Source organism: Pseudomonas sp. F(2018) (genome assembly GCF_005508865.1).
Lineage (GTDB): Bacteria > Pseudomonadota > Gammaproteobacteria > Pseudomonadales > Pseudomonadaceae > Aquipseudomonas.
On sequence record NZ_SCOM01000002.1, the window covers coordinates 549,824 to 606,305 of the forward strand.

A 56,482-nucleotide genomic window follows, 5' to 3' on the forward strand; every position below is an offset into this window, starting at 1 on the left:
CCAGTGGCGGATGGCGTCCTCGCCAGAGTGGCCGAACGGCGGGTTGCCGATGTCGTGGGCCAGGCAGGCGGACTGCACGATCACGCCGAGGTCGCTCGGTTCGCACCAGTTCGGCAGCGCATCGCGCAGCATCTCGCCGACGCGCATGCCCAGCGAGCGGCCGACGCAGCCGACTTCCAACGAGTGGGTCAGGCGGGTGTGGATGTGATCGTTGCTGGAGACCGGGTGGACCTGGGTCTTGCGCCCCAGGCGGCGGAAGGCGCCGGAGAAGATGATGCGGTCGTGATCCTTGTGGAACGGGCTGCGACCCAGCTCGTCGGAGCTGTAGACGGGTTTGCCGAGGCGTTCGCGAGTGAGCAGGGTTTGCCAATCCAAGGGCTGTACTCGTCAGATGATCCTGCCGCTAGCTTCGACGTTCGCCGCACTGCCTGCAAGTGTCGTGCACTGCAGCGCCAGGTCCGCCGGGCAGGCGACGGGTGGCGCGTGCCGGCTTTGTGATCACAATGATATTGTCTTGCCATCGCGTACCGACCATAACAACAAGAGAATCAGCGCGTGATTTCAGAAGCTGCCTTACCCAAGGATTCGCAGCAGCAGCTGCGCCTCCGTCGTTTCCTTATGAGTGTGGCGATGTATGTCTTGGCCAGCGTGCCCCAGGGCGTTTCCCTGTACAACGGGATTTCTCCCGGCTGGGTCATGGCAGTCTGGGCCGCCGTCGCGGTGGCCACCAACCTCGGCTTCTTCCTGCTGTTCCACTTCGGCCTCAACCTGCGTTTTCGCGACCCGAGCCTGACCATGGCGCAGATGGCTGCAGCGGTCGCCATGGTGCTATTCACCCAGAGCTATGCAGGCGAGGCGCGCGGCGCCTATCTGGTGGTGCTGGTGATCATCATGATGTTCGGCTGCTTCAAGCTGCATACCCGGCAGCTCCTGGTGCTGAGCCTGCTGACCATAGTCGCCTACGGCCTGACCCTGCCGCTGATCCAGCGCATCGACGGCGAGCGCTTCGATCTGGCGGTGGAGATGGTGCTGTGGTGCAGCTTCTCCGCCTTCCTGCCGTTCATTTCCATCCTTGGCGGCAATATCAGCGACCTGCGCAAGAAGCTGATGGCCAGCAACGCCCAGCTGCAGGAAGTGCTGCAGCAGGTCACCGAGCTGGCTACCCATGACGAGCTGACCGGGGTATACAACCGGCGCTACCTGCTGGAGATGCTGCACCACGAGAAGAACCGCACCGACCGGGGAGGCGCCGGCTTCTGCGTGTGCATACTCGACCTCGACTACTTCAAGCGGATCAACGACACCTATGGTCACCCGGTCGGCGACGAGGTGCTCAAGACCTTCGCCAATACCGTGCAGCCCTTGCTGCGCAGCACTGACTTCTTCGCCCGCTACGGCGGTGAGGAGTTCCTCCTGTTCCTGCCGCAGACCTCGCTGGAAATGGCCCAGCACTGCATCAAGCGCATCCAGGATGCACTGGCCGAGGCCAGCTTCGAAGGCGTGCCGGCCAACGTGCGTGTGACCGCCTCGATCGGCGTGGCCCAGTACTACCTGCAGGAAACGGTGCCGGCGCTGATCGAGCGCGCCGACAAGGCGCTGTACCGGGCCAAGCAGAACGGGCGCAATCGTACGGAGCTGGCGCCGTTCCACCGGCCGATCCTGATCTGAGACTTGATCAGCCGGTAGGAGCGCCAACAGCCTAGTAATGCGGCTCGATGCTCGGCCGCTTGGCGGCCTGCACGCCACGCACCACCGGATAGAGCATCAGACCGACGCGGGCCAGCTTGCCGAAGGTGCCGAGGCGCCCGCCGAACAGGGTCAGCAGCACGCCGGCAGCGACCATCAACGGGGTCTTCACATTGGCCTGCTCGCCATGACGCATCTGGCTTAGCTGCTGCAGGGGATGGGTCAGTGGCTGCACGTGGTAGCGCAGCTGCTGGCGGTGCATCTCCATGCGCAGGCGGACCAGCTCCTTGCGCATGTCGCGGCGGGCCGCGCTGGACAGTGTTTCGCTCATGGCAATAAGCGCTCCTTGTTGCGGGCCAGTTCGGTGACCGTGGCGCGGAACGGCGACTCGCCGTCGCGTGCCAGGTGCTTGGCCTTGAACAGGCACAGCAGCATGCCCGCGGCAAACACCAGGCACAGGCCGATGGCGGCGGGCAGGCGATAGGTGTCCCAGAAGGCGATCAGCACCACGGTCGACAGTCCGAGCAGGACCAGCATGCCGAAGATCAGGCTCAGGCCGGAGAAGATGAACAGCCGGAACGAGCGCGACTTCTCCTCCTGAAACTCGATGCCGAGCAACTCCAGATGGCCCTGCAGCAGGCCGACCAGGGCGCCTCCCAGCTTCTTCAGGGAAGGCTTGGGCGGCTCGCTGGCCGCCTGCGACTGCATGTCATCCATGCTCGGCCTCCGGTTTAGCGGCGCCCGGCCAGCAGGCCGAGCAGGAAGCCCACGCCAGCGGCGACGCCGAGGGTTTGCCAGGGGTGCTGCTGGACGTATTCCTCGGTCTTCGCCACCGCCAGACGGCCTTGTTGCTCGAGGGTGTGCTCGGTGTCCTTGAGGATGTCCTTGGCCCGGCCGAGGTTACCGCTGATACGTGCACGTAATTCCTGGACCTGCACGCCAGCCACGTCCGAGGTCTGCCGCAGCAGGTTCTCGGTGTCGCTGATCAGAGCCTGGAACTCGGAGGACAGCGCGTTCTGCGCATCACGCAGATTGCGACGGTGGGCGTCCTTGTCGATGTTCGGAGTGGTGCTGGTGGTGGTGCCGGTGGTTTCGAAGCCGGACAGGTCGGAGTTCGGGGTGGTAGGCATGGCGCTCTCCTGTGGTCGTGGTTGGGACTCTTCAGGTTCGAGCAGGGCCGGGCCGGCCAGGTTCAGGCTTTATTCGTGCCCTCGTCTGGCACATCTTTTGCCTCGCCATGGTGCGCCGTGTTTCGGGCGTGCCCCTTGGTGGCGCGCATGGTCCACGGTGGATCTGTTGTCTCTTTCGGTATGTCGCTGAAAATAAAGGTGAAAAATCGCAATGGTGATTTTTCACCAAGGCTTCTGCTCCGATTCGGAGCGCGGCGACAGCGGTGCATGACGAGCAGTTGCTCGTGTTTGGTGCGCTGCATCGGGATCGAGATCGTTTTTGGTGCTTATTCGACCGGGGAAACCATTCGATGGAAAACCTAAACAGCGCCGTGGAAACCCTGATTCACGGCTCCAACACCCTGTTCATCCTGCTCGGCGCGATCATGGTCCTGGCCATGCACGCCGGCTTCGCCTTCCTCGAAGTGGGTACGGTACGCCACAAGAACCAGGTCAACGCCCTGTCGAAGATCCTCTCCGACTTCGCCGTTTCGGCCCTGGCCTACTTCTTCGTCGGCTACTGGGTGGCTTATGGCGTGACCTTCTTCGCGCCGGCCAGCGAGCTGACCGCAGGTAGCGGTTATGCGCTGGTGAAGTTCTTCTTCCTGCTGACCTTCGCCGCCGCCATCCCGGCGATCATTTCCGGCGGTATCGCCGAGCGCGCCAAGTTCGGCCCACAGCTGTGCGCCACGCTGCTGATCGTCGCTTTCGTCTATCCGTTCTTCGAGGGCCTGATCTGGAACGGCAACTTCGGCCTGCAGGCCTGGCTGACCGAGCGCTTCGGCGCCGCCTTCCATGACTTCGCCGGTTCGGTGGTGGTGCACGCGGTAGGCGGCTGGCTGGCCTTCGGCGCGGTGATCCTGCTCGGTCGCCGCGACGGTCGCTATCGCGAGGGTCGCCTGGTGGCCTTCGCGCCATCGAACATCCCGTTCCTCGCCCTGGGTTCGTGGATCCTGATCATCGGCTGGTTCGGCTTCAACGTGATGAGCGCCCAGACCCTCGGCAGCATCAGCGGCCTGGTGGCGGTCAACTCGCTGATGGCCATGGTCGGCGGCACTGTCGCCGCACTGCTGGTCGGCCGCAACGACCCGGGCTTCCTGCACAACGGCCCGCTGGCCGGCCTGGTGGCGGTGTGCGCCGGCTCCGACCTGATGCACCCGGTCGGTGCCCTGGTCACCGGCGGCATCGCCGGCGCGCTGTTCGTCTGGGCGTTCACCGCGACCCAGGTGAAATGGAAGATCGACGACGTGCTCGGCGTGTGGCCGCTGCATGGCCTGTGCGGCGTGTGGGGTGGCATCGCCTGCGGCATCTTCGGCCAGAGCTACCTGGGCGGCATCGGCGGCGTCAGCCTGGTCAGCCAGCTGATTGGCACCGCGCTGGGCGTGCTGGTGGCGCTGGTCGGCGGCTTCCTGGTCTACGGCCTGCTCAAGGCTCTGACCGGCATCCGCCTGAGCCAGGAGCAGGAGTACTACGGTGCCGACCTGTCGATCCACAAGATCGGCGCCAACAGCCAGGACTGAGTCCGCGCTGGATAGAAAAAAGCCCGCCGATCGGCGGGCTTTTTCGTTGCCGCAGGATTTACCAGAGCGACAGGCTGTAGCTGAGGATCAGGCGGTTCTCGTCCAGGTCGTTGCCGAAGTTGGAGCGGGTCGTGGCGTTGCGCCACTTGATGCCGAAGTTCTTCAGCGGGCCCTCCTGGAACACGTAGGCGATGTCGGTGTTGCGCTCCCACTCCTTGCCCTCGGACAGGCCAGCGCCGCGGTCGACGTTGTCGCCGCTCAGGTAGCGGGTCATGAAGGTCAGGCCAGGAATGCCAAGGGCGGCGAAGTTGTAATCGTAGCGGGCCTGCCAGGACTGCTCGTCCTTGAAGGCGAAGTCGCCGATCTGCACGTAGTTGACCAGGAACGGGTCGGTGCCGCCGATATAGGCGTAGCCGGTGTCGCCGCTCATCTTCTGGTAGCCCAGGCCGAAGGCATGGCCGCCCAGGGCGTAGGTGAACATGGCGCCGAAGGCCTTGTTGTCGACGTTGGTGTCGCCATCGTCGGTGGAGCGGGCGAAGCGCAGGTCGCTCTTCAGGCTCTGCTGGTCACCCAGCGGCAGAACATGCACTGCGCTGAGGATGTACTGCTTGTAGAAGTTGTCCAGCGCGCCGTAGTGGTAGGCCGTGGTCAGCTGGTCGTTCCACTTGTAGCTGGCGCCGGCGAAGTTGAACTCGTCGCTGTCGACCCCGCCGAGGCCGGTGAAGCCGCGGGCCGCCGGGCTGCTGTTGGTCAGGGTCATGGTCTCGTGGTCGGACGAGTCGCGCTGGTTGACCCGGCTCAGCTGGCCGGCATCGAGGGTCAGGCCGGCGATCTCCTGGGAGTTGATCCAGCCGCCCTGGAAACTCTGCGGCAGCAGGCGCGAGTCGTTGGCCTGAACCACCGGCAGCTTGGGCATCAGGGTGCCGGCCTTGAGCACGCTGTTGGAGACTTTGACCTTGGCGGTGACACCCAGGTCGCCGTAGTCATCCTGGGCGCGGCCGGTCTCGCGGTCGCGCTGCAGCAGGCCGGTGCCGCTCTCGTCGGCGCTGGAGTCGAGCTTCAGGCCCAGGGTGCCGATGGCGTCGACGCCGAAGCCGACGGTGCCCTCGGTGTAGCCGGACTCGTAGCGCAGCAGGAAGCCTTGGGCCCATTCCTCGGCCTTGGACTGGGCGGCGCCTTCCTGGCGGAAGTCGCGGTTCATGTAGAAGTTGCGCAGCTCCACGCTGGCCTTGCCGTCTTCGAGGAAGGCGGCCTGGCTGATGGTCGGCAAGGTGAGGCTGGTGCCCAGCGCGGCCAGGGCCACGCCGCGGGCAAGGAGGGACTTGCTCATTGTTATTGTCCTCGGCTGGTGGTGGCGGCCCGGTTGTCCGGTCCGGTTGCAGCGAGGGAAATAAACCACTTTGCCGTGGCGGCGGCTTCTAGACCTTGGTCGAGGCCTCACTCGATCCAGTGCGGGTAGTAGCCGAGCTTGCGCTGCACCGTTTCGTCGTGGGCCGGAATTACCGTCAATTGCGGTTGCTCCAGCAGCAACTGGTGGACTTTTTCCAGCTGCTGGCGGGTGCTTTCCGGATCGTTGTCGACCATGCGCTTGCTGATCCAGAACTTCTCCTTCGGCCCGGTGAAGCCTTCCAGGCGCCAACTGGTGTCACCGGTGAAGAAGAAGCGGCGGCCATCGTCGAGAGTGAGGAACAGACCGACCGAACCGGGCGTGTGGCCTTCCAGCGGCACCAGTACCAGGCTGCCGTCGCCGAACATGTCGTGGCTGCGTGGAAAACCCATGAACGGCTGCTCGGCGTACTGGAACGGCACCCAGCGAATGGCATGGGCGAACTGGCTGGGCAGCACGGCCGGCGGCGTGGCGATGCGGCTGAACTCGATCTCTTCGTAGGGCGCCCACACCGGCACTTCCGGGAAGTCGGCCAGGCCCGAGGCGTGGTCCCAGTGGCTGTGGGTGAGCAGGATACGGTCGACGCGGATGCCGGCACGGTCCAGCTGGTCACGCACCGGAGTGACCTGGCCGTAGCGCAGCAGCGGCTTGTCGTACCAGGGCATTTCCGATTCGAACTGCCGGTCCACCTGGCGCCCCAGGGAGGTGTCGAGCAGCAGGGTGGCGGCGTGATGTTCGATCAGCACGGCGACGTGGTTGGCTATGGCTTTCTCGGTCCAGGCGCCACCCTCGACGGTGAAGGCGTCGCGGGTCTCGGTCTCGGCGGTCTTGACCAGAGCGAAGCGCAGGCCGGCGGCCTGGCTGGTGCCGGCGATGACCAGCAGCAGAGCGAAGAGCAGGGAGCGCATGTCAGTTTCCTTCAACGGGCGGATGGGATACGGCGGCGCCGCAAGCCAACGGCAGACGCTCGCGGCCGGGGGCGGCGGCATAGGGTCGCGGAAGCCCTCAGAGGCCGGGCATGCCGATATAGCCGGGCAGGGCGCGGATGCGCGCGAACCAGGCGGCGAGGTGGGCGTAGGGGGTGAGGTCGATGCCGCCATCACCGGCCAGGGCGATGTAAGGGTAGACGGCGAGGTCGGCGATGCTCGGCGCCTCGCCCTGTGCCAGCCAGCTGTGCAGGGCCAGATGCGCATCCACCAGCTCCAGCACCTGCACGGCGCGCTGCTGGGCCTGCTGCAGGTCGCCGGGCATGCGGAACAGCCCATGCAGGCGGGCCTGCCCCGGGCCCTTGGCCACTTCGTTGGCGGCGAAGCTCAGCCAACTGGCGATGCGCGCCTGGCTCAGGGCGTCCTGCGGATACCAGCTGGCATCGGCATAGCGCTTGGCCAGGTACACCAGGATGGCCTGGGAGTCATAGATCGCCTGGCCTTCGTCGACCAGTACCGGCACCTGGCCGCGCGGGTTGACGGCGAGGAACTCCGGGCGCTTATGGGCGCCGCCGAGCAGGTCGGTCTGCTGCAGCTCGACCTCGCGGCCGAGTAGGGCGAGGAACAGGCGGACCTTGTAGCAGTTGCCGGAGAGGCGGAAGTCATGGAGCTGCATGGGGTGAGTCTCGCGAGTGAATATGACTCGATATTAGACAGACAGGTCTGTATATTTCAAGCGAGATTTTCCGAACTGGAGCGACGGTCATTGCCGCCCGCATAATGTCCGCCACTTGGAGGGCCAGATGGCATCGAGCAAACGCGAACAACTGATCAGCACCGCCCAGGGCCTGTTCGCCCGCGAGGGCTACCACGCCACGGGGGTCGACCGCATCCTGGCCGAGTCCGGGGTGGCCAAGATGACCCTGTACAAGCACTTCCGCTCCAAGGACGAGCTGATCCTCGCCGTGCTCGAGGAGCGCGAACGCGAAACGCTCGGCAACCTGGCCCAGCTGCGCGCCGCCAAGCCGCCGCGCGAGGCTCTGCTGCTGACCTTCGACGGCCTGCATGCGTGGATCAACCAACACGATTTCTGCGGCTGCAGCTTCATTCATGCGGCGGCGGAATTTCATGACCGCGAGCACCCCATCCATCGTCAGGCGGCGGGGTTCAAGGCGGCTTTCGGTGGACATTTCCGCGAGTTGCTTGAGGCACTGCAGGTGCGTCAGGCGGAGCAGCTAGCCGGGCAGTTGCAGTTCCTGCTGGAAGGCGCGCTGAGCATGGCCCACGTGCAGGGCCCGGGCGACCAGGCGCGGCAGGCCAAGGCGGCGGCGGAGATCCTGCTGGGCGCTGCCGGCGTCTGACTCAGTCGCCGCCGAGCAGACGCGCCTCGCCGGCTTCGATGGCCTGAAGCGGGCCGGACAGCAACACGGTGTCGCCCTCACGCAACTGCGGCCGCTGCTCCATCGGCAGGTCCACGCCATCGCGGCGCACCGCCTGCACTTCCAGCCCCAGCGCTTCCAGCTGCATATCGGTCGGGCAGCGCCCACAGGCATGGGCGTTCTGCGGCAGGTTCACCGCATGCAGCAGCACCCGCGGTTGGCCCTGGGCGTCCACCAGGTTGGCCTGAGCGCCGTGATAGAAACCGTGCAGCAGGCGATAGCGATTGCCGCGTACCTCGTCCAGGTGCTGTTGCACCCGCTGCTGGGGAATGCCGAGCATCACCAGGGCGTGGGAGGCCAGCATCAGGCTGGATTCCAGCACCTCCGGCACCACCTCGCTGGCGCCGGCCGCCTGCAGCTCGGCGAGGCGGCTGTCGTCGCGGGTGCGTACCAGGATCGGTAGATCGGCGCAGTGCAGGCGCACCTGCTCGACGATGGCCAGGGCCACGTCGGTCTTGTCCACCGCCACCACCAGCAGGCGCGCGCGGGAAATGCCGACGGCCTCCAGCAGGTCGCGCCGGCGCGAGTCGCCGTAGTGCACGTTGCTCTCGCCGGCGCTGGCTTCCTCGACCCGCACCGGGTCGTCGTCGAGGGCAACGAAGACCTGGCCTTCACGCTGCAGGAAGCGCCCGATGGACTGGCCGACCCGGCCGTAGCCGCAGATCACCGCATGGCCCTGCAGCTCCGCACTGTGGCTGGCGATTTCCTCCAGATGGCTCTCGCGTCCCGGTGTGCGGCGCAGGCGCGCGGCCAGCTGCGGCGCGGCGCGCAGCAATAGCGGCGTGAGGGCCATGGAGCAGAATGCGGCGGCCAGCAGCAGCCCGGCCAGCGGTGCTTCCAGCATCTGCTGCTGGCGCATCAGCGCCACCAGGGCGAAGAAGAATTCGCCGGCCTGGGCCAGAGCCAGGCCGCTGCGCCAGGCCGTCTCGCCGCTCTCGCCGCGGACCTTGACCAGCACGGCCACCAGACCGCCCTTGAGCGCGAGCAGCAGCAGGGTGGCGCCGAGGATGGCCCAGCCCTGCTCGGCGAACAGCTTGAGGTCGATCAGCATGCCCACGCAGACGAAGAACAGGCCGAGGAGGATGTCGCGGAATGGCCGGATATCTGCCTCGACCTGGTGGCGGTAGTGGCTCTCGCCCAGCAGCATGCCGGCGAGGAAGGCGCCCAGGGCCATGGACAGGCCGAGCATGTGGGTAAGCCAGGCGGTGAGCAGGACGATGACCAGGGCGAGCATGACGAACAGCTCGGCGGAATGGGCCTGCGCCACCTCGTGGAATAGCTTGGGCAGCAGCCAGCGGCTGGCCAGCAGCAGGCCGAGGAACAGCAGTACGGTCTTGCCCAGCGTTAGCGGGATGGCCAGGTACCACGGCTCGCCGCCGTGGCCGGCAATGGCCGGCACCAGGGTCAGCAGCAGCACTGCCACCAGGTCCTGGAACAGCAGCACGCCCATGGCGTTCTGGCCATGGCCGCTGAATACCTCGCCAAGGCTGACCAGCTCCTTGCCGACTATGGCGGTGGAGGAGAGCGCCAGCCCCAGGCCGAGTACCGCGGCGCTGGTTGGCGCCACGCCGCCCAGATAGAGCAGGACGCCCAGGACCGAGCCGCACAGGGCGACCTGCAGGCTGCCCAGGCCGAATACGGTACGCCGCAGCGCCAGCATGCGCGGCAGGGAGAACTCCAGGCCCAGGCTGAACAACAGGAACACCACGCCCAGCTCGGCCAGCCGCGGCAGGTCACGGGCCGAGCCTATCCAGTCCAGCGCGGCCGGCCCCACCAGCAGGCCGACGCAGAGGTAGCCGAGCACCGGCGGCAGGCGCAGACGACGGAACAGGGCGATGACCAGCAGCGAGCAGGCCAGGATGATCAGCAGGTCGGCGAACAAGGCGATTCTCCTTCGGATGCCTGCGAGCATGCCGAAGCGGCAGCGGGGCGTCCATGCTCTCGGTCAAGCAGGCCATTGGTCGGTTTTGCCTCAATTTTCCGGCGGGCCTGCCGTCAAAGAGGCAGTTCACCCTGCTTGGTACTTCATCATGAATACTCTGGCTTCCCTTTCCCCGTCGCAGTCCCGCCCCACCGGCATCAACACTCTGGCCAACCCGCGCGGCCATGTGGATGCACAGGGTACTCTGGCCAACCGCCTGGCCAATCGCCTGGGTCTGGAGCCTGGCGCACTGGACGGCAAGCGCGAGGACTTCACGCCCGACAAGGTCGCCGACCGCGTGCTCGGCTTCATCGAGCAGCGCCTGAAGAGCGAGGCCGCAGCGGGTGCCGACACCTCCAAGCTGGAAGGCCTGCTGGCCCAGGCCCGCGAGGGCGTGGAGAAGGGCTTCGAGGAGGCACGCAAAATCCTCGACGGCATGGGCGTGCTCAAGGGCAAGGTGGCGGAAGACATCAATGCCACCTACGACAAGATTCAGAACGGCCTGAAAGGTCTCGAATCCGACTACGGCGCCAAGACTCCCGCCAGCGGTGGCGGCAACACCGTCGCCGTAGCCGCGCGCAGCGAGCGTTTCGCCGCCCAGGCCGAGACCTTCGATATGCAGGTCACCACCCGCGATGGCGACCGCCTGAATATCTCCATCGCCAGCGCCTCCGCCGCCTGGTCGCAGAGCAGTGCGGCCGCCGCCAGCAACGGCAACGGTTCTGTGGCCAGCGCCAGCAGCTCCGGCAGCATGCAGATCGGCGGCTGGCAGGTACAGGTGGAAGGCGAGCTGGACGAGGAAGAGCGCGCCGCCCTGGAAGGCCTGTTCAAGCAGGTGCAGGACATCTCCAGCGACTTCTATTCGGGCAATCTGGCTGGCGCCTTCGACCGCGCCATGCAGCTGAACATGGATGGCTCGCAACTGGCCTCGATGTCGCTGCAACTGACCCAGACCAGCGTGCGCCAGGCCACCGATGCCTATGGCGCTGTGGCCCAGCAGGGTGGTCAGGCCGCCAGCGCGGTGAACGACGACCTGATCGACTACGCCCGCGGCCTGCTCGATGCGCTGCGCACCGCCGACAAGGTGTCGGAAGACGCGAAGGGCACCCTGGAGCAGCTGCTGGACGGCGGCTTCAGCCTCGACGAGCGTTTCGACGGATCGTTGCTGGAGAAGGCCAAGGAGCTCAACGGCCGCCTGCTCGACGGTCTGCAGGGCATGCTGCAGAACCCGCCGGCCGAGGAGGCCTGAGCGGGTGCTAGACTGCGTCTCTGATTGAGTCGGAGACGCCCGCGATGCCCCCTGAATGCCAACTCTTCGGCACCCTCGGCTGCCACCTCTGCGAGGTGGCCGAGGCGTTGCTGATGCCCTTCGTCGAACATGGTCTGCTGGTCGAACTGGTGGACATCGCCGAGCGCGAGGACTGGGTCGAGCAATACGGCCTGCGCATTCCGGTGCTGCGCCGCAATGACAGCGGCGCCGAGCTCGACTGGCCCTTCGACGCCGATCAGGTTGTAGCCTTCCTGCGCTGAACTCTCCTTTTGACTGCTTGATATCTTGAACGGCTGATGCGTATTTTGTACGGATCAACCACAGGGATTGCAGTCATGAGCACCGACGGCCGTAGTGCGCTCGCAGAGCGCTTGTCCGGGATAACCGAGATCGAATGTGTCACCGCCGACCTCAACGGGGTGCCGCGGGGCAAGGTGATGACTGCGGAAGGCTTTCTCGAAGGCCGCCGCTTGCAGCTGGCGCGGGGTGTGCTGCTGCAGTGCATCATGGGCGGTTATCCGCCGGCGCGTTTCTACGGCAGTGACGATGGCGATCTGGTGCTCAGTACCACCCCTGAGCGGGTATTCCGCCTGCCCTGGAGCGAGTCGCCGCGTGCCATGGCCGTCTGCGATGCCGATGAATTAGACGGGCGCAGCTCCGGGCTGTCCACCCGCGGCCTGCTGAAGAAGGTGGTGGCTGGCTATGCCGAGCGTGGTTGGCAGCCGGTGGTGGCCACCGAGCTGGAATTCTTCGTTTTCGAGCGACATCTCGATGCCAATCGACCCTTCCAGCCGCCGCTGGGCCTGGACGGCAGTCGCGAGAGCGGTTGCTCGGCGTTCAGCGTGTCGTCTGGCAACGGCCTGCGGCCATTCTTCGAGGAGGTCTATCGCTGCATGGAGGCGCTCGGCCTGCCGCGTGACACCTTCATGCACGAGATGGGCGTCAGCCAGTTCGAGATCAATCTGCTGCATGGCGACCCGCTGCAGGTGGCCGACCAGACCTTCCTGTTCAAGCATCTGCTGCGCGAGATCGGGCTCAAACACGGTCTGGCGGTGGTGTGCATGGCCAAGCCGCTGCCGCACACACCGGGCAGCTCCATGCACATTCACCAGAGCGTGGTGGAGCAGGGTAGCGGGCGCAATATCTTCAGTGCCGAGGATGGCACGGCGACACCGGCCTTCTTCCACTTCATCGGCGGGCAGCAGGCCGCGTTGGCCGACTTCACCCTGCTGTTCGCGCCGCATGTGAACTCCTACCAGCGTCTGTGCCACCCCTACGCCTCACCGAACAACGCCTGCTGGTCGCACGACAACCGCGCCGCCGGGTTGCGCATCCCGGCCAGTGGGGCTGCAGCGCGGCGGGTGGAGAACCGTCTGCCCGGGGCCGATGCCAATCCTTACCTTGCCATCGCCGCCAGCCTGGCCGCCGGCCTGCATGGTGTGCAACAACAGCTGGAGCCAAGCGCGCCGATCCAGGGCGAGTTCGAGGTACCGCCCGCGCTCAGCCTGCCGTGCACCATGCATGCGGCGCTTCAGCGGCTGCAGGACAGTGCGCTGGCTCGGCAGTGGTTCGGTGACGAGTTCGTCGGCGGCTATTGCGCTAGCAAGGGTATGGAGCTGATGAGCTACCTGGACGAGATCACGCCCTGGGAGCGGCGGGTACTCGGAGCCCAGGCCTGAAACGCCAGAGGCCGCCCGTGGGCGGCCTCTGGTTGCACCGGCAGTGCTTATTCCTGCTCGACACGGCGCGCCTCGCGCTGTAGCTGATAGACGAAGCGCTCCACCTGGCGCTGCTCCAGGCCGCTCATGCGGTGGAAACGCAGGCCGACGAAGGTCATGTTGACCTTCTCCGCATAGTGCACATGGCGCAGTTCGCCAGCGGTGGTCATGGAGCCGATCGGCAGCATGGCGGTGAAGCGCTCGTAGACCTGACCGGGTTGCAGACGGCTGGTGATGTCGCCGGCGAAGCGCAGACGGCAACCGGTGGCGGAGATATCCAGCATCTGGCCCTTGACGCCAGGATTGAGCTTGCTGCCGGACAGCTCGATGTTGACCAACTGGCCCTGGCCGAGCGCCGCGCGGAAGGCATTGCGGCGCTGGTGATAGGTCACCCGCTCCGGGATGTAGCTCCAGTAGCAGCGCGAGCCGTCCAGTTCGCCGATCTGCACCGGGTCTTCGCACTCCCAGGCGATGCGCACGCCATCGTGAAAGCCTTCCACACGGAACGGTTCGCCGTTCTGCATGAAACGCTCGCCATCGCTGGGAATCATTTCGTCGAGAGCAATGACGCCGCGATCACGGTCGATCTCGATCAGGTAGCTCTGGAACCGCAGGTTGCGGTCCTTGAACATGACAATGAGGGGATCATGGCTCTGCTGCAGCAAACGCAGGTTGGCAAAGATCTCCAAGGGTGCGGTCAGCACCTTGGGTGGCTGTGGGCCATCGTCCTCAAGGAATGGGTTGGGCACGATCCGGGTATCTCCAGGTACTACCGCACTAGCATACTGGCATATTGCCGGTATGTCCCTGTGCTTGTTGTTATGACTCAGGCCTGGCTGAGTGGGCGTTGCTGCGCGATTCTAGCGGCGCCGCCGCGGCTGTCATAGAGCCCTGGGGTCTCGCCGCCACGGAGAATGCCGAGCACGCTCTTGAGCGATGCCTGATTGGCGCGGATCAGCCGACCGTTACGCTGGTTGGCGTCGCGGCAGCTTTCCAGCAGCTGGTTCAGCTCATCGCTGCGGGTCAGTAGCTCGGCACCATTGCTTTGACGGGCGGCAAAGGCTTCAAGGCCGGCGCGATCGGCGCTCAGTTGCTGCTCGCCGAGCAGTTTGCTGCGTGCGCTGCCGTGCTGGTCGAGCAGGCTGAGGAGGGGGAGTTTCTCGCCGAGGATCTGTTCCAGGCGCGGCAGGTCGCGTTCGCCCATGGCCTGGAATTCGGCATCGATCAGCTCAAGCAGGCGCTGGGCCGTGCCGATATCTTCGATGAACAGTTGCAGCAGATCGTTACTTTGCATCGCGGGCTCTGGGGATCGGGCGTCCAACACCCCCAGCGCAGCCCTGGGACTAGCGCTGGGATTCGAAATCGAGCAGCTTGCCGGCGACGCGCTTGGCATCGACCTGGTAGCTGCCATCGGCAATCGCCTGCTTCAACTTGGCGACGCGCTCTTTATCGACGGTCGGCAGGTCGCGCAGCTTGTCGCCGGCTTTCTGCAATTGCTGGGCTTCACGGCTGAGCTGCACGGATTCGCCAGTCTTGCCGGCAGTGGCCTGCTCGTCGGCAACCTGCGCCGCGTTCTGCGGAGTGCTGCTGACGGCCTCGTTACGGCCGCTGGCCTGGGCATTGCCTGTGCGCCCGCTGTTGGCGGGGCTGGCGGCATTGTTCAGCCGGTTGAAGTCGATAACCATGGTGTAAACCTCGGACGGTATCTGGACGCTTGACTGGGTTGTCGGCCGGTCCCGTCGAAACTTTAGGGCGCTTTTATGTGCGTCGTTTAACAGTGTAGGAAATCGTCGGGGATATGCGCTACAAGAATCGTGCCTACATCCCCACCTCGACCTGCCCCGGACCTATCACCCTGGCTCTGACCACTCGTTGCGAACTTAGGTTGCGCACACTGATCTGCTGGCCGAGAGTCCCGCCGGACAAGGCCTCGCCCTGCACACGCACGTTGATGCCGCCGGCACGCGCCGCAATCACCACCTGATCGCCGCGGCGCACGCTTTCCGCCAGCTGCAGGGTTGCAGGAGTCAATACCTGATCTGCCTGAAGCGGACGCGTCAGTTTTTTGCCGATGGCCTGCTCGGGATCGCTGATATAGCCTCGGTTGAGCAGTCCGATGTCCTGCTCGATCATGGCGATATCTCCCGGACCAATGATGCTGTCGCGTTTGAGCGGGTTCTTCAGTACTGCCACCGGTCGGAAGATGCGCACTTGGGCGGGGATGAACACTGTCCAAGGCGTTGTGCCTTCGCAGCTGACCCGGACGGTGACTCGGCCAACAGGCTGGGCGGGACTCTCCAGGCTCTGCGTCAAATCGCTGTCACAGGCGGCGAGGCGCAATCGCGGATCGATCGAATTCACCTGAATCTCATGGCGTGCCGGGATTTCGCTACGCTCTAGATAGTCCTCGACGGTGAACTCAAGAAAGCCCTCGGTAGCGCCGATAAGCTCTTCGGGCAGGGTCAGCGGCGCGGCATGCAGCGAGCTGTAGCCGAACAGGCCCAAAGCGGGTACAACACCGGCGAGGAACAGGCGTTTTGCCATCATGCGTCGGTAAAGTGTCGTGAGTGTGTTCATGCAGCTCACAAAGCAAGGCTCGTGCCGCCTGCTAGGCTTAGCGGGAGCGCAACGATATGAACAATAAGGAGTCTGGGCATGGCCGGAGTATTGGACTCGGTTAACCAGCGTACCCAACTGGTCGGGCAGAACCGCCTCGAGCTCTTGCTGTTCCGTCTGGACGGCTCGCAGCTGTATGGCATCAACGTGTTCAAGGTGAAGGAGGTGCTGCAGTGCCCCAAACTCACCGTGATGCCCAAGTCCAGCCAGGTGGTGCGCGGTGTGGCGAACATCCGCGGGGGCACCATTCCCATCCTCGATCTGGCGCTGGCCACCGGTAGGCAGGCGCTGGACGATATCAACAACAGCTTCGTGATCATCACTGAGTACAACACCAAGGTGCAGGGCTTCCTGGTGCGCTCGGTCGAACGCATCGTCAACATGAACTGGGAAGAGATCCATCCGCCACCCAAGGGTACCGGCCGCGACCACTACCTGACGGCGGTGACGCGTGTGGACAACAAGCTGGTGGAAATCATCGACGTGGAGAAGATCCTCGCCGAAGTGGCACCCATGTCGGAGGCCATTTCCGAAGGCGTGGTGGACGTCGAGACCCAGGCGCGCGCGGTATCCAAGCGCGTGCTGATCTGCGACGACTCGTCCGTGGCGCGCAAGCAGGTCTCGCGTTGCCTGGAGAGTATCGGGGTCGAGGTGGTGGCGCTCAACGACGGCCGGCAAGCCTACGACTACCTGCGCAAGCTGGTGGAAGAGGGCAAGACCCCGGCGGAGGAGTTCCTCATGCTGATCTCCGACATCGAGATGCCGGAGATGGATGGCTATACCCTGACTGCGGAGATTCGCTCCGATCCGAGGATGCAGAACCTCCACGTGATTCTGCATACTTCGCTCTCCGGGGTGTTCAACCAGGCGATGGTGAAGAAGGTCGGTGCGGACGATTTCCTCGCGAAATTCCGTCCGGACGAACTGGCTTCCCGCGTGGTCGAGCGCATTCGGGTAGCTGATGGGGGCTGAGGGCTCGGCCCTCGGTTGCAACTATGTTTGGTGAGGCGGCATTAGTGTCTTCAGGCAATTTGGATTTCGAGCAGTTCCGGACCTTTCTGGAAAAGGCCTGCGGCATTCTGCTGGGGAGCAACAAGCAATACCTGGTGTCAAGCCGCCTCAACAAGCTGATGGAGCAGCAGGGAATCAAGACCCTCGGTGAGCTGGTGCAGAAGATGCAGGCCCAGCCTCGCGGAGGATTGCGCGAGCAGGTGGTGGACGCCATGACCACCAATGAGACCCTGTGGTTTCGCGATACCTATCCCTTCGAGGTCATGAAGAACCGGGTGCTGCCCGAGCTGATCAAGGCGGCGCCCAACCAGCGCCTGCGCATCTGGTCGGCGGCCTGCTCCTCGGGGCAGGAGCCCTATTCCCTGTCGATGACCATCGACGAGTTCGAGAAGGCCAACCTTGGCCAGCTCAAGGCCGGGGCACAGATCGTAGCCACCGATCTGTCGCCATCGATGCTGGCCAACTGCAAATCCGGCGAGTACGACAGCCTGGCCATGGGCCGCGGTTTGTCGCAGGAGCGTCTGCAGCGCTACTTCGACCCGAAAGGGCCGGGGCGCTGGGTGGTCAAGGCGCCGATCAAGAGCCGTGTCGAGTTCCGCGCCATCAACCTGCTGGAAAGCTACGCGGCCCTCGGCAAGTTCGATGTGGTGTTCTGTCGCAACGTGTTGATCTACTTCTCCGCCGAGGTGAAGAAGGACATCCTCACCCGCATCCACGCCACCCTCAAGCCGGGCGGCTATCTGTTCCTCGGTGCTTCCGAGGCGCTCAACGGCCTGCCGGATCTGTACCAGATGGTTCAGTGCAGCCCCGGGATCATCTACAAGGTGAAGTGACGCGGAGTCGCGAAGCACAACGGGAGGCCAATGGCCTCCCGTTTTCGTTTCTGCGCGGCAAAAGAGCCTTGCCGTGCCGTCAGCGGCCTTGCCACGTAGCGGAAAAGCTTTGCCGCTTGCCGCTCTCGGATAGCGTTAAATTTATTTAAGCTATTGATTTATAGGTAAAAATAAAACTGGCACAGCCATTGCTTTATGTCTGGCACGACGCCCAAACGGCAAAGGTTCCAGATCATGAGCATCAGCTTCGCAAACGCACTCGGCATTCACGAAACGGCCCTCAGCTTCCGCGCAGAGCGCGCCGAAGTACTGGCCAATAACATCGCCAACGCCGATACCCCGCATTACAAGGCTCGTGACCTGGACTTCTCCGCCGTGCTCGCCGAACAGAACGAGAAGCAGAACGGCAAGCACTTCGGCCTGAATCGTACCGACAGCCAGCACATCGCCGCCGACGGCATTCAGCTGGCTGACCCGGCGCTGCGTTTCCGCACCCCGTTCCATGCGTCCATTGACCAGAACAGCGTCGACATGCAGCAGGAGCAGGCCAACTACGCCGAGAACGCGGTGCAGTTCCAGGCCAGCTTCACCATGCTCAACAGCAAGTTCAAAGGGCTGATCGGCGCCCTGCGCGGCGAATAAGGGAGATCACACCATGTCACTCGCCAGTGTCTTCAACATCGCCGGTACCGGCATGAGCGCCCAGAGCACTCGCCTGAATACCATCTCCAGCAACATCGCCAACGCCGAGACCGTCTCCTCGAGCATCGATCAGACCTACCGCGCGCGCCATCCGGTGTTCGCCACCATGTTCGAGTCGAGCATGAGCGGTGACCGTGGTTCGCTGTTCGCCGACCAGGATCAGGCCGGTCGCGGCGTCCAGGTGCTGGGTGTGGTCGAGGACCAGAGCAGCCTGACCCCGCGCTACGAGCCGAACCATCCGGCCGCGGACGAGAAGGGCTACGTGTATTACCCGAACGTCAACGTGGTCGAGGAGATGGCCGACATGATTTCCGCCAGTCGTGCCTTCCAGACCAACGTCGAAATGATGAACACCGCCAAGCAGATGATGCAGCGCGTGCTGACCCTGGGCCAGTAAGCGGCGAACGAGGAGCAAGACAATGAGTGTCAGTGGCGTCAGTTCCGTACTGGACCAGTACCAGATCAAGCAGGAAACCGGCCAGAGCAAGGAGCTCGGTAAGAATGAATTCCTCGAACTGCTGGTGGCTCAGTTGAACAACCAGAACCCGCTGGAGCCGCAGGAGAACGGCGAGTTCATCGCCCAGCTCGCGCAGTTCAGCCAGGTGGAGGGCATCGAGCAGCTCAACACCCGCATGGAGTCGCTGCTGTCCGGCTACCAGTCGTCCCAGGCCCTGCAGGCCTCGTCGCTGGTCGGGCGCAAGGTGATCGTGCCGACCGACAAGGCCGTGGTCGATACCAGCGAGACCTTCAAGGGCAGCCTGGCGCTGCCGGTCACCAGCAGCAACGTCTACGTCAACGTCTACGACAGCGCCGGCAAGGTGGTGAACCGGGTCAACCTCGGCCAGCAGGCCGCCGGCAATGTCAGCTTCATGTGGGACGGCAAGGACTCCAGCGGCAATCTCATGCCGCCCGGCACCTACAAGTTCGAAGCGCAGGCCACCTACGCCGATGGCACCAAGGGCCTCTACACCCTGCTGCCGGCGAACGTCGACAGCGTCGCCCTCGGCCAGAACGGCGGCGAAATGAAACTCAACCTGGCAGGCATCGGCGCAGTGCCGCTGTCCCAGGTCCAGATCATCGGTCAGTAACCCCAGGCTGTAAGCGCCGGCAGTAACGGCAAAGGAGCATATCCATGGCTTTCAATATCGGTCTCAGCGGTCTGCGGGCAGCCACCAGCGACCTCAACGTCACCGGCAACAACATCGCCAACGCCGGCACCGCAGGCTTCAAGCAGTCGCGCGCCGAGTTCGCCGACGTCTATGCCGCCTCGGTGCTCGGTACCGGCTCGAATCCACAGGGCAGCGGTGTGCTGCTGGGCGACGTGTCGCAGTTGTTCAACCAGGGCAACATCAACTACACCCAGAACGCCCTGGACCTGGCCATCAACGGCAACGGCTTCTTCGTCACCAGCAACAACGGCGAAATCGGCTATACCCGTGCCGGCTATTTCGGTACCGACCGCGACGGCTATGTGGTCAACAACTTCGGCTATCGCCTGCAGGGCTATGCGGTGGATGCGGCTGGCAATCTGCAGAATGGTGTGGTGAGCGATATCCAGATCCAGACCGCGGCCCAGTCGCCTCGTGCTACCGAGAATGTCGATCAGGTGTTCAACCTGAATTCGAACAATACGGTGCCGACTGTACTGCCGTTCGACCCGGCCAATCCGCAGACCTATAACTCGTCGACCTCGACCAACATCTACGACACCCAGGGCAACGCCCACGTCATGACCCAGTATTTCGTCAAGACGGCGGCCAACACCTGGACGATGAATGTCCTGATCGATGGACGTAACCCTGCATCGCCCGCGACCAACCTGCCGGGGCCGGTACCCAACCCCAATGCCACGACGCCCTTTACCGCCACGTTGAACTTCAGTGCTTCTGGGCAGTTGCTAAGCACTACTTCGACCGACTTTACGGTGAATGCAGACGGCACCATCGATTTGACCAACTGGGTGCCTGCCGAATCGAATGGCGCTACGCCTCCGATCTGGACCGCCAATGGCACCAACTTGCCCGTAGTGCCGATCAACCTGGATCTGCGTGATGCCACCCAGTTCGCCAGTGCATTTGCGGTGACTGCCGTGAGTCAGGATGGCTACACCACGGGCCAGCTGTCTGGCCTGGAAATCGACGACACCGGTGTGATCTTCGCGCGCTACACCAACGGCCAGTCGCTGATCCAGGGTCAGGTGGTGCTGGCCAACTTCGCCAACGTGCAGGGCCTGACCCCTGTCGGCAAGACCGCCTGGGTGCAGTCCTTCCAGTCCGGCGAGCCGGTGGTGGGCACGCCGCGCTCCGGCACCCTGGGCGCCTTGCAGGCCGGTGCGCTGGAGGACTCCAACGTCGAGCTGTCGGACCAGCTGGTGAACCTGATCGTCGCCCAGCGCAACTACCAGGCCAACGCCAAGACCATCGAGACCGAGAGCGCCATCACCCAGACCATCATCAACCTGCGTTGATAGGGGAGGAGGGGCCTTGCCGCCAGCGGCAAGGCCCCGCCGGATGACTCATAAGCAAGGCTCCCTGAGGAGTCTTTGCTTTTAATAAATCCTTGTTAATCATGTAGATAGATGTATTTATAAGTCCTGGCACGCGGTTTGCTGTACAGCAGGTAACTGAGTTACGAGCGGCAATTGCCGACCTGCGGAGCAAACCATGGACAAGATGCTGTACATCTCCATGACGGGCGCCAGCCAGAACACCCTGGCCCAGCGTGCCCACGCCAACAACCTGGCGAACATTTCCACCAGCGGCTTCCAGCGCGACTACGAGCAGGCGCGCTCGATGCCGGTGTTCGGCGACAGCTACCCGGCGCGCGTCTACGCGATGACCGAGCGCCCGGCCACCGACTTCACTCCCGGCTCGTTGCAGGAGACCGGCCGCGACATGGACGTGGCCATCGACGGCCAGGGCTGGCTCGCCGTGCAGGCGGCCGATGGCAGCGAGGCCTACGTGCGTACCGCCAGCCTGCAGATCGATGCCTTCGGCCAGCTGCGCACCGGCAACGGTTTGCCGGTACTCGGCAATGGCGGGCCGATCGCCGTGCCGCCGGAGCAGAAGGTCGAGATCGGCCAGGACGGCACCATCAGCATTCGTGCCCTCGGCGAGGCGCCGAACGTGATGGCCGAGGTGGACCGCATCAAGCTGGTCAATCCGGATCCCAAAACCATGGAGAAGGGCGCCGACGGCCTGGTCCGCGTCAAGGGCGCCACCGAGCCGATCGCCGCCGACGCCAATGTTCGCGTGACCTCCGGCTTCCTCGAGTCGAGCAACGTCAACGCCGTCGAGGAGATGACCGCGATCCTCTCGCTGTCCCGCCAGTTCGAACTGCACGTGAAGATGATGCGTACCGCCGAAGACGATGCGGCGGCCATGGCACGGGTCATGCAAATCAGCTAATCACCAACGCGAAGCGCCATGAATCTGGCGCTCGAGGAGAAAGAATATGCTTCCTGCACTCTGGGTTGCGAAAACCGGTCTGTCCGCCCAGGACATGAACCTGACCACCATTTCCAACAACCTGGCCAACGTCTCGACCACCGGCTTCAAGCGCGATCGCGCCGAGTTCGAGGACCTGCTGTACCAGATCCGTCGCCAGCCGGGCGGTCAGTCCAGCCAGGACAGCGAGCTGCCCACCGGCCTGCAGCTGGGTACCGGTGTGCGCATCGCCGGCACCCAGAAGATCTTCACCGCCGGCAGCCTGCAGACCACCGAGCAGCCGCTGGACATGGCGGTCAACGGTCGTGGCTTCTTCCAGATCCTGATGCCGGACGGCACGGTCGGCTACACCCGTGATGGCAGCTTCCACCTGGACTCCGACGGCCAGATCGTCACCTCCCAGGGCTTCCCCCTGGAGCCGGCCATCGTCCTGCCGGCCGAGGTACAGACCTTCACCGTCGGCGAAGACGGCACCGTGTCGGTGACTACCCCCGGCAACCCGGCAGCCCAGGTGATCGGCAACATCCAGACCGCCGACTTCGTCAACCCTGCGGGCCTGCAGGCCATCGGCAACAACCTGTTCCTGGAGACCGCCTCCAGCGGTGCGCCGCAGGTCGGCACCCCGGGCCTGACCGGCCTGGGCACCGTGCTGCAGAACACCCTAGAGAACTCCAACGTCAGCGTGGTGGAAGAGCTGGTCAACATGATCACCACCCAGCGCGCCTACGAGATGAATTCCAAGGTGATTTCCACCTCGGACCAGATGCTTTCCTTCATCACGCAGAACCTTTAATACCGCGGGCGCCCTAGGCGCCGGCAGCTAGCAACACGAACGCCGTGAGGTAAGTGGTTATGAACCGGCCGATGATTCTTCTCCCCCTGCTGGGCTGCGTGGTCCTGAGTGGCTGCGTCACGCCTCCGCCGAAGCCGGACGATCCCTATTACGCGCCGGTGCTGCCGCGCACCCCGCTGCCGGCGGCGCAGACCAACGGTTCGATCTACCAGGCCGGCTTCGAAACCAACCTGTATGACGATCGCAAGGCCTACCGGGTCGGCGACATCATCACCATCAACCTCAGCGAGCGCACCCAGGCGAGCAAGAAGGCCGGTTCCAGCATGTCCAAGGACAGCAGCGCCAACCTCGGCCTGACCTCGCTGTTCGGCGGCGGCGTGTCCATCGACAACCCGAGCAGCAGCCTCAATCCACTCAAGGCCGAGAACCTCAGCCTGGATGTGGGCTACGAAGGTACTCGTGACACCGATGGCGAGAGCGAGGCCGACCAGAGCAACAGCCTGTCCGGCTCGATCACCGTGACCGTGGCCGAAGTGCTGCCCAACGGCATCCTCGCCGTGCGCGGCGAGAAGTGGCTGACCCTGAACACCGGCGACGAGCTGGTACGCATCGCCGGCATGATCCGCGCCGACGACATCGCCACCGACAACACCGTGTCCTCGACCCGTGTGGCCAATGCCCGCATCACCTATTCCGGCACCGGCGCCTTCGCCGACGCCAGCCAGCCGGGCTGGTTCGACCGGTTCTTCATGAACCCGTTGTTCCCGTTCTGACCAGGTACCGATCATGAAACGACTGCTTTCCGCCCTCTGCCTGCTGCTCGCCGCCACTGCCGTGCAGGCCGAGCGCCTGAAGGACCTGGCCAGCATCCAGGGCGTGCGGACCAACCAGCTGATCGGCTATGGCCTGGTGGTGGGCCTCAACGGTACCGGTGACCAGACCACCCAGACCCCGTTCACCCTGCAGACCTTCAACAACATGCTGGCCCAGTTCGGCATCAAGGTGCCGACCGGTGGTGGCAACGTGCAGCTGAAGAACGTCGCCGCCGTGTCCGTGCACGCCGAGCTGCCGCCCTTCGCCAAGCCTGGCCAGACCCTGGACGTGACCATCTCCTCGATCGGCAACTCGAAGAGCCTGCGCGGTGGCAGCCTGCTGATGACGCCGATGAAGGGTATCGACGGCAACGTCTACGCCATCGCCCAGGGCAACCTGGTGGTCGGCGGCTTCGACGCCACCGGCAGCGACGGCTCGAGCATCACCGTCAACGTACCGTCGGCCGGCCGCATTCCTGCCGGTGCCACCGTCGAACGCCCGGTGCCGAGCGGCTTCGACCAGGGCAATAGCCTGACCCTGAACCTCAATCGCTCGGACTTCACCACGGCGAAGAACATCGTCGACCAGATCAACGGCCTGCTCGGTCCGGGCGTGGCCCAGGCCATCGACGGTGGCTCGGTGCGCGTCAGCGCGCCGCTGGACCCGAACCAGCGCGTGGATTACCTGGCGGTGCTGGAGAACATCGAGATCGAGTCGGGCCAGGCGGCGGCCAAAGTCATCATCAACTCGCGCACCGGCACCATCGTCATCGGCCAGAACGTCAAGGTGCAGCCGGCTGCCGTGACCCATGGCAGCCTGACGGTGACGATCACCGAAGACCCCATCGTCAGCCAGCCCAACGCCCTGGCCGGTGGCCAGACTGCCGTGGTGCCGCGCTCCCAGGTGGACGCCGAGCAGGAAGCCAAGCCGATGTTCAAGTTCGGCCCGGGCACCACCCTGGACGAGATCGTGCGTGCGGTTAACCAGGTGGGCGCCGCACCTTCCGACCTGATGGCCATCCTCGAGGCGCTGAAACAAGCCGGCGCCTTGCAGGCCGACCTGATCGTGATCTGACGGAGGCGACCATGGACTCCAGAATCGCAGCCGGCCTCGACAGCGGCGCCTACACCGACCTGAACCGGCTCAACCAGTTCAAGGTCGGCGGCGATAGCGACAGCAACATCAAGAAGGTCGCCCAGGAATTCGAATCGCTGTTCCTCAACGAAATGATGAAGTCCATGCGCAAGGCGAACGAAGTGTTCGGCGAAGGCAACTTCATGAACAGCAACGAGAGCAAGACCTACCAGGACATGCACGACCAGCAGCTGGCCGTGACCCTGTCGACGAGCAATGGCGGCATCGGCCTGGCCTCGGTGCTGGAACGTCAGCTCAGCCAGATGAAGAGCGGGCCGAAGCGGGTCAACCCGTTCGCCCAGGTCGAGGCGCCGAATGCCACGGCGCGCGCTGGCGCGTTCAAGCCGGCGGGCGAGGGCGGTGTTGCCTCCCGCGACGACTCGCAGCTGCTCAATCAGCGTCGCCTGAGCCTGCCGAGCAAGCTCACCGATCGCCTGCTGGCCGGCATAGTGCCGGCCGCCGGTGAAGCGCAGCCGCTTGCCGGCAGCGACTGGGTACCGGCGCAAGCCACGGCGGTGGCGGGCGACAAGCCGCTGAGCCTGGACGACAGCGACGCCATCAGTGGTCGCCGCGTGGCCCAACCGCCGCTGGCCAAGGGCAAGTCGGCCTTCGCCTCTGCCGCCGAATTCATCGAGACCATGCTGCCGATGGCCGAGGAGGCCGCGCAGAAGATCGGCGTCGATGCCCGCTACCTAGTGGCCCAGGCCGCCCTGGAAACCGGCTGGGGCAAGTCGATCATCCGCCAGGCCGACGGCTCCAGCAGCCACAACCTGTTCGGCATCAAGGCCCACGGCGGCTGGGAAGGCGATTCGGCGCGGGTGCTGACCACCGAATACAAGGGCGGCGAGGCGGTGAAGGAGTCGGCGTCGTTCCGCGCCTACGACTCTTACCAGCAGAGCTTCAACGACTACGTGAGCTTCCTGCAGGGCAATGGCCGCTACCAGGAGGCCCTGGCCGTGACCGACAAACCGGAACGCTTCGTGCGTGAGCTGCAGGAGGCCGGTTACGCCACCGACCCGCAGTACGCCCGCAAGATCGCGCAGATCGCCCGGCAGATGCAGACCTATCAGGCTGTAGCCGCCGTCGACAGCCCGACCACAAGGACCTGAGAGCTAGATCATGGCTGACCTACTGAGCATTGGCCTGTCGGGCCTGTCGGCGAACAAGACGTCGCTGGCAGTCACCGGTCACAACATCACCAACGTCAACACGCCCGGCTTCTCGCGGCAGGACACGGTGCAGGCCACGCGCATCCCGCAATTCAGCGGGGCCGGCTACATAGGTTCGGGCACCACCCTGGTGGATGTGCGGCGCATCTACAACGAATTCCTGACTACCCAAGTGCGGACCAGCACGGCGCTGAACAGCGACGTGTCCGCCTATCTGGACCAGATCAACCAGCTCGATTCGCTGCTGGCCGGGAGTACCACCGGTGTCACCCCCGGTCTGCAGAAGCTGTTCGCCTCGCTGCAGACTGCGGCGGAAGACCCCGCCAATATCCCGGCACGACAGCTGGTGCTGTCCGAGGCCGAGGGCCTGGCCAAGCGCTTCAACACCATCTACGACCGTCTCTACGAGCAGAACGCCTTCATCAACAAGCAGCTCGAGGCGGTGACCGACCAGGTCAACCAGCTGGCCACCTCCATCGCCGGCTACAACAACGCCATCGCCGTGGCTGCAGCCAACGGCCAGGCGCCCAACGATCTGCTGGATGCCCGCGAAGAGGCGGTGCGCAAGCTCTCCGAGTTCATCGGCGTGACCGTGGTGCCGCAGGACGACAACAGCTACAACCTGTTCATCGGTTCCGGGCAGCCGCTGGTGGTCGGCGCCACCGCCGCGCGCCTGGAAGTGGTACCTGGGCAGTCCGACCCGCTACGCGCGGAGATCCAGTTCGTCAGCGGCAACTCGCGCCAGGGCATCACCTCGCTGATCACCGGCGGCGAGATGGGCGGGCTGATTCGCTACCGCGAGGACGTGCTGGACGAGTCGCTGAACGCCGTGGGGCGCCTGGCTCTTTCGATTGCCGATCAGGTCAACAGCCAGCTCGGCCAGGGCCTGGATCTCAAGGGCAATTTCGGCGAGCCGCTGTTCCGCGCGATCAACGATCCGCTGCTGATCGGCCAGCGCAGCATCGCCCGAGTCGGTAACAGCGACCCCACGGCCAACCTCAACGTGCTGATCGAGGACACCACGGCGCTGACCACCAGTGACTACGAGGTCGAGTTCACCAGCGCCACCGAGTACACGGTGCGCCGGATCTCCGATGGGCAGATGGTGTCGGCGTTGTATGACAACGATGGCGATCCGGATACCCCGCTGGTAGCTGCGCCTTCGCCCTACGACATCACTAGTGCTACACCGCTGGTGTTCGAGGGGTTCTCGATGAATGTCGCGGCAGGCACCTTTGCCGCCGGCGACCGCTTCCGCGTGATGCCGACCCGTACGGCCGGTGACGATATTCGTGCCGATCTGAAGAATGCGGCGGAGCTGGCTTTCGCCTCGCCGCTCAAGGCAGAAACCAGCCCGGGCAATATCGGTACCGGCGTGATCACCCAACCGAGCCTGATCACCAAGATCGACATCTATGACCCGGTGGCTCAGGCCGCACTGGAAAACAGCCTGCGCACAACGCCGCCGCTGCGCATCGTGTTTACCTCGACCACCGGTTACGACGTGGTGGATACCACGGGCGCCGTGCTGAGCAGCAACACCATTGTGCCGGGGCAGAACAACACCCAGCAGATCACCGCTGGCACGCCACCCAACGACTTCACCTTCGAATTCACCATCAGCGGCCGGCCCAGTACCGGCGACAACTTCACCGTCGCCTTCAATACCAACGGTGTGTCGGATAACCGCAACGCCTTGAAACTGGCCGATCTGCAGAACAAGGCGACGATCGGTATCGACCCGAACTTCCCTGGTACCACCGGCACGAGTTTTACTGACTCCTACGGTGATCTGGTGGAGCGGGTCGGTACCCTGACCAGCCAGGCGCGGGTGGATGGCGAAGCGACCGGGGCCATCCTCAAGCAGGCCACCGACAACCGCGATTCGGTGTCAGCAGTGAACCTCGACGAAGAGGCGGCCAAGCTCATCCAGTTCGAACAGTACTACCAGGCGTCGGCGCAGATCATTCAAGTCGCGCGTAGTCTGTTCGATACCCTGATCAACACCTTCTAAGGCGGATAGCCATCATGGTCATGCGCATCTCCTCCATCCAGGCCTTCAACAACGGTGTGAACGGCATTGGGCGCAACTATTCCGACGTGATCCGCACCCAGGAGCAGATCAGCAGCGGCAAGCGCATCCTGACCCCGGCGGACGATCCGGTGGCGTCGGTGCGCCTGCTGCAATTGGAGCAGCAGCAGGCGCTGCTGACCCAGTACAAGGACAATCTGACGGCGGCGAAGAACAGCCTGACCCAGGAAGAGACCACGCTGAACTCGACGGTTACGGTGCTGCAGCGTATCCGCGAGCTGGCGGTGCAGGCAGGTGGCGGTGCGCTGTCGGCGGAGGACCGCAAGTCCATTGCCAAGGAGCTCGGAGAGCGCGAAAGCGAGCTACTCAACCTGATGAATAGCCGCAATGCCCGCGGCGAGTATCTGTTCGCTGGCTTCCTGGGCAAGACCGAGCCGTTTCTGCGTAACCCCGATGGCACCTACTCCTACTTCGGTGATGAAGGGCAGCGCAGCCTGCAGGTGGCCAGTTCCACCACCGTGGCGATCAACGACAATGGCAAGCGTCTGTTCGAGGATGTGATCAACGCTGATCGAGTGCTGGAAACGGGCGGGATCAACAATCCCGCCTTGGCCGGTCAGGTACCGCCGCTGCCGGCGACCACCATTCCGCCAGTGCCGGCCGCGGATCAGCGGGTCTTCATGTCGCAGGGGCTGGTAGAAAATCAGGATACGTTCAACGCCAATTTTCGTGCGGGTGAGCCGTACTCGCTGGCATTCGTCAGCGGCAACGAATTTCGCATCTATGACAGTGCCGGCACCGACGTGACCTCTGAGGTTCCTGGAGGCGGGCAGATTGATCCGCTGGCCAATGGTGGCAACGTCATCAACTTCCGCGGCATGCGCTTCCAGCTGGATGTGGTCTTGCAGCCGGGCGACAACGAGCAGGATCTAGACAACCTGTTGGCTGATACCGCTACCCCAGGCACCCCTGGCATCGGTACCCACAGTTTCACTCTGCAGTCAGCGCCGACCGAATTTGCTGTGACTCGCTCTTCGACTAACGCCTCTACGGCGGTGGTCGCCGGCGGCACGATCAGCAATCAGGCGACCTTCAACGCACAGTTCCCTACTTCCGGTGTCGTGCTGCGCTTTACCAACGCGACCGATTTCGACGTCTACGCCCAGCCGGTGGGCCCTAGCAGCACGCCTATTGCCACGGGCACGGCGCCGGGGCCATATCCGTCCACGTTCAGTGTATTCGGCGCCGATTTCACGCTCAGTGGGGCAGCAGCGGCTGGCGATGAGTTCGGCGTCAAACCGCAGTTTCAGGAGCAGCGCAGCATTCTCAACACGATCTCCCAGTTGAGGCAGTCGTTGGAATCCTCTCCTACCTCTGCGGCAGGAAATCTTGCGATACGCGACGAAGTATCTATTGCCCTGAAGAATCTCGATAACGGCATCGGTCAGGTGCTGGAGGTGCAGACCGAAATCGGCGCGCGACTCAATCTGATCGATACCACCGAGGTCGATAACGAGGATGTGACCTTGGTCAACAAGGCTGTTCAGGCCGATCTAAGTGAGCTGGACTATGCCGAGGCACTGTCGCGCCTCTCGTTCCAGACGGTCATTCTCGAAGCCGCACAGCAAAGCTACGTCAAAATCGCCGGACTCAATTTGTTCAACCAGCTGCGTTAAGGTATCCGAACAAAATCCCTAGCAGCTGATCAGGAAACTGGGAATGAACATTTGTGTATTCGGCGCGGGCTACGTGGGACTGGTCCAAGCGGCCGTGCTCGCGAACGTGGGGCACAATGTGCTGTGCATCGAGAGCGATGCCGCCAAGCGCGAAATGCTGGAGAACGGCAAGGTGCCGATCTACGAGCCAGGATTGGAGGGGCTCGTTCGAAGCAATGTGGCGGAAGGGCGGCTGCGCTTCTCGGGCGACCTCGCGGATGCGGTCAAGCATGCCCGCATCCAGTTCATCGCGGTGGGTACGCCTTCCGATGCCAGTGGGCATGCCGATCTCACCTATGTGAACGCAGTGGCCAGAGGAATTGCCCAGGCGACCGAAACCGATCAACTGATCATCAACAAATCCACCGCTCCTGTGGGAACGGCGGATGCTATCCATGCACTGATGCTAGAGACTCTGGCGGCGCGCGGGCGCTCCGAGCTGGCGGTCGATGTGGTAGCCAATCCCGAATTCCTCAAGCAAGGCGCGGCTGTCAGCGATTGCCAGCGGCCGGACAGGATCATCGTCGGTTCGAGCGAGGTGAGCAGCATCGAGGTACTGCAGGAGCTCTACGCGCCGTTCAACCGCAACCGGGAAAGGATGATAGTCATGGATCGGCGCAGCGCCGAGCTGACCAAGTACGCGGCTAATGCCTTCCTCGCCACCAAGATCTCCTTTATGAACGAGATGGCCAACCTGGCGGAGCTGTTCGCTGCTGACATCGAGATGGTGCGCAAGGGCATCGGTGCCGATCCGCGCATCGGCTACGACTTCATCTACCCCGGCTGCGGTTATGGCGGCGCGTGTTTCCCCAAGGACGTACGCGCCCTGAAATCTTCGGCCTCCGAGGTCGGTTATGAGCCTGCCATCCTGCACGCGGTGGAGTCGGTCAACGAATCTCAGAAGCTTAAGCTCGGCAGTAATATTCTCGACTGCTATGGCGGCGATCTGCGCGGCCGTGTCTTCGCCCTTTGGGGCTTGGCGTTCAAAGCCAACACCGGCGATATGCGTGAGGCCCCCAGTCGCACTCTCCTGGAGGGTTTGTGGCAGGCGGGTGCGCGGGTACGCGCCTTCGATCCCGAGGCCATGCCAGAGTGCCTTCGACTGTACGGAGAGCGACCGGACCTGGAACTGGTGGGTAGCAAGGAAGAGGCGTTGGCCGGAGCCGACGCGCTCGTGGTCGTCACCGACTGGCAGAGCTTCAAGGCTCCGGATTTCGATTTTATTCGGCGCACACTGAGGGGCGCCTGCGTCTTCGACGGACGTAACCTCTACGACCCTCAGGTAATGCGCCGCTACGGCCTGCGTTACTACTCCATCGGCCGCCTCCCGGTTTAATCTCCTCCGTCATAAGCAGGCCTCGCATGCGTGGCCTGCTTATTGCTATACCTGTTGTACAGAGAACAACACGTCGACTAATTGACGGTTCAGGTATCCGCGTCGAGGGAGCAGCGATGAAGGCGGTCATTCTTGCCGGCGGGCTTGGCACACGCATCAGCGAGGAGTCTCATCTGAGACCCAAGCCGATGATCGAGATCGGTGGCAAGCCGATTCTCTGGCACATCATGAAGATCTACTCCCACCACGGAATTCAGGACTTCGTCATCTGCCTCGGCTACAAGGGCTACGTGATCAAGGAGTACTTCGCCAACTACTTCCTGCACATGTCCGACGTCACCTTCGATATGTCGAAGAATTCCATGGAAGTCCACCAGCGCTACGTCGAACCCTGGCGAGTTACCCTGGTCAACACTGGAGAGGACACCCTGACAGGCGGTCGTTTGCGCCGGGTCCGCGAGCATCTGGGCGACGAACCGTTCTGCTTTACCTACGGCGATGGTGTGGCGGACATCGACATCCGTGCGCTTATCGACTTCCACAAGGCGCACGGCAAACCGGCCACGGTCACCGCCATCCAGCCGCCCGGGCGCTACGGAGCGCTCGGCATGCATGGCGATCTGGTTGACGCCTTTCAGGAAAAGCCAGCGGGTGATGGCTCATGGATCAACGGTGGCTTTTTCGTTCTCAACCCTTCTGTCATCGACTACATCGAGGGCGATCAATGTAGCTGGGAAGGAGAGCCGCTGATGCGCCTGGCTGAGGAGGACAATCTGATGGCGTTTCGTCACCGGGGCTTCTGGCAGGCGATGGATACGCTGCGCGACAAGAATCAGCTGAATGATCTCTGGGTTGGCGGCAAGGCGCCCTGGAAACTCTGGCAATGAACCAGTTCGCGGCATGCTATCGCGGGCGCAGGGTATTGCTGACCGGGCATACCGGCTTCAAAGGTAGCTGGCTGGCAGCCTGGCTGACCGAGCTTGGTGCCGACGTTGTCGGTTTCTCCCTGCCGCGTGAGCTGGATGGTGACGCTCCGCACTGGGATGCGCTGGCGTTGCCGATGACTGACCTGCGCGGCGACATCCGTGATGCCGCCCTACTGCAGCGGGTAGTAGCCGAGTACCGTCCTGAGATTGTTTTCCATCTGGCAGCCCAGTCGTTGGTGCGGCCTTCCTATCGAGCGCCGCTGGATGCATGGTCAAGCAATGTCCTCGGCACGGCCAACGTCCTCGAGGCTTGCCGTCTCGCCGACGGCGTCGTGGCGATGGTGGTGGTGACGACCGACAAGGTCTATGCCAACCGCGAGTGGCCCTGGGGTTACCGGGAAAGCGACGAACTCGCCGGCCACGATCCCTACAGTGCTTCCAAAGCGGCCACCGAGCTGTTGTGCGATAGCTATCGCAAATCCTTCTGGCACCATGCTGGGCCGTTGCTCGCCACCGCGCGTGCGGGCAATGTGATTGGCGGCGGTGACTGGGCCGAGGACCGCCTGATTCCCGACCTGGTCCGAGCGGTGCAGACAGGGCAGACGCTGCAGATCCGCTCGCCATCGTCCACGCGCCCTTGGCAGCATGTGCTGGAGTGCCTGTCCGGCTACCTTTTGCTGGGCCAGCGCTTGCTCGAGGGGGATCGTGCCTGCGCCGAGGCGTGGAACTTCGGCCCTGCGCCGGAAGCCAATCGCCGCGTTGCCGATATTCTCGATGCGCTGCAGGCCCACTGGCCGGCCCTGAGTTGGCAGGCCACTGCCGGAGATGGTCTGCACGAAGCCCGGCTGCTTTACCTAGACAGCGCCAAGGCCCGCCTCGGGTTGCACTGGACCCCGGTCTGGCCATTGTCGACTGCCTTGGAAATGACCGCCGACTGGTATCGGCGCTGCCACGAAGACGGAGAAATACCTACCCGCGATCAACTCGCCCGGTTTGCCGAGGCGGCGCAGACTGCGGGGTGCGTATGGGCCTGACCCTGGTCGCCACTGCGATCGACGGCCTGCTGCGCGTCGAAGGCGACGCCCACCATGACGAGCGGGGCGCCTTCGCGCGTCTTTTTTGCGCCCAGGAGCTCGAGTCGTTGCTCGGCCCGCGACGCATCGTGCAGATCAACCAGTCCCACACTTGCCAGGTCGGCGCGGTGCGCGGCCTGCATTTCCAACGCTACCCCCATGCCGAGATGAAGCTCGTTCGCTGCATCCGTGGCGAGGTTTGGGACGTGGTGGTGGATCTGCGCCGCGGCTCGCCCACCTTCCTGCGCTGGCATGCTGAGCGCCTGAGTGCAGCCAACCGATTCATGCTGGTGATTCCCGAGGGCTGTGCCCATGGTTTCCAGGTGCTGGAGGCGAACAGCGAGATGCTTTACCTGCATACCGAGTTCTACCGTCCCGACGCGGAGGGTGGGGTGCGTCATGACGACCCCGCGCTTGCCATCGATTGGCCGCTTCCTGTGCGGGACCTGTCGGCGCGCGACCGCCAGCATTCACTTATCACCCCGGACTTCGTTGGGCTGGCACCATGAACTGTCGTCACTGTGACGTTGCGCTACGGCATTCCTTCCTCGACCTCGGTCACGCGCCGCCGTCGAACGCCTACCTAACCGAGGCCGACCTGGCGAGGCCGGAGCGCTATTACCCGCTGCGCCTTTGGGTCTGCGAGCATTGCTGGCTGGTACAGACCGATGACTATACCGAGGCCGGTGAACTGTTCGCGGCCGACTATGCCTATTTCTCGTCCACCTCCAGCGGCTGGCTGGCACACGCGCGCGACTATGCCGTGCGTATGCGTTCGATGTTGGCATTACAGGCGGACAGTCTGGTGATCGAGGTGGCGGCTAACGACGGCTACCTGTTGCGCAACTTTGTCGCAGCTGGAGTTCCGTGCCTGGGCATCGAGCCCACCGCCAGCACGGCCGACGCCGCCGAGCGACTGGGTATTCCGGTTCTGCGTGAGTTTTTCGGTGAGGCGCTTGGCGTTCAGTTGGCGAAGGAGGGCCAGCAGGCCGATCTGCTGATCGGTAACAACGTGTTCGCCCACGTGCCGGATATCAACGACTTTTCCCGCGGGCTCAAGGCCCTGCTCAAGCCCGGCGGTACGCTCACCCTCGAGTTTCCGCACCTGCTGCGCCTGATTGAGCTGGTGCAGTTCGATACCGTCTACCACGAGCATTTTTCCTATCTGTCCTTGTACAGCGTCCAGCGCATCCTCTCCGCTGCTGGTCTGCGCATCCATGATGTTGAGGAGTTGGCCACCCACGGCGGCAGCCTGCGTATTTTTGCCTGCCATGAAGATGATCCGCGTAGCCAGGCGGCGTCGGTGGAGGCCGTTCTGCAGGCGGAGGCCCGGGCCGGCCTGCGCGACTTGACGACTTATCGTGGCTTCCAGGCCCGAGCGGATCGGGTCAAGGATGACCTGCTCAGCTTCCTGCTGGAGCAGAAGCGAGCTGGTCGGCGGGTAGCCGCTTATGGTGCCGCCGCCAAGGGCAATACCATCCTCAACTACGCCGGGGTCCGGCCTGATCTGTTGCCCTGGGTGTTCGATGCCGCGCCATCGAAGCAGGGGAAATATTTGCCGGGCAGCCATATCCCGATCCGTTCGCCAGAAAATCTGGACGAGATACGTCCCGACCTGCTGTTGATCCTGCCCTGGAACATCGCTGAGGAAGTGATGGCGCAGAACGACAGGATTCGCCAATGGGGCGGCCGTTTCGTCATCGCTGTGCCGGAGTTGGAAGTCGTATGAGCTCGCGCATCCACTACACCAAACCCTCCATCACCGAGCTCGAGGTCGAGTATGTGACCGATGCTGCGCGCAATGGTTGGGGCGAGAACTGCTATGCCTATATCCAGCGCTTCGAGGCATCGTTCAAGGCTCACCTGGGAGCACGCCACGCGATTGCGACATCCAGCGCCACCGGTGCGCTGCACATGGGCCTGGCAGGTCTCGGGGTTGGGCCGGGTGACGAGGTAATCCTTGGTGACATCAACTGGATTGCCTCGGCGGCACCAGTGACATACCTGGGCGCCAAGCCGGTTTTCGTCGATGTACTGGCAGATAGCTGGTGCCTCGACCCTGAACGCGTTGAGGCGGCGATCACTCCGGCGACCAAGGCGATCATTGCTGTGCACCTGTACGGCAATCTCTGCGACATGGACGCGTTGCTGGCCATCGGTCGTCGCCATGGTATTCCCGTCGTAGAGGATGCCGCAGAGGCCGTCGGCTCCGTTTACCGTGGCCGACGTGCCGGTACCCTGGGCGCGTTCGGTGCTTTTTCCTTCCATGGCACCAAGACGCTTACGACTGGCGAGGGCGGCATGTTCGTGACCCAGGACGACGCCCTGTTCAACAAGGTGTTGGCCATGAGCAACCATGGTCGCGTCGCGGGCAACCCCAAGCAGTTCTGGCCCGAGCTGCTGGGCTTCAAATACAAGATGTCGAACCTGCAGGCGGCATTGGGTTGCGCCCAGACCGAGCGTATCGACGAGTTGATCGCAGCCAAGCGGGCTGTCTTCCAGGCCTATCGGGAGCGTCTCCAAGACCTTCCGCTGCGTATGAATCCGCAACCGGCAGACACCGTCAACGGCTATTGGATGCCGACGCTGGTGGCCGATGAGGGCGTTGCCTTCGATCGCGAGGCTCTACTGCAGGCATTCCAGGCGGACCAGGTGGACGCGCGAGTATTCTTCTGGCCGCTCAGCCAATTGCCCATGTTCGAGTCCCGCCCAGAGAACAGCGTGGCCTATGGACTGTATCAGCGAGCCATCAATCTTCCCAGCTATCACGACCTGGACGAGGCGAGCATAGAGCGCGTCGTAGGCCACGTGCGCAACGCGTTCGCCATCTCCTGAGGATCGCCCATGGACCAATCCAACCCACATAACTACCTAGACGGCGAGAAGCGGTACTTCAGTGAAATCGGCGACTATTTCGCGCAAAGCACCGGCAGCTTCAGCGAGAAGGCGCACGCCGTTGCGCGCTTCATGCCTCGCCAGTCGTTCAGCTACATGCTGGCGCGTATCGAAGTCTACAAACGCATCCTGCCGCTGCATGGTTCTGTGCTGGATTTTGGTATCCATCGCGGTGCGTCGTTCTTCACCTGGCTTCAGCTCAACGCCATCTACGAGCCCTACAATCACAATCGCAAGTTCATCGGCTTCGACTCGTTCAGTGGTTTCTCGGCCCTTGGCGACGAGGACGCCGGAGGCGAGGCCATCGCCCTGAAGAAGCAGGGCGGCATGGAGTTTCCGGATGGCTTGGCGGAGATCCAGCGGGGTATCGAATTGCACGACCTCAACCGTCCGCTGGGGCATGTGCGCAATGCTCTGGTGGTCCAGGACGAGGCGGGAGCGGGGCTCGCCCGGTACCTTCAGGAGCATCCTGAAACCATCGTGGCCATGGCCAATTTCGGCCTGGGCCTCTACCAGCCGACACTGGAGTTGCTGACCCTGCTCAAGCCTCGTCTGCAGAAAGGCAGCGTGCTGGTGTTCGAGGAGCTCAACCAGGCCAACTGGCCGGGCGAAACCAAGGCGCTGTATGAAGCCTTCGCGCCCAACGAAATCTGTTTGCAGCGTGACCCGATCTGCCCGCACCTCAGCTACATGGTCTACGGAGGCTAATCATGCCCAGTGCCGTTATAGTTGGAGCTTCCATAGGCGGCCTGGTGGCTGCTGCCCAGCTCAGGGAAGCGGGCTGGGACGTTACCTTGCTGGAAAAGGGCCAGTCGGTAGGTGGCCTGTACGCGACCGTTGATACCCCCTTCGGTACCTGCGAGTTGGGTATGCACGTGCTCTATGTGAGTGCTGAGCAACAGGCATTGCTGACCGCGATGTTTGGTTCTGAGGTGTTCATCGAGAAACGAGGCGTGCAAGTGGATATCGGCGCTTCGTTCAACGCAGGCGCGCTAAACCCGAACAGCATCTACCCCGATGTGCGCCATCTGCCAGAGCTTCCGTTGATTCGTGAACAGGTCCTGCAGCGAAGCGAGCACGACGTTCAGGTCAGCGCTGCCGAGGAATCCCGAGCACGCTTTGGCGCCGTGGCGGCGGAGCAGGTGATAGCCCCGATACTTGAGAAGCTTTGGAAACAACCTGCGCAGACCCTGACCTCCTGCGCGTTGCACTGCTTCTTCGACCTAAGGCGGATCATTCTGGCGGACAAACCGCAAGCCGATGCCCTGAAACAGGAGCCTCGACTGGATGCGGTGATCGGCAATCCCGAGCAGACCCATCCGGCTGGTGAGGTATACGGCGGGCGTAGAGCCTTGTTCTTTACTGCCGCGGCGCATGGCCTTTCCGACCGGGCTGTCAGTTATTTGCGCGGGCTGGGCATCTGCGTCGAGCTGGGTTGCGACGTGCGCCTGGACGACGACATGCTGGTACGTGACGGTAAGCCTCTAAGCGCTGAGTTTGACGCCTGTATCATCGCCAGCCCGCTGGCCGCCCTGGCGCCCGAAGTGGCGCAGCAGCTGGACAGTGTCGAGCTGTCGATCTTCTACTTCCAGATCGAGCCGCTGGAGCTGCCGGCCTACTATGTGCTGTGCCATGACAGTGGGCTCGCAGCGAGTCGTATCGTCAATTATCGAGCCTATAACTTCGACCAGGCGCCTCACCTGGACCGTGTGCTCGCGGTCGAGGTGTTACACGAGATCGGCCAGCCGCCGCCTGTAGAACGCCTTGTCGCGGAACTGCAGCAGGTCCTGCCCGGTGTCCGCGTGCTCGACAGTCATGGCTTGTCGCGCCGACTGCGGGTGGCCGTGCCGAGCCTGGCCAATGCGGCCAGGCTGGATGATTTGGCCCAGCGGGTAAGCGAGCGCTCGGGTTTCGCTCTGCTCCACTTCACCGGAATGCGCACTGACAAGGGCTTGTTCTTCTCTCATCAAACCGTTGGAGCCGCCTATGCAGCCGCACTGGACTGTTCGCGAAGGCTGCCTTGAAATCGCCTCGATGCCGTTCTACTGGCGGCTGAGTGACGGAAAACATGCCGTACCAGGCATCGAACCGCGCATGCCGATGCGGCTACAGGTCAATGCCGAGTTCGACTATCTGGAGCTGGCGCTGACTTTCAGTGAACAAGCCTGCCTGGATTTGGCCTACCAGCAGGATGCCAATATCGGTTTCATCAACCCCGAGTCGGGGCAGATCGATACCTATGGGGCAAGCGTGAATACCTTTTTCCTGGACGCGGTGAACGCCGTGCAGCCGGCGCGAATTTTCGAGATCGGTTGCGGCGCAGGCTTCAGTATCGAGTTCATGCGTCGGCATGGCTGGCAAGTCACCGGCATAGATCCGTCCGAATACTCGTTGCGCTGGAGCGAGCGCCTGGGTTTTCCGCTGATCAACCAGTTCTTCGACGCGGATGCGCTCGGCCTGGACGCCGACTTCGTGTTCTGCAACGACGTTTTCGAACATGTCGGCGCAGTAGTCGAGTTCTCCCGCCAGGTCTGCAAGGCACTGGTCCCAGGAGGGACTTTTGCGTTCGCCACGACCAACTCGACGCAGGCAATTCAGTTCGGCGACATTTCGATGCTCGAGCACCAGCATGTGAACATGTTCACCGAAGGCTCGATCATTCGAATCCTGCGGGCTGCCGGCTTCGGCGAAGTACGGGTTGGCCGGGGTTCCTATGGCAATACCTTCCATGTTGTTGCACGCAAGGGTGGCAGTTCGTTACCCGCCGAGAGTGGGCAGGGCGACTGTGACGGCTATTTCGAGCGCGCGCAGCGCAGGATCGAGGCCTTCACGCGGCTGCATGCCCAGCTGCATGGGGCCTGTGGCTACTACGTGCCGCTGCGTTGCATCCCCTATCTGGCCGCGGTAGGTGACTACGGCGATCACGATCTCTTCGACTCCAACACCAGCTGGCATGGCAAGTACATTGATGGCTACCAGCGGCCGATTCGCTCGCCACAGGACATCGCTCCGGGAGATGGTCGTGCGATCTTCATCGGCTCGAACACCTTCTATGAGGAAATCCGCAAGAGCCTGATGGCCCGCGGCGTTCCGGCCGGGCTCATTCATGGCATCAGTACCCTGGGGGAGGTGTAGCGATGCCGGCAGCCCCCCGTGTCGTCATTTCCCAGTCGATGTTGTTCCCCTGGGTCGGCCTGCTGGAGCAGGTGCGCCTGGCTGATATCTTCGTGCACTACGACGATGTGCAGTTTTCCAAGGGCGGTTTCGTCAACCGCGTGCAGCTCAAGACTCCTGAAGGCATGCGCTGGATGACGGTACCGCTGGAGTCGCTGCACCTGGGCCAACGCATCGACGAAGTTCGTATCGCTCCGCCGGAGCGTTGGCGCGATGCTCACATGATGCTGCTGCGGCGCAGCTTCTCCGGTGCGCCCTTCGCTGCGGATGCTCTGGAACTGGCCGAGGAGGTCTATCTCAGTGAGCATGCTCATATCGGTGCGCTGGCGCGTGCCTCCCTGCTCGCGCTGGTGCGCTACTTTGGCCTCGATGCCGGCACGCGCTTCGTCGATGTGACCGAATTGGCTATCCCGGGCAGCAGCAGCGAGCGCGTCCTCGCCGTGGTGCGTAGCCTGGGGGGCGATGTCTACATTACCGGTCACGGTGCATCGCGCTACCTCGACCATCCTGGCTTCGAGCGCCAGGGTGTCAACGTCGAGTATGTGAATTACCGGCGCCTGCCTTACCCGCAGGCACATGGCGCCTTCACCCCCTATGTATCGGGCCTGGACCTGGTCGCCAATTGCGGCCGGGACGGCGTGCGTTACATTGCATCCGACACCCTTAGCTGGAGAGATTTCCTAAATGAGCGCGACTGACTCGTTCGATGCTGACATGCGCACGCAGATCGAAGGCCTCAAGGCCGACCGCGACGTCCAGGCGCTGTCGCGCATCTGGCTGCGAGAGACCTCTCCACACCGGTACGTTTACAACTTCAAGTGGATGGGGCGGCCGATCATCCAGTTTCCTCAGGACATGATGGCCATGCAGGAAATCGTCTGGGCAACCCGCCCGGATCTGATCATCGAGACCGGCGTCGCCCATGGCGGCTCCGTTCTTTACTACGCCTCGCTGCTGGAGCTGATGGGGCATGGAGAGGTGATCGGCATCGATATCGATATTCGTGCCCATAACCGCAAGGCCATTGAGGAGCATCCGATGAGCCGGCGCCTGCGCCTGATCGAAGGCTCCTCGATTGCCCCCGACATAATCGCGCAGGTGCAGGCGCTGGCTAAAGGCAAGCGGGCGATCGTCGTGCTCGACTCCAACCACACCCACGATCATGTTCTGGCCGAACTGCGTGCCTATGCGCCGCTGGTGTGCGAAGGCGGGTACTGCGTGGTGATGGACACGGTGCTGGAGGACATGCCGGCTTCGCTGGTGGCCGAGGACCGGCCCTGGAGCGTTGGCAACAGCCCCAAGACCGCAGTACACCAGTATCTGAAAGAAACAACGGACTTCGTGATCGACAAGGATCTCGAGGCGAAACTGCTTATCACCGTGGCACCGGACGGCTATCTGCGTCGTGTGCAGGGTGCGCAGGCCTGATCGGATATCGCCAGTTCCTGGCCCTGGTTCTACGGGCGGCCCGCCGCCCAACGCAATGACACGGTGCATGCATGCAGAAGATAGAAAGTCAGATCGTGATCGGCGTGCCGATCTACAACGAAGGCGCCTACATCCTGGAGACGCTGCGCTCGCTTGCCGCGCAGACCCATGGAGAGTTCAAGGTGCTGGTGGCGGACAACGCATCGACCGACGCTACCGAGCAGGTCTGCCGGACGTTCTGCGCCACGGACAAACGTTTCACCTACGTGCGCCACGCTTCCAACCTGGGAGCCCTGGAGAATTTCCGTTACTGCCTGGAGAACAGCGATTCCGAGTTCTTCATGTGGCTGGGTGGCCATGACCAGGTGGTGCCGGAATTCCTGGCGGAAACGCTGGCCCGGATGCAGGCAGACGACAGCGTCAGCCTGGTGTATGGCCATACCAGCTACATCGACGAGCTCGGCCGGCCCCTCGCACAGACCAACGGCGGCAATTACATCTTCGACGAGCCACTGCAGGCCCACGAGCGCTATCTCAAGCTATTGCGAGCGCTGTATCGCTGCGAGCCGGTCAATCAGCTGATCCGCCGCTCCTGTATCGATTTCTCGTTCCGCCCGGTCATCAGTGCCGATCTGGCGTTCCTTTGCCATCTGGCCGGTCATGGTCCATTCGCTCGGGTAGAAAAGCCCCTCTACGTGCGCCGCGAAATCAGCAAGCGCGACAGCACGCCCATGGAGCGGCTGACTGGGCAGAAGAGTGAGGCGAAACACCACGAACTGGCCGCGCTTTTCGTCGACAGCATTGTTACCCATCCCGCCATCGACCCAGCGCGCAAGCCGCAGTTGATCAGCCAGGTTCTGGAATGGATGGATCAGCGCTTCAAGGTCTTCAGTGCACCCTCTGCGATGCCGGCGGTGTCTGCCAGCGCACCTTCAGCGGCAAGTGGAACGGCGCCGTTCTTCAGCGTCGTCATGCCCATGTACAACCGCGAGCGCTATGTAAAGGAGGCAATCGACTCCGTACTGACGCAGAGCGATGCCGATTTCGAGCTGATCGTGGTCGACGACGGCTCCACCGACCGCTCGTTGGAAATCGTGGAAAGAATCGATGATCCCCGGCTGCGGCTGTTGCGTAACCAGCACGGTGGCGGTGCGGCGGCGCGTAATACCGGTATCAAGGCGGCGCGTGGCGAATTCATCGTCTGGATCGACAGCGATGACAAGCAGGCGCGGGGCGCCCTGGCTGCGCTGCGCAAGAGCATCGCCAGTGTCGATGCCGATATCTTCTATGGCGACCTGGAAATCTTCGACGAGGAGCAGAGCAGCAAGCAGGTGCTGCATACCCACTATCCAGACTACCTGGGGCGGGACGTGCTACCCCTGCTGATCCAGGGCAACTGCCTGCCCAATCCCGGCACGGCGGTGCGCCGCGACCTGTACGTACGCCATGGCGGCTACGACACGACCTTCACCCGCTGTCACGACTACCAAATCTGGACCCGGCTAGCCGACACCGCACGCTTCAAGAAGGTGGACGCGATTCTCTGCCACTGGCGGCAGCATGGTGAGAGTCTCTCCAGCGCCAAGACGCGCGCCTTCGAGGCCAAGGTGATCTTGGATGCCTTTGCCCGTTATCCGGTCAGCCGCCTGTTCCCTGACCTGGCCGACGACATCCGCGGTCAGGCTGAGGCCTGCCAGCGCGTATCCGGCGTCCTGCAACAGCTGCAGGAGTATTCGCCTGCCTTGCGTCTGGCCTACAAGGCTCGCGCTCTCGGTCATACGGGGGGGGGGCTGGCCGAGCTGGAAAAGCTGGCCGGGGCAGGCTACGAGCCCGCTTTTTCCATCATCCTCACCACCTACAACCGGCCCGATCTGCTGCGCGACGCACTCAGCAGCGTCGGTCGACAGACCCTGCAAGATTTCGAAGTCATTCTGATCAACGACAATGGCGAGCCGGTCGAACATCTGTTGGCTGATTATGACTTCCCCATCAGCTACATCCGCCAGGGCCGCAATCGAGGCCTGTCCGCTGCGCGCAACGCCGGCCTGAAGCAGGCCAGGGGGCGCTATGTGGTCTATCTAGACGATGACGACATCTACCTGCCCAACCACCTGGCGGTACTCGCCGAAGCGTTCGAGCAGCATCCGCAGAGCGTGGTGTACACCGGCGTGGAATACGTCAGCGAGCGCCTGGAGGGAGGGCGACGTGTCGAGCTTGGCCGCAACCAGCCTTTCCAGCACGAGGTGTTTGATCGGGACCGTCTGTTCGCGCAGAACTACATACCGGTGAACACCTGGGCACACCCGCGTGAAATGCTCGTGGAGGTTGGTGAATTCGACACCGAACTGGCGGCGTTCGAAGACTGGGACATGCTGCTGCGCCTGGCTACTCGCTACCCCTTCGTGCATGTGCCGACGGTCACCACGGAGGTGCACACGCGCGAGGTGGGGGCGGGCGCCGACCACATGCTGGGGCGCGAGCGGAAGAATTTTCCTGCCCTGTATAAAGAGCTGTACAGGCGTTATTCCGGCTCCTCCAGCGAGGGCCTGCAACACGAGCGCCGGCAGATGTTGGCGCGTCTGGGGGAAAGACCCAGCAAATCCAGCCTCGAACGTTGGTTGGCGGAGCGCCTGCCCACCGAAACGGAAAATCGCTTAATCAGTGAATATCTGCAGGCACATGGCGGCGGCCCTCTGATAGGTGTGGTGGTGCTTGATCTCGACGGACAGTCAGACAAGCTGATGGCGACTCTGAAGAGCCTGAGTGGTGATCGCTGCATCTACTCCACACTCAAGATAATCGTGCTGACACCGAGCACGACCCCCACTACTTCAGCAGCAGACAAATTGCACTTCATCCGCCTAGCTGGCGACGATTTGGCAGTGCAGATCAACCGAGCGGTCGAGGAGGCCGATTTCGAGTGGTTTATGCTGGCCCAAGCTGGCGATGAGTTCACGCCGAGCGGTCTGATGATTGCCGGCCTGGAATTGCTGGCCAGCCCAGAGTGCCGGGCTGTATATGGAGATCAGCTGCAGCGTCTGCCGGACGGCAGCTTGGGGGGTGCCTTCCTGCCTGGCTTCAATCTCGATCTCCTCCTCAGTTTCCCTCTGGTAGCGGCCCGCTACTGGCTGTTCCGCAGGGATCTGTTTATCAGCATGGGCGGTTTCGATGCGCAATTTGCCGAGGCCTTGGAGTTCGAGCTGATTACACGGTTGATCGAACAGGACGGGCTGGTGGGGCTGGGCCATATCGACGAGCCTCTGCTGATTACCGCGGCGCCGGCGCTGCGCGACAACCCCGACGAGCGCCGTGTGATCGAGCGCCACCTGGCAAATCGGGGCTACCAGGCCAGGGTACTTCCCGGCCTGCCTGCGCGTTACCGAGTGGACTATGGCCACTCGACCAGCACGCTGGTGTCTGTGCTGATTGCCGCCGATGTGCCACTGGCACGCCTGCAACGTTGCCTGGATAGCCTGCTGGAGAAGACCAACTATCCACATTACGAAATCCTGCTGGTCGACTGTTCTGCAGACGCTGAAACACAGGCTTGGCTGCAGGCTGTCGCCGCTCTGGGCGACACCAAGCTGCGAGTGGTGAACTGTGCTGCGCCCGCGCAAGCGCTGAATGCTGCCGCGGCGGCTGCACAAGGTGAGTATCTGCTGCTGCTTTCCGGCGAGTCAGCGGTGATGCAGGAGAACTGGCTGGGCGAGCTGCTCAACCATGCTCAGCGCCCGGAAGTTGGCATAGTCGGTGCGAAGCTGCTGACGGCCGATGGGCGTATCGACCAAGCGGGGCTCCTGCTAGGCCTGGGTGGGCCGGCCTCTGCGGCGTTTGCCGGTGAACCGTTGAGTGCTGCAGGTTATATGCAGCGCTTGCAGGTCGACCAGGACTACAGCGCGGTCGGCGAGGCATGCCTGATGGTGCGTGCCGAAGTGTTCCGCCAGCTCGGTGGTCTCGATACCGATATGGGTGTCTACCGCGATGTCGATCTCTGTCTGCGGATGCGCGATGCCGGCTATCTGACCGTCTGGGCCGCACATGCTGCAGTACTGCATGAAGGGCAGCCTCGGCAGGCTAGTGTCGATGAGCAGGATAAGGTCTATCAGCGCCACTTGCCTGCGCTGGCTCGTGATCCGGCCTACAACCGTAACCTCGCACTCAGTGGTCGCGGATTCGATCTCGAGAGCGACACCGGTCTGACCTGGCGGCCCCTGACCTGGCGCCCCTTGCCGGTGGTTCTGGCGCACCCGGCGGACCCCTGGGGATGCGGCAACTATCGGATGATCAAGCCGTTCTCCGCGCTCAAGGAGGCCGGACTGGTCGACGGCATGATGTCCATGGGGCTGCTGCAGGTGCCGGATCTGGAGCGCTTCGATCCGGATGTGATCGTGCTGCAACGACAGATCGGCGATGAGCGTCTCGAGGCGATGCGGCGTATTCGGGAGTTCTCGCGCGCCTTCACGGTGTATGAACTCGACGATTATCTGCCCAATCTGCCGCTGAAGAGCGCACACCGCTCGCAGATGCCCAGGGATATCCTCAAGTCGCTGCGCCGCGGCCTGGATCTGGTGGATCGTTTCGTGGTGTCTACCGCACCTCTGGCCGAGGCCTTTGCAGGCCTGCATGGCGACATCCGGGTAGTGAAGAACTACCTCCCGACGCATTGGTGGGGGGATCTACAGGGGCTGCGTCGCCAAGGGCGCAAGGCGCGGGTCGGCTGGGCCGGCGGCGTCGGCCACACCGGAGATCTGGAAATGATCGCCGATGTGGTGAAGGAGTTGGCGGGTGAGGTGGAGTGGGTCTTCTTCGGCATGTGCCCGGAGAAGCTGCGCCCGTTTGTTCATGAAATCCATCAGGGCGTCGATATAGACCAGTATCCGAAAGCGTTGGCGGCACTGAATCTCGATCTGGCGCTGGCGCCCGTCGAACAGAACCTGTTCAACGACTGCAAGAGCAATCTACGGTTGCTCGAGTATGGCGCCTGCGGGTTCCCGGTGGTATGCAGCGAAGTGCGCTGCTATCAGGACGATAATCTGCCCGTTACCCGAGTGAAAAATCGCTTCAAGGATTGGGTCGACGCCATCCGCATGCATATAAACGATCTGGATGCGGCGGCTCGTGCGGGTGATCAGTTGCGGGAGGCAGTCCATCGCGACTGGATGCTCAGCGGCGAAAACTTGCTTCGTTGGCGTAAAGGCTGGACACCGGACTAAGGCCTTTACACGCAAAATCCCGGCAGTCAATCGGATATTGGCTGCCGGGATTCCGTCAGAGCTGTAAATTTTGCTGCTTTTCTTGATTAAGTGATTGATAGAAAAGCAAAAAAAAAATCAATAAAAAAGCAATAAATCTCTCTAAAGCTCCTCCCTCCAGCGCCGATACAAAGTACGAATGCGAACTCTCTGGGCGTCTGAGCATGCAGGCCCGAGCTCGCAAGCTCAGACAAACGGTTTTACGGTCATCTGGAGGCAATACCATGGCCCTGACAGTCAACACTAACGTTGCGTCCCTCAACACCCAGCGCAACCTGAACACTTCTTCCAAAGGTCTGGACACCTCGCTGCAGCGTCTGTCCACCGGCTTCCGCATCAATAGTGCGAAAGACGACGCCGCTGGCCTGCAGATTTCCAACCGTCTGACCAGCCAGATCAACGGTCTGAACGTTGCTACCCGCAACTCGAACGACGGTATCTCCCTGGCGCAGACCGCTGAAGGTGCCCTGCAGCAGTCCACCGGCATCCTGCAGCGTATGCGTGACCTGTCGCTGCAGTCTGCCAACGGCTCCAACGGTGCTACCGAGCGTGCCGCTCTGCAGTCCGAAGTTGCTCAGCTGCAACAGGAACTCAACCGTATCTCCGATACCACCAGCTTCGGTGGTCGCAAGATTCTGGATGGCTCGTTCGGCTCCCAGAGCTTCCAGGTAGGTGCTAACGCTTACGAGACCATTAGTGTCTCCATCGGCTCCGCCGCTACCGACCGTATCGGTATCAACCGGGTTACTACCTCCGGTGCAGCTGCTGTAGCCACTGCTTCCGGTGCCGCTTTCAGCGCCACCTCTGGCAGCGCCTACGCCGACTCCACCTTCGACATCGACTCCAAGCTGTCCGATGGCGCAGTTACCATCACTGGCGCTGCCAGCGGTGCTGCGAGCGAAGTGGCCAAGGCCGTCAACGCCAAGAGCGACGAAACCGGCGTTACCGCCAACGCTCGTACCGTTGCCGAACTGGGCGGCATCACTGCCTCCGGTACCGTGTCCTTCAACCTGTACGGCGGCACCAGCAAGTCGCTCGATACCGATAGCGCCACCGTCTCCGCAGTAGTCACCGATCTCAGCGATCTGTCCTCGCTGGCTGAGGCGATCAACAAGGAAACTGGCAAGACCGGTATCTCCGCGATTTCCAAAGGCGACACCATCGAGCTGACCAGCTCGCGCGGCGACTCGATCATCCTGTCCAACTACTCGGGCTCGGGCGGTGCGACTCTGCAGGCGAAGAGCTTCGACGGTGAGACTGATGTAGGTGCTGCAGCGACCGTCGTAGAAGGTGGTGGTGCTCGTGCCGATGGCCAGGTTCAACTCGAAGCAGCCGATGCCTTCCAAGTGACTGGTATGACCGGTGGCCTGGGTGCCGATGGCTTCAGTGAGCTGGATGCGGTTAATACGATCGACATCAGTACGGCTGCCGGCGCGCAGGATGCCTTGGGGATCATCAACGGTGCGATCTCCAACATCGACAGTCAGCGTGCTCAACTGGGTGCTGTGCAGAACCGCTTCGAGAACACCATCTCGAACCTGCAGAACATCTCTGAGAACGCCTCCGCTGCTCGTAGCCGGATCCGCGACACCGACTTCGCTGCCGAAACTTCGGAACTGACCAAGAATCAGATCCTGCAACAAGCCGGTACCGCGATCCTGGCCCAGGCCAACCAGCTGCCGCAGGCTGTACTCAGCCTGCTCGGCTAAGGTCAGAGGCGCTAGACTGCGGGGAGAAGGGCTTAGCTCTTCTCCCCGCTACCTCTTTGTGAGGAGAAAGTTATGGACGTCGGTTCAATCAAGAATTCGTTGAATCCGCTTGTTGCCGGGCGTGCTGCTCCCGTCGAGGAGCGCAAGCAGCCAACTGGCGGCCCTGAGGAAGAGCCTGTAGCTCCGGCGGCTGCCGCTGGGCAAGGCGGTGTTTCCCGCGAGCAGGTTGAATCAGCTGTGTCGACCATCCAGGAGTTCGTTCAGTCGGTGAGGCGGAACGTGAATTTCACTCTGGAGGATGCTTCTGGAAGGGTGGTGGTCAAAGTTACCGATGCATCTTCCGGAGACATCATTCGGCAGATCCCTTCGGAAGAGGCCCTGCAGTTAGCCGAGAGTCTCGAGGAAGTACGTAGTTTGCTGTTCAAGGCCGAAGCTTGATTGTAATTGGCACGGCTTTTGACTGTTAGCCACCATTCGGTGATTAAGAGTCATATTTTTGGCGAGGTGAGAAATGGCTGGAATACTAGGTGTTGGAACGGGCATCAAAATTGATGAAATCGTCGCCGCGCTGGTTAACGCCGAGAAGGCCCCAAAGACTCAGCAGCTTGATCGCCTTGAGAAAGCAACTACCTCGCGCTTTTCCGCGCTCGGTACATTGAAAGGGTCGCTGAGCGGGTTACAGACCGCCATCCAGAATCTCAACAAGCCATCTCTTTTCACGAATCGCACTGCTTCATCAAGCAGTAGTGCGGTGCTCAGTGCCAAAGCGGATACTGCAGCCATTGCCGGTAAGTACAGCGTTCAGGTACAGCAGCTGGCGACCAGCAGTAAAGTCGGGCTGCAATCGGTGCCTGCCACTGCCTCCACGACGTTCAACAGTGGAAAAATGACTATCTCTGCCGGTTCATCCAGCATTGAGGTAGACGTTACTGCTACCAATAACACTCTGGCGGGCGTGCGCGACAGCATCAATGCTGCCGGCAAGGACAAAGGCATTAGCGCCACCATAGTCACGGATGCTTCCGGATCTCGGTTGGTGCTGAACTCCAGCAAGCCTGGGGCTGGCAACGACATCAAGGTAGCTGTCGCTGAGGATGGTGTTACGACGGGCACCGTGGCTCTTACCACTCAAGCATTTCAGTCGTCCGCTAGCCTTAAATTGCCTGCTTTCAGTGGTGCTCCGGCCTCCACTCTGTTTCAAAGCGGAAACCTGGCCATCAAGGCAGGCTCGACCAATCTCAATGTGGCCATCAGCGATGGCTCTTCTCTAGAGAATGTTCGAGATGCCATCAATGCCTCCGGCGCTGGCCAAGGGGTTTCGGCCAGTATCGAAACAGATGCATCGGGCTCTCGATTGGTGTTGAACTCCACCAATGGTACTGCGCTTGAAGTGACGGCAACCGCCTCTGGCGGTACTCCCACTAGCAACGCTCTGACCTCATTGAATCCTGCTGCCGGGGTGACTTCTACCTCCGCCAGTCCCAACTCCACCAGCGGCGCTGCTGGGGTCATCAGCAAAGCTCAGTCGGCTGTATTGTTCGTTGATGGTCTCAAGGTCGTTAGCGAAAGCAATACCGTGTCTTCTGCCATTGATGGCGTCACCCTGAATCTGGCTTCGGCTCAAAGTGAGAGCGATCTGGCTGCAGGTAAGACCGTGGACGTCACCATTGGCGTCGATAAAGGCTCGGTCAAGACCAATATCCAGAAGTTTGTCGATGCTTATAACGGCGTCATGACTACTGCTGCACAGCAAACAGCGGTAGTTCAGGTTGGCGAAGGCTCCAAGCCGGTTACCGGAGCGCTGGTCGGCGATGCCACAGTCCGCGGGCTGCTGGCCGGACTGCGCAACGAGCTTGTCAAAACGACCGGGGAGGAGGGGGTCCGGGCGCTGGCTGACCTTGGCATCACTACCCAGAAGGACGGCACGCTGAAGATTGATGACGCCAAGCTCTCTTCGGCGTTGGATACCAACTTTGAGCAAGTCTCCAGCTACTTTACTGGCGACAAGGGTTTGATGGTGCGACTCGACAAGAATGTCGGCGAATACCTCAAAACCGGCGGAGTGTTTGATCAGCGCACCAAGGCGTTGCAGGCCACGCTAACTGGGCCTGGTGGCATAGACGAGCAGCGCAAGGCTCTGGATATGCGCGTTGGTAAAATCCAGGAGCGCCTGGTCGCTCAGTACACCGCCATGGACCAACTGGTCGCCCGTTTGCAGAAAACCAGTGAAAGCCTGAGCAATCAGCTGGCCAGCCTGCCCGGTTTCGTGAAGAAGGATTGATGATGAGCAAGAAGCCGATCGACACCTACAAGCAGGTCAAGACCAGTCAGGAAGTCAGCCCCTACAAGGCTGTGCAGATGTTGCTGGATGGCGCCCTGGAGCGTGTTCTGCTGGCGCGTCAGGCTCAGGCAGAGGGCGACATCGAGATTCGCGGCATGGCAGTGGGCAGTACCATCACCATCCTGGGAGTACTGCAGGCCAGTCTCGACAAGAAGCTGGGTGGCGAAATCGCCGAAAACCTCGATGCGCTTTATGACTACATGACCCGCCGTCTGGCTGGCGTGGCACTGGACGACACACCGCGCAGTCTCGAAGAAGTGCAGAAGCTGCTGACTCAGCTGAAGTCCGCCTGGGATGGCATCGGCCCGGAAGTAGAGCCTGCCGCCGCCGCGGAATAATCCGTTTTTTTGCTTCGCTCGGTCCTCAAGATGAGTACCGCATTGCCGATATAAAGACTGTATCCAGGCAATGTTCAGTGGAGCAATCATGAACGCAATGGCGGCCCTTCGGCAGTATCAAACCGTCAACACTCAGGCTCAGGTCAGCGACGCCAGCCCGCATCGACTGATTCAGATGCTCATGGAAGGTGGCCTGTCCCGTCTGGCTCAGGCCAAGGGCGTCATGATGCATGGCCAGCACGCAGCGAAAGGCGAGCTGATCAGCAAGGCGATTGGTATCATCGGCGGTCTGCGTGAGAGTCTCGACCTGCAGCAAGGCGGTGAAATTGCCGCTAATCTCGACAGACTCTACGAGTACATGGTCTCGCGCCTGGTCGAGGCCAACATCGGCAACGATGTGGCTATCATCGACGAAGTGGCCGAGCTGTTGCGCAACGTGAAATCCGGTTGGGATGCCATCAGTCACTGAGCATCTGCAGTGTGAAGGGGAAGTATCCATGAGTTCATCCGTCCAGCTTCTTGAAGCCACCGGTAACGCCTTGCGTGATGCGCTCGCTCGCCGCGACTGGGCTGCCATTGGTGAGCTGGATGCCCAGTGCCGCCATGCTGTCGATGAGGCCATGGTCGAGGCTGAGCGTGACGAGGGCGTGCTGCGTGAGCGTATGCAGACGCTTCTCGACCTCTACCGCGAGTTGGTGATGACCTGCCAGGCCGAGCAGCGCCGCCTCGCCGGCGAACTGGTACAGCTCAACCAGTCTCAGCAGGGCGCCAAGGTCTACCAGCTGTTCACCTGAACGGCTTCCCTCCTTACGAATTTCTCGGGCATCTACAGACAATTACGGATGCTCTCGGGATTCGCAGAAAAAGTTACGCCATAAATTTGACTCTCGCCTGATTTTTGACTTTACTAGTGGCCAATTGCCGTTGTCGCTTTGGCGACTCCTTTTCCCAGCCCGCGAGCCAGACCAGAACAAGATGTGGCGTGAAACCAAAATCCTGCTGATTGACGACAACGCCGAGCGCCGCCGTGACCTGGCAGTGGTTCTCGGTTTTCTTGGCGAAGACCACTTGGCCTGCAGCAGTGCCGATTGGCGCGAGACCGTGGGCAAACTCGACTCCAGTCGCGAAGTGCTCAACGTGCTGCTCGGCGATGTGAACGCCAAGGGCGGTGCCCTGGAGCTGCTCAAGCAGATCATCGCCTGGGACGAGAACCTGCCGCTGCTGATGATCGGCGAGCCGGTTCCGGCGGACTGGGCGGAGGACCTGCGCCGCCGTGTGCTGGCCAGCTTGGAGATGCCGCCCAGCTACAACAAGCTGCTCGACTCCCTGCACCGTGCCCAGGTCTATCGCGAGATGTACGACCAGGCCCGCGAGCGCGGCCGCCAGCGCGAGCCGAATCTGTTCCGCAGCCTGGTCGGCACCAGCCGTGCCATCCACCAGGTACGTCAGATGATGCAGCAGGTGGCCGATACCGAGGCCAGCGTGCTGATCCTCGGCGAGTCCGGCACCGGCAAGGAAGTGGTCGCGCGCAACCTGCACTATCACTCCAAGCGCCGCGAGGCGCCGTTCGTGCCGGTCAATTGCGGGGCGATTCCGGCGGAGCTGCTGGAAAGCGAACTGTTCGGCCATGAGAAGGGCGCTTTCACTGGCGCCATCACCAGCCGCGCCGGGCGTTTCGAGCTGGCCAACGGCGGCACCCTGTTCCTCGACGAGATCGGCGACATGCCGCTGCCGATGCAGGTCAAGCTGTTGCGCGTGCTGCAAGAGCGCACCTTCGAGCGGGTCGGCAGCAACAAGACCCAGTCGGTGGATGTGCGCATCATCGCCGCCACCCACAAGAATCTGGAGAAGATGATCGAGGAGGGGACCTTCCGCGAGGACCTCTACTACCGCCTCAACGTCTTCCCTATCGAGATGGCGCCGCTGCGCGAGCGCGTGGAAGACATCCCTCTGCTGATGAACGAGCTGATCTCGCGCATGGAGTTCGAGAAGCGCGGCTCCATCCGCTTCAACTCCGCCGCCATCATGTCGCTGTGCCGCCATGACTGGCCGGGCAACGTGCGCGAGCTGGCCAACCTGGTCGAGCGCATGGCGATCATGCATCCCTACGGCGTGATCGGCGTCGGTGAGCTGCCGAAGAAATTCCGCCATGTCGATGACGAAGACGAGCAGTTGGCCATCAGCCTGCGCGAAGAGCTGGACGAGCGTGCAGCCATCGGCGCCAGCATTCCGGGCATAGCCAACACCGCCATGCTGCCGCCAGAGGGGCTGGATCTGAAGGATTACCTCGGTAATCTCGAACAGGGCCTGATCCAGCAGGCACTGGACGATGCCTATGGCGTAGTGGCACGAGCCGCCGAGCGCCTGCGCATTCGCCGCACGACCCTGGTGGAGAAGATGCGCAAGTACGGCATGAGCCGCCGTGACGACGAAGGCGGAGACGAGGACTGAATCTCCTCGCTTCCCAGGAAATAGAGCCGGAGCTTTGACGCAAGCTCCGGCTTTATTTTTTAAGTTGTTGAAATATAAGGCCTAATTTTTAGGCATGGGGATTGCTAAGACTCTCTCGACTGACCGTCTGCTGACGGTTCGCCAGCCGAGAGAAGAGCATGAGCCAAGCCGCCCCGTCGCCCGTCACCCCCGAAGCCGCCGCCCCAGCTGCGCCTATCGAGCAGGCCAGCCGTGCCAATCTGGAACAGGCCTTCGCCCTGTTCAACCAGATGTCCACGCAGCTCAGCAGCTCCTACAGCATGCTCGAGGCGCGGGTGAGCGAGCTCAAGGGCCAGCTGGCCCTGGTCAGCGCCCAGCGCATGCAGGAGCTGGCCGAGAAGGAGCGTCTAGCCCAGCGTCTGCAGAGTCTGCTCGACCTGCTGCCTGGCGGTGTGATAGTCATCGATGGTCAGGGTGTGGTGCGCGAGGCCAATCCGGTGGCACGCAGCCTGCTCGCTAAACCTCTAGTGGGCATGCTCTGGCGCGAGGTGATTGCGCGCAACTTCGCCCCGCGTGAAGACGACGGCCACGAGATTTCCCTCAAGGACGGGCGCCGCCTGTCCATCGCCACCCGCTCCCTGCAGGGCGAGCCGGGGCAGCTTGTACTGTTGACGGATCTGACGGAAACCCGTCGCCTGCAGGATCAGTTGGCGCGCCACGAACGCCTGTCGTCCCTGGGGCGCATGGTCGCCTCGCTGGCCCACCAGATCCGCACGCCGCTGTCGGCCGCGCTGCTGTATGCCAGCCACCTTGCCGAGCAGGAGCTGCCGTTCGAGCAGCAACAGCGTTTCGCCGGTCGCATCAAGGAGCGCCTGCACGAGCTGGAGCATCAGGTGCGCGACATGCTGGTATTCGCCCGTGGCGAGCTGCCGCTGCCCGACCGCATCGCCCCCAATGCCTTCTTCGACGCCCTGCGCCGCGCCGCCGAGCCCCATGTGCTGGGCATGAATGTGCGCTGGCAATGCGATGCCCGCCTGGGCGAGTTGCTGTGCAACCGCGACACCCTGGTCGGCACCGTGCTCAATCTGATCGAGAACGCCATCCAGGCCGGCGGCCGCGAAGCCGGCCTGAAGATTCACCTGTATGCCCGCGACAACAGCCTGCGCCTGTGCGTCAGCGACAACGGGCCGGGTATCGACGAAACCACCCTGGCGCGCCTCGGCGAGCCCTTCTTCACCACCAAGACCACCGGTACCGGCCTCGGCCTGGCGGTGGTTCAGGCGGTGGTGCGCGCCCACCAGGGCGAGCTGCGCCTGCGCTCGCGCGTCGGTCGTGGCACCTGCGCCACCCTCGTACTGCCGCTGCTCAGCGCGGCGCAACCGGATATTCAGGAGTAAGCCCATGACCGCCAAGGTTCTGCTGGTCGAAGACGACCGCGCACTGCGTGAAGCGCTTGCCGACACCCTGCTGCTCGGTGGCCATGACTTCCGCGCCGTGGAGTGCGCCGAGGATGCCATCGAGGCGCTGGGCGAAGAGGCTTTCAGCCTGGTGATCAGTGACGTCAACATGCCCGGCATGGACGGCCACCAGTTGCTCGGCCTGATCCGCGCCAGCTATCCGCAGCTGCCGGTACTGCTGATGACCGCCTATGGCGCGGTCGAGCGCGCGGTGGATGCGATTCGCCAGGGCGCCGCCGATTACCTGGTCAAGCCGTTCGAGCCGCGTACCCTGCTGGAGCTGGTGGCGCGCCATGCCCTCGGTCGGCTGCCGGCCAGCGATAGCGATGGCCCGGTGGCGTGCGAGCCGGCCAGCCGGCAACTGCTAGAGCTGGCCGCCCGCGTGGCCAGGAGCGATTCCACCGTACTGATCTCCGGCGAGTCCGGTACCGGCAAGGAAGTGCTGGCGCGCTACATCCACCAGCAGTCGAACCGGGGCAATGGCCCGTTCATCGCCATCAACTGCGCAGCGATTCCCGACAACATGCTCGAGGCCACCCTGTTCGGCCATGAGAAGGGCGCCTTCACTGGTGCCATCGCCGCCCAGCCGGGCAAGTTCGAACTCGCCGATGGCGGCACCATTCTGCTCGACGAGATTTCCGAGATGCCGCTGGGCCTGCAGGCCAAGCTGCTGCGTGTGCTGCAGGAGCGGGAAGTGGAGCGGGTGGGGGCGCGCAAGCCGATCAACTTGGATATCCGCGTGCTGGCCACCACCAACCGCGACCTAGCCGGCGAAGTGGCGGCGGGGCGCTTCCGCGAAGACCTCTATTATCGCCTGTCGGTCTTCCCGCTGGCCTGGCGTTCCCTGCGCGAGCGGCCTGCTGACATTCTGCCGTTGGCCGAGCGCCTGCTCGGCAAGCACGTCAAAAAAATGAATCATGCCGCCGTCCAGCTCTCGCCGCAGGCCCGCGCCGCTCTGGTGGCTCACGCCTGGCCCGGCAACGTGCGCGAGCTGGACAACGCCATCCAGCGTGCGCTGATCCTGCAACAGGGAGGGCTGATCCAGCCGCACGACCTGTGCCTGACGGCGCCTATCGGCATGGCGCCGATCAGCGTCGCGCCAACCGTGCGGCTGGTGACTGGCAATTCAGCCTCGGCTGTGGGCGCTCCGGCGGCCGGTACGCCGGCTTCGTCGACCAGCAGTCCGCTGCCGATCGAGGAGCCAGCCGCCGTTGCGGAGGGTGCCGGCGCTCTGGGCGAGGATCTGCGTCGTCGCGAGTTCCAGGTGATCATCGATACCCTGCGTGCCGAGCGTGGCCGCCGCAAGGAGGCTGCCGAGCGTCTGGGCATCAGCCCGCGGACCCTGCGGTACAAGCTGGCGCAGATGCGCGATGCCGGCATGGACGTGGAAGCCTATCTCTACGCCAGCTAAGCATTCGCCCCGTCCGGCCTTGCCGGCGGGGCAATAGCGATCCCCTCTTGGCCCGCCTCGTGCGGGTCTTTGTTTTTTGGCACTGTGCTTGCAGATACCCCCGCATAGGCCGCGCAGCGTCAAAAATCCGCGGTCGCTGGAGGAAAGGTCATGAGCCAGGGTGTCGAATTCAATCGCCTGATGTTGGAAATGCGCTCCATGCAGATGGAGGCCATGGCCAAGATCAAGCCTGCGCAGGTTGCCGCGCCGGAGCCGGGTGCGCCGAACTTCGCCGATATGCTCGGCCAGGCCGTTGAAAAGGTGAACGAGACCCAACAGGTTTCCGGCCAGCTGGCCACTGCCTTCGAGATGGGGCAGGCGGGTGTCGACATCACCGACGTGATGATCGCCTCGCAGAAGGCCAGCGTTTCCTTCCAGGCCATGACCCAGGTGCGCAACAAGCTGGTTCAGGCCTATCAAGACATCATGCAGATGCCGGTTTAATAGGGCGGATTTGAGTCATGGCTGAAGCAGTCGCTGCAAACGTACCCGCCACCACTGGCGCCGACGAGCCGAAGAAACCGCTGTTCGGGCTGGCCTTCCTGGAGAACCTCTCCGAGATGTCCATGCTGCGTCAGCTCGGCCTGCTGGTCGGTCTGGCTGCCAGCGTGGCGATCGGCTTCGCCGTGGTCCTGTGGTCGCAGCAGCCGGACTACAAGCCGTTGCTGGGCAACCTGGCCGGCATGGACAGCAATCAGGTGATGGAGGTGCTCAACGCCGCCGATATCGCCTACACCGTCGAGCCCAACTCCGGCGCGCTGCTTGTCAAGTCCGACGAGCTCGGCCGCGCGCGCATGAAGCTGGCCGCCGCCGGCGTGGCGCCGGCCGACGGCAACGTCGGTTTCGAGATCCTCGACCAGGAGCAGAGCCTGGGGACCAGCCAGTTCATGGAGGCCACCCGCTATCGCCGCGGCCTGGAAGGCGAGCTGGCGCGCACTATCTCCAGCCTGAACAACGTCAAGGGTGCCCGCGTGCACCTGGCCATTCCGAAGAGCTCGGTGTTCGTCCGCGACGAGCGCAAGCCCACCGCCTCGGTACTGGTCGAGCTCTACCCGGGCCGCAGCCTGGAGCCGAGCCAGGTGATGGCCATCGTCAACCTGGTGGCCACCTCCGTGCCGGAGCTGACCAAGTCCCAGGTCACCGTGGTCGACCAGAAGGGCAACCTGCTGTCCGACCAGCAGGAGCTGTCCGAGCTGACCATGGCCGGCAAGCAGTTCGACTACACCCGCCGCATGGAAACCCTGTTCACCCAGCGCGTGCACAACATCCTGCAGCCGGTGCTGGGCAACGGCCGCTACAAGGCCGAGGTGTCCGCCGACGTCGATTTCAGCGCGGTGGAATCCACCTCCGAGATGTTCAACCCGGACCAGCCG

General features: G+C 62.9%; 55 protein-coding genes (2 of these 55 cut by a window edge). 42 read left to right on the top strand and 13 right to left on the bottom strand.

Going from position 1 to position 56,482, the window contains the following annotated elements; all coding sequences use genetic code 11:
- A protein-coding gene (locus tag FFS62_RS10630) for a deoxyguanosinetriphosphate triphosphohydrolase (protein ID WP_137972787.1) crosses the window boundary here: on the bottom strand, window positions 1–375 show its 5' portion. It extends 957 nt beyond the left edge of the window; 375 of the gene's 1,332 nt are visible here — the first part of the coding sequence; its start codon is at window positions 373–375; its stop codon lies off the left edge, out of view.
- Window positions 376–630: 255 nt separating this feature from the next.
- Between FFS62_RS10630 and FFS62_RS10635 the strand changes: the two genes are divergently transcribed.
- Window positions 631–1,668, top strand: a complete 1,038-nt coding sequence (locus FFS62_RS10635) for a GGDEF domain-containing protein (RefSeq protein ID WP_171016306.1) — start codon at window positions 631–633, stop codon at window positions 1,666–1,668.
- 31 nt (window positions 1,669–1,699) lie between these two features.
- On the opposite strand, the gene FFS62_RS10640 is transcribed toward FFS62_RS10635, so the two are convergent.
- From FFS62_RS10640 to FFS62_RS10655, 4 genes are all read right to left on the bottom strand, one after another.
- Window positions 1,700–2,017 (bottom strand): hypothetical protein, encoded by a 318-nt coding sequence (locus tag FFS62_RS10640; protein WP_137972789.1) that lies wholly within the window; start codon window positions 2,015–2,017, stop codon window positions 1,700–1,702.
- Window positions 2,014–2,394 (bottom strand): phage holin family protein, encoded by a 381-nt coding sequence (locus tag FFS62_RS10645; protein ID WP_137973404.1) that lies wholly within the window; start codon window positions 2,392–2,394, stop codon window positions 2,014–2,016. Before FFS62_RS10645 ends, FFS62_RS10640 begins: the two co-directional genes overlap by 4 nt.
- Before the next feature lie 23 nt (window positions 2,395–2,417).
- On the bottom strand, window positions 2,418–2,816 hold the full coding sequence (locus FFS62_RS10650) for a YqjD family protein (RefSeq protein ID WP_137972790.1): 399 nt from the start codon (window positions 2,814–2,816) through the stop codon (window positions 2,418–2,420).
- Window positions 2,817–2,878: 62 nt separating this feature from the next.
- Window positions 2,879–3,118 (bottom strand): hypothetical protein, encoded by a 240-nt coding sequence (locus FFS62_RS10655; protein WP_137972791.1) that lies wholly within the window; start codon window positions 3,116–3,118, stop codon window positions 2,879–2,881.
- 48 nt (window positions 3,119–3,166) lie between these two features.
- On the opposite strand from FFS62_RS10655, the gene FFS62_RS10660 reads away from it, so the two are divergent.
- Window positions 3,167–4,375, top strand: coding sequence for an ammonium transporter (locus tag FFS62_RS10660; protein ID WP_137972792.1), 1,209 nt, complete (start codon window positions 3,167–3,169; stop codon window positions 4,373–4,375).
- A 58-nt stretch (window positions 4,376–4,433) separates the two neighbouring features.
- Here the strand turns inward: FFS62_RS10660 and FFS62_RS10665 are convergent, their stop codons facing one another.
- The 3 genes from FFS62_RS10665 to FFS62_RS10675 form a co-directional block, all read right to left on the bottom strand.
- Window positions 4,434–5,705, bottom strand: a complete 1,272-nt coding sequence (locus FFS62_RS10665) for an OprD family porin (protein ID WP_137972793.1) — start codon at window positions 5,703–5,705, stop codon at window positions 4,434–4,436.
- Window positions 5,706–5,812: 107 nt separating this feature from the next.
- Entirely contained in the window at window positions 5,813–6,670 is an 858-nt protein-coding gene (locus FFS62_RS10670; protein WP_137972794.1) for an MBL fold metallo-hydrolase, read from the bottom strand.
- A 97-nt stretch (window positions 6,671–6,767) separates the two neighbouring features.
- A complete protein-coding gene (locus FFS62_RS10675; protein WP_137972795.1) occupies window positions 6,768–7,364 on the bottom strand; it encodes a glutathione S-transferase family protein in 597 nt (198 codons plus the stop codon).
- 127 nt (window positions 7,365–7,491) lie between these two features.
- On the opposite strand from FFS62_RS10675, the gene FFS62_RS10680 reads away from it, so the two are divergent.
- Window positions 7,492–8,049 carry a TetR/AcrR family transcriptional regulator gene (locus FFS62_RS10680; protein ID WP_137972796.1) on the top strand — a complete coding sequence of 186 codons (558 nt, stop codon included), beginning with the start codon at window positions 7,492–7,494 and terminating at the stop codon, window positions 8,047–8,049.
- 1 nt (window position 8,050) lies between these two features.
- On the opposite strand, the gene FFS62_RS10685 is transcribed toward FFS62_RS10680, so the two are convergent.
- Window positions 8,051–10,009: a monovalent cation:proton antiporter-2 (CPA2) family protein gene (locus FFS62_RS10685; RefSeq protein WP_137972797.1), complete on the bottom strand. Its 1,959-nt coding sequence runs from the start codon at window positions 10,007–10,009 to the stop codon at window positions 8,051–8,053.
- A gap of 148 nt (window positions 10,010–10,157) precedes the next feature.
- Between FFS62_RS10685 and FFS62_RS10690 the strand changes: the two genes are divergently transcribed.
- The 3 genes from FFS62_RS10690 to FFS62_RS10700 all read left to right on the top strand — a co-directional run bounded on the left by FFS62_RS10690 (window position 10,158) and on the right by FFS62_RS10700 (window position 12,997).
- Window positions 10,158–11,297: a DUF5610 domain-containing protein gene (locus FFS62_RS10690; protein ID WP_137972798.1), complete on the top strand. Its 1,140-nt coding sequence runs from the start codon at window positions 10,158–10,160 to the stop codon at window positions 11,295–11,297.
- A 44-nt stretch (window positions 11,298–11,341) separates the two neighbouring features.
- Complete coding sequence (locus FFS62_RS10695; RefSeq protein WP_137972799.1) at window positions 11,342–11,578, top strand: glutaredoxin family protein; 237 nt, start codon at window positions 11,342–11,344, stop codon at window positions 11,576–11,578.
- 177 nt (window positions 11,579–11,755) lie between these two features.
- Window positions 11,756–12,997, top strand: a complete 1,242-nt coding sequence (locus FFS62_RS10700) for a glutamine synthetase family protein (protein WP_171016338.1) — start codon at window positions 11,756–11,758, stop codon at window positions 12,995–12,997.
- A gap of 47 nt (window positions 12,998–13,044) precedes the next feature.
- On the opposite strand, the gene FFS62_RS10705 is transcribed toward FFS62_RS10700, so the two are convergent.
- The 4 genes from FFS62_RS10705 to flgA all read right to left on the bottom strand — a co-directional run bounded on the left by FFS62_RS10705 (window position 13,045) and on the right by flgA (window position 15,613).
- Window positions 13,045–13,785: a flagellar brake protein gene (locus tag FFS62_RS10705; protein WP_137972801.1), complete on the bottom strand. Its 741-nt coding sequence runs from the start codon at window positions 13,783–13,785 to the stop codon at window positions 13,045–13,047.
- 77 nt (window positions 13,786–13,862) lie between these two features.
- The gene (locus FFS62_RS10710; RefSeq protein WP_137972802.1) at window positions 13,863–14,330 is read right to left on the bottom strand and encodes a flagella synthesis protein FlgN; all 468 of its coding nucleotides are present in this window, start codon (window positions 14,328–14,330) and stop codon (window positions 13,863–13,865) included.
- Between the two features lie 49 nt (window positions 14,331–14,379).
- Entirely contained in the window at window positions 14,380–14,721 is a 342-nt protein-coding gene (gene flgM / locus FFS62_RS10715) for a flagellar biosynthesis anti-sigma factor FlgM (protein WP_137972803.1), read from the bottom strand.
- Window positions 14,722–14,854: 133 nt separating this feature from the next.
- Entirely contained in the window at window positions 14,855–15,613 is a 759-nt protein-coding gene (flgA, locus tag FFS62_RS10720) for a flagellar basal body P-ring formation chaperone FlgA (protein ID WP_137972804.1), read from the bottom strand.
- Window positions 15,614–15,691: 78 nt separating this feature from the next.
- Here flgA and FFS62_RS10725 point away from each other — a divergent pair, with 78 nt between their 5' ends.
- The 36 genes from FFS62_RS10725 to fliF form a co-directional block, all read left to right on the top strand.
- Complete coding sequence (locus FFS62_RS10725) at window positions 15,692–16,624, top strand: chemotaxis protein CheV (RefSeq protein ID WP_137972805.1); 933 nt, start codon at window positions 15,692–15,694, stop codon at window positions 16,622–16,624.
- Between the two features lie 44 nt (window positions 16,625–16,668).
- Window positions 16,669–17,496 (top strand): protein-glutamate O-methyltransferase CheR, encoded by an 828-nt coding sequence (gene cheR / locus FFS62_RS10730; RefSeq protein ID WP_137972806.1) that lies wholly within the window; start codon window positions 16,669–16,671, stop codon window positions 17,494–17,496.
- A gap of 234 nt (window positions 17,497–17,730) precedes the next feature.
- The gene (gene flgB, locus FFS62_RS10735; RefSeq protein ID WP_137972807.1) at window positions 17,731–18,138 is read left to right on the top strand and encodes a flagellar basal body rod protein FlgB; all 408 of its coding nucleotides are present in this window, start codon (window positions 17,731–17,733) and stop codon (window positions 18,136–18,138) included.
- A 13-nt stretch (window positions 18,139–18,151) separates the two neighbouring features.
- A complete protein-coding gene (flgC, locus tag FFS62_RS10740; protein ID WP_137972808.1) occupies window positions 18,152–18,595 on the top strand; it encodes a flagellar basal body rod protein FlgC in 444 nt (147 codons plus the stop codon).
- Between the two features lie 22 nt (window positions 18,596–18,617).
- Window positions 18,618–19,286, top strand: a complete 669-nt coding sequence (gene flgD / locus FFS62_RS10745) for a flagellar hook assembly protein FlgD (protein ID WP_137972809.1) — start codon at window positions 18,618–18,620, stop codon at window positions 19,284–19,286.
- A 44-nt stretch (window positions 19,287–19,330) separates the two neighbouring features.
- Window positions 19,331–20,665 carry a flagellar hook protein FlgE gene (gene flgE, locus FFS62_RS10750; RefSeq protein WP_137972810.1) on the top strand — a complete coding sequence of 445 codons (1,335 nt, stop codon included), beginning with the start codon at window positions 19,331–19,333 and terminating at the stop codon, window positions 20,663–20,665.
- Between the two features lie 196 nt (window positions 20,666–20,861).
- Window positions 20,862–21,605: a flagellar basal body rod protein FlgF gene (locus FFS62_RS10755; protein WP_137972811.1), complete on the top strand. Its 744-nt coding sequence runs from the start codon at window positions 20,862–20,864 to the stop codon at window positions 21,603–21,605.
- A gap of 46 nt (window positions 21,606–21,651) precedes the next feature.
- A complete protein-coding gene (flgG, locus tag FFS62_RS10760) occupies window positions 21,652–22,437 on the top strand; it encodes a flagellar basal-body rod protein FlgG (protein WP_137972812.1) in 786 nt (261 codons plus the stop codon).
- Window positions 22,438–22,496: 59 nt separating this feature from the next.
- The gene (flgH, locus tag FFS62_RS10765) at window positions 22,497–23,210 is read left to right on the top strand and encodes a flagellar basal body L-ring protein FlgH (protein ID WP_137972813.1); all 714 of its coding nucleotides are present in this window, start codon (window positions 22,497–22,499) and stop codon (window positions 23,208–23,210) included.
- A gap of 13 nt (window positions 23,211–23,223) precedes the next feature.
- Window positions 23,224–24,324 (top strand): flagellar basal body P-ring protein FlgI, encoded by a 1,101-nt coding sequence (locus tag FFS62_RS10770; RefSeq protein ID WP_137972814.1) that lies wholly within the window; start codon window positions 23,224–23,226, stop codon window positions 24,322–24,324.
- An 11-nt stretch (window positions 24,325–24,335) separates the two neighbouring features.
- Window positions 24,336–25,493 carry a flagellar assembly peptidoglycan hydrolase FlgJ gene (flgJ, locus tag FFS62_RS10775; protein WP_137972815.1) on the top strand — a complete coding sequence of 386 codons (1,158 nt, stop codon included), beginning with the start codon at window positions 24,336–24,338 and terminating at the stop codon, window positions 25,491–25,493.
- 10 nt (window positions 25,494–25,503) lie between these two features.
- Entirely contained in the window at window positions 25,504–27,567 is a 2,064-nt protein-coding gene (flgK, locus tag FFS62_RS10780; protein ID WP_137972816.1) for a flagellar hook-associated protein FlgK, read from the top strand.
- Between the two features lie 14 nt (window positions 27,568–27,581).
- Window positions 27,582–29,261 carry a flagellar hook-associated protein 3 gene (locus tag FFS62_RS10785; RefSeq protein ID WP_137972817.1) on the top strand — a complete coding sequence of 560 codons (1,680 nt, stop codon included), beginning with the start codon at window positions 27,582–27,584 and terminating at the stop codon, window positions 29,259–29,261.
- Between the two features lie 43 nt (window positions 29,262–29,304).
- Window positions 29,305–30,636 carry a UDP-glucose/GDP-mannose dehydrogenase family protein gene (locus FFS62_RS10790; RefSeq protein ID WP_137972818.1) on the top strand — a complete coding sequence of 444 codons (1,332 nt, stop codon included), beginning with the start codon at window positions 29,305–29,307 and terminating at the stop codon, window positions 30,634–30,636.
- A 116-nt stretch (window positions 30,637–30,752) separates the two neighbouring features.
- On the top strand, window positions 30,753–31,523 hold the full coding sequence (gene rfbF / locus FFS62_RS10795; RefSeq protein ID WP_137972819.1) for a glucose-1-phosphate cytidylyltransferase: 771 nt from the start codon (window positions 30,753–30,755) through the stop codon (window positions 31,521–31,523).
- Window positions 31,520–32,596, top strand: coding sequence for a CDP-glucose 4,6-dehydratase (rfbG, locus tag FFS62_RS10800; RefSeq protein WP_137972820.1), 1,077 nt, complete (start codon window positions 31,520–31,522; stop codon window positions 32,594–32,596). Before rfbF ends, rfbG begins: the two co-directional genes overlap by 4 nt.
- Window positions 32,587–33,144, top strand: a complete 558-nt coding sequence (rfbC, locus tag FFS62_RS10805; protein ID WP_137972821.1) for a dTDP-4-dehydrorhamnose 3,5-epimerase — start codon at window positions 32,587–32,589, stop codon at window positions 33,142–33,144. Before rfbG ends, rfbC begins: the two co-directional genes overlap by 10 nt.
- Window positions 33,141–34,364, top strand: a complete 1,224-nt coding sequence (locus FFS62_RS10810) for a class I SAM-dependent methyltransferase (RefSeq protein WP_137972822.1) — start codon at window positions 33,141–33,143, stop codon at window positions 34,362–34,364. The genes rfbC and FFS62_RS10810 overlap by 4 nt, the downstream gene beginning before the upstream one ends.
- Window positions 34,361–35,470, top strand: coding sequence for a DegT/DnrJ/EryC1/StrS aminotransferase family protein (locus FFS62_RS10815; protein WP_137972823.1), 1,110 nt, complete (start codon window positions 34,361–34,363; stop codon window positions 35,468–35,470). The genes FFS62_RS10810 and FFS62_RS10815 overlap by 4 nt, the downstream gene beginning before the upstream one ends.
- A 9-nt stretch (window positions 35,471–35,479) precedes the next feature.
- Entirely contained in the window at window positions 35,480–36,238 is a 759-nt protein-coding gene (locus FFS62_RS10820; RefSeq protein WP_137972824.1) for a class I SAM-dependent methyltransferase, read from the top strand.
- Between the two features lie 2 nt (window positions 36,239–36,240).
- Entirely contained in the window at window positions 36,241–37,554 is a 1,314-nt protein-coding gene (locus tag FFS62_RS10825; RefSeq protein WP_137972825.1) for an NAD(P)-binding protein, read from the top strand.
- Window positions 37,517–38,665, top strand: coding sequence for a bifunctional 2-polyprenyl-6-hydroxyphenol methylase/3-demethylubiquinol 3-O-methyltransferase UbiG (locus FFS62_RS10830; RefSeq protein ID WP_137972826.1), 1,149 nt, complete (start codon window positions 37,517–37,519; stop codon window positions 38,663–38,665). The genes FFS62_RS10825 and FFS62_RS10830 overlap by 38 nt, the downstream gene beginning before the upstream one ends.
- 2 nt (window positions 38,666–38,667) lie before the next feature.
- Window positions 38,668–39,402, top strand: coding sequence for a WbqC family protein (locus tag FFS62_RS10835; protein ID WP_137972827.1), 735 nt, complete (start codon window positions 38,668–38,670; stop codon window positions 39,400–39,402).
- Complete coding sequence (locus tag FFS62_RS10840) at window positions 39,389–40,132, top strand: cephalosporin hydroxylase family protein (protein ID WP_137972828.1); 744 nt, start codon at window positions 39,389–39,391, stop codon at window positions 40,130–40,132. The genes FFS62_RS10835 and FFS62_RS10840 overlap by 14 nt, the downstream gene beginning before the upstream one ends.
- A gap of 71 nt (window positions 40,133–40,203) precedes the next feature.
- On the top strand, window positions 40,204–45,345 hold the full coding sequence (locus tag FFS62_RS10845; RefSeq protein WP_137972829.1) for a glycosyltransferase: 5,142 nt from the start codon (window positions 40,204–40,206) through the stop codon (window positions 45,343–45,345).
- Window positions 45,346–45,608: 263 nt separating this feature from the next.
- Window positions 45,609–47,093, top strand: coding sequence for a flagellin (locus FFS62_RS10850; protein ID WP_137972830.1), 1,485 nt, complete (start codon window positions 45,609–45,611; stop codon window positions 47,091–47,093).
- A gap of 72 nt (window positions 47,094–47,165) precedes the next feature.
- Window positions 47,166–47,531: a flagellar protein FlaG gene (locus FFS62_RS10855; protein WP_137972831.1), complete on the top strand. Its 366-nt coding sequence runs from the start codon at window positions 47,166–47,168 to the stop codon at window positions 47,529–47,531.
- Window positions 47,532–47,604: 73 nt separating this feature from the next.
- Window positions 47,605–49,374: a flagellar filament capping protein FliD gene (gene fliD, locus FFS62_RS10860; protein ID WP_137972832.1), complete on the top strand. Its 1,770-nt coding sequence runs from the start codon at window positions 47,605–47,607 to the stop codon at window positions 49,372–49,374.
- Window positions 49,375–49,376: 2 nt separating this feature from the next.
- The gene (fliS, locus tag FFS62_RS10865; protein ID WP_137972833.1) at window positions 49,377–49,772 is read left to right on the top strand and encodes a flagellar export chaperone FliS; all 396 of its coding nucleotides are present in this window, start codon (window positions 49,377–49,379) and stop codon (window positions 49,770–49,772) included.
- An 88-nt stretch (window positions 49,773–49,860) separates the two neighbouring features.
- Complete coding sequence (gene fliS, locus FFS62_RS10870; RefSeq protein ID WP_137972834.1) at window positions 49,861–50,241, top strand: flagellar export chaperone FliS; 381 nt, start codon at window positions 49,861–49,863, stop codon at window positions 50,239–50,241.
- A gap of 28 nt (window positions 50,242–50,269) precedes the next feature.
- Complete coding sequence (fliT, locus tag FFS62_RS10875; protein WP_137972835.1) at window positions 50,270–50,566, top strand: flagellar protein FliT; 297 nt, start codon at window positions 50,270–50,272, stop codon at window positions 50,564–50,566.
- 181 nt (window positions 50,567–50,747) lie between these two features.
- Window positions 50,748–52,223 carry a sigma-54 dependent transcriptional regulator gene (locus tag FFS62_RS10880; RefSeq protein WP_137972836.1) on the top strand — a complete coding sequence of 492 codons (1,476 nt, stop codon included), beginning with the start codon at window positions 50,748–50,750 and terminating at the stop codon, window positions 52,221–52,223.
- Window positions 52,224–52,381: 158 nt separating this feature from the next.
- Window positions 52,382–53,599, top strand: a complete 1,218-nt coding sequence (locus FFS62_RS10885; RefSeq protein WP_137972837.1) for a PAS domain-containing sensor histidine kinase — start codon at window positions 52,382–52,384, stop codon at window positions 53,597–53,599.
- 4 nt (window positions 53,600–53,603) lie between these two features.
- Window positions 53,604–55,070, top strand: a complete 1,467-nt coding sequence (gene fleR / locus FFS62_RS10890) for a sigma-54-dependent response regulator transcription factor FleR (protein WP_137972838.1) — start codon at window positions 53,604–53,606, stop codon at window positions 55,068–55,070.
- 150 nt (window positions 55,071–55,220) lie between these two features.
- Window positions 55,221–55,553: a flagellar hook-basal body complex protein FliE gene (gene fliE / locus FFS62_RS10895; protein WP_137972839.1), complete on the top strand. Its 333-nt coding sequence runs from the start codon at window positions 55,221–55,223 to the stop codon at window positions 55,551–55,553.
- 17 nt (window positions 55,554–55,570) lie between these two features.
- On the top strand, window positions 55,571–56,482 hold the 5' portion of the coding sequence (fliF, locus tag FFS62_RS10900; protein ID WP_137972840.1) for a flagellar basal-body MS-ring/collar protein FliF. Its footprint extends 885 nt past the window's final position; the window shows 912 of its 1,797 coding nt (coding positions 1–912); its start codon is at window positions 55,571–55,573; its stop codon lies off the right edge, out of view.

Bases quoted from the DNA above. Each gene is read 5' to 3' on its own strand.
- rfbC (WP_137972821.1), top strand. From the start codon at position 32,587: ATGGGCCTGACCCTGGTCGCCACTGCGATCGACGGCCTGCTGCGCGTC.
- FFS62_RS10700 (WP_171016338.1), top strand. From the start codon at position 11,756: ATGACTGCGGAAGGCTTTCTCGAAGGCCGCCGCTTGCAGCTGGCGCGG.
- FFS62_RS10645 (WP_137973404.1), bottom strand. From the start codon at position 2,394: ATGCAGTCGCAGGCGGCCAGCGAGCCGCCCAAGCCTTCCCTGAAGAAG.
- fliT (WP_137972835.1), top strand. From the start codon at position 50,270: ATGAGTTCATCCGTCCAGCTTCTTGAAGCCACCGGTAACGCCTTGCGT.
- FFS62_RS10785 (WP_137972817.1), top strand. From the start codon at position 27,582: ATGGTCATGCGCATCTCCTCCATCCAGGCCTTCAACAACGGTGTGAAC.
- flgK (WP_137972816.1), top strand. From the start codon at position 25,504: ATGGCTGACCTACTGAGCATTGGCCTGTCGGGCCTGTCGGCGAACAAG.
- FFS62_RS10680 (WP_137972796.1), top strand. From the start codon at position 7,492: ATGGCATCGAGCAAACGCGAACAACTGATCAGCACCGCCCAGGGCCTG.
- FFS62_RS10815 (WP_137972823.1), top strand. From the start codon at position 34,361: ATGAGCTCGCGCATCCACTACACCAAACCCTCCATCACCGAGCTCGAG.
- FFS62_RS10650 (WP_137972790.1), bottom strand. From the start codon at position 2,816: ATGCCTACCACCCCGAACTCCGACCTGTCCGGCTTCGAAACCACCGGC.
- flgH (WP_137972813.1), top strand. From the start codon at position 22,497: ATGAACCGGCCGATGATTCTTCTCCCCCTGCTGGGCTGCGTGGTCCTG.
- FFS62_RS10820 (WP_137972824.1), top strand. From the start codon at position 35,480: ATGGACCAATCCAACCCACATAACTACCTAGACGGCGAGAAGCGGTAC.
- fliS (WP_137972833.1), top strand. From the start codon at position 49,377: ATGAGCAAGAAGCCGATCGACACCTACAAGCAGGTCAAGACCAGTCAG.
- FFS62_RS10710 (WP_137972802.1), bottom strand. From the start codon at position 14,330: ATGCAAAGTAACGATCTGCTGCAACTGTTCATCGAAGATATCGGCACG.
- flgE (WP_137972810.1), top strand. From the start codon at position 19,331: ATGGCTTTCAATATCGGTCTCAGCGGTCTGCGGGCAGCCACCAGCGAC.
- FFS62_RS10770 (WP_137972814.1), top strand. From the start codon at position 23,224: ATGAAACGACTGCTTTCCGCCCTCTGCCTGCTGCTCGCCGCCACTGCC.
- rfbF (WP_137972819.1), top strand. From the start codon at position 30,753: ATGAAGGCGGTCATTCTTGCCGGCGGGCTTGGCACACGCATCAGCGAG.
- FFS62_RS10825 (WP_137972825.1), top strand. From the start codon at position 36,241: ATGCCCAGTGCCGTTATAGTTGGAGCTTCCATAGGCGGCCTGGTGGCT.
- FFS62_RS10835 (WP_137972827.1), top strand. From the start codon at position 38,668: ATGCCGGCAGCCCCCCGTGTCGTCATTTCCCAGTCGATGTTGTTCCCC.
- fleR (WP_137972838.1), top strand. From the start codon at position 53,604: ATGACCGCCAAGGTTCTGCTGGTCGAAGACGACCGCGCACTGCGTGAA.
- fliS (WP_137972834.1), top strand. From the start codon at position 49,861: ATGAACGCAATGGCGGCCCTTCGGCAGTATCAAACCGTCAACACTCAG.
- flgM (WP_137972803.1), bottom strand. From the start codon at position 14,721: ATGGTTATCGACTTCAACCGGCTGAACAATGCCGCCAGCCCCGCCAAC.
- FFS62_RS10665 (WP_137972793.1), bottom strand. From the start codon at position 5,705: ATGAGCAAGTCCCTCCTTGCCCGCGGCGTGGCCCTGGCCGCGCTGGGC.
- rfbG (WP_137972820.1), top strand. From the start codon at position 31,520: ATGAACCAGTTCGCGGCATGCTATCGCGGGCGCAGGGTATTGCTGACC.
- FFS62_RS10830 (WP_137972826.1), top strand. From the start codon at position 37,517: ATGCAGCCGCACTGGACTGTTCGCGAAGGCTGCCTTGAAATCGCCTCG.
- FFS62_RS10855 (WP_137972831.1), top strand. From the start codon at position 47,166: ATGGACGTCGGTTCAATCAAGAATTCGTTGAATCCGCTTGTTGCCGGG.
- FFS62_RS10850 (WP_137972830.1), top strand. From the start codon at position 45,609: ATGGCCCTGACAGTCAACACTAACGTTGCGTCCCTCAACACCCAGCGC.
- flgB (WP_137972807.1), top strand. From the start codon at position 17,731: ATGAGCATCAGCTTCGCAAACGCACTCGGCATTCACGAAACGGCCCTC.
- FFS62_RS10640 (WP_137972789.1), bottom strand. From the start codon at position 2,017: ATGAGCGAAACACTGTCCAGCGCGGCCCGCCGCGACATGCGCAAGGAG.
- fliD (WP_137972832.1), top strand. From the start codon at position 47,605: ATGGCTGGAATACTAGGTGTTGGAACGGGCATCAAAATTGATGAAATC.
- FFS62_RS10660 (WP_137972792.1), top strand. From the start codon at position 3,167: ATGGAAAACCTAAACAGCGCCGTGGAAACCCTGATTCACGGCTCCAAC.
- FFS62_RS10810 (WP_137972822.1), top strand. From the start codon at position 33,141: ATGAACTGTCGTCACTGTGACGTTGCGCTACGGCATTCCTTCCTCGAC.
- FFS62_RS10840 (WP_137972828.1), top strand. From the start codon at position 39,389: ATGAGCGCGACTGACTCGTTCGATGCTGACATGCGCACGCAGATCGAA.
- FFS62_RS10655 (WP_137972791.1), bottom strand. From the start codon at position 3,118: ATGCAGCGCACCAAACACGAGCAACTGCTCGTCATGCACCGCTGTCGC.
- FFS62_RS10790 (WP_137972818.1), top strand. From the start codon at position 29,305: ATGAACATTTGTGTATTCGGCGCGGGCTACGTGGGACTGGTCCAAGCG.
- FFS62_RS10725 (WP_137972805.1), top strand. From the start codon at position 15,692: ATGGCCGGAGTATTGGACTCGGTTAACCAGCGTACCCAACTGGTCGGG.
- FFS62_RS10880 (WP_137972836.1), top strand. From the start codon at position 50,748: ATGTGGCGTGAAACCAAAATCCTGCTGATTGACGACAACGCCGAGCGC.
- flgC (WP_137972808.1), top strand. From the start codon at position 18,152: ATGTCACTCGCCAGTGTCTTCAACATCGCCGGTACCGGCATGAGCGCC.
- FFS62_RS10885 (WP_137972837.1), top strand. From the start codon at position 52,382: ATGAGCCAAGCCGCCCCGTCGCCCGTCACCCCCGAAGCCGCCGCCCCA.
- FFS62_RS10695 (WP_137972799.1), top strand. From the start codon at position 11,342: ATGCCCCCTGAATGCCAACTCTTCGGCACCCTCGGCTGCCACCTCTGC.
- FFS62_RS10670 (WP_137972794.1), bottom strand. From the start codon at position 6,670: ATGCGCTCCCTGCTCTTCGCTCTGCTGCTGGTCATCGCCGGCACCAGC.
- fliE (WP_137972839.1), top strand. From the start codon at position 55,221: ATGAGCCAGGGTGTCGAATTCAATCGCCTGATGTTGGAAATGCGCTCC.
- flgJ (WP_137972815.1), top strand. From the start codon at position 24,336: ATGGACTCCAGAATCGCAGCCGGCCTCGACAGCGGCGCCTACACCGAC.
- FFS62_RS10845 (WP_137972829.1), top strand. From the start codon at position 40,204: ATGCAGAAGATAGAAAGTCAGATCGTGATCGGCGTGCCGATCTACAAC.
- flgD (WP_137972809.1), top strand. From the start codon at position 18,618: ATGAGTGTCAGTGGCGTCAGTTCCGTACTGGACCAGTACCAGATCAAG.
- flgG (WP_137972812.1), top strand. From the start codon at position 21,652: ATGCTTCCTGCACTCTGGGTTGCGAAAACCGGTCTGTCCGCCCAGGAC.
- flgA (WP_137972804.1), bottom strand. From the start codon at position 15,613: ATGAACACACTCACGACACTTTACCGACGCATGATGGCAAAACGCCTG.
- FFS62_RS10675 (WP_137972795.1), bottom strand. From the start codon at position 7,364: ATGCAGCTCCATGACTTCCGCCTCTCCGGCAACTGCTACAAGGTCCGC.
- FFS62_RS10690 (WP_137972798.1), top strand. From the start codon at position 10,158: ATGAATACTCTGGCTTCCCTTTCCCCGTCGCAGTCCCGCCCCACCGGC.
- FFS62_RS10755 (WP_137972811.1), top strand. From the start codon at position 20,862: ATGGACAAGATGCTGTACATCTCCATGACGGGCGCCAGCCAGAACACC.
- FFS62_RS10635 (WP_171016306.1), top strand. From the start codon at position 631: ATGTATGTCTTGGCCAGCGTGCCCCAGGGCGTTTCCCTGTACAACGGG.